Consider the following 57,671-nt stretch of genomic DNA (forward strand, 5'->3'; position numbering starts at 1 on the left):
CAGGTACGCCTGGCGCTGAAGATACAACCTGTGATACATATTCATCGGGATCATCGCACAGGTCTGCCTTTGTTAGCAGCACCACAGGCTGTGATCCGCTTTCCCATACCGCGATCAGGTACCGCTCAATTTTTCGAACGTTAAAATCCTGATTCAGCGCTACTACGATAAATACGGTGTCCGTGTTAGCCGCAATAACCTGTTCATCCGGCACACTCCCGGCTTCTTTACGAGTCATGGCCGTTGCCCGAGGAAGAAGCCTGTGAATGACCGCTCTCGACTCTCCCTGCAGAGGCTCTACGAGTATCCAGTCCCCAACGGCAGGAAAATCACTGCGGCTTAATGCTTCGTATTCATATTTCCCTGTAACTGCGGCAGTTTTCTCCCCTGTTTCCGTTATGATTCGGTACTGTTTAGAATATTGAGCTGTAACCCGGCCGGGAACAAGCGGCTTATTAGGGTCCTGCATACTGTCCATAAGTGATTGCCAATGTTGATTCCATCCATACTTCGTTAATTCTACTTTTTCACGATTCAAGCCGATAACCCCTTTATCCAATTGGTATAGTTAAACGCAAGAAGAAACGCCCTCAGTGTCCTTTTTTAAGGGCTGCGGCGTTTCTTCGAGAAACAAAAAAAACCGCAGAATGTTGTCTGCGGTTTGCTTTCCACAAGGCAGCTGTCCCCTTCATCATTCACACACATGATAAAGAGGACGACCTTAGAAATGAAAAAAACCGCAAGAAACCGTGTAAGGTCTCCTGCGGTCCGTCATCAGAATTCATGCCTGCCTTCATCGTCGCAAGGGCACGAATTAAACGACTATCTTTCCCCGTCCGTAGAGACCAACGCTAACGTGTACATACGCTTCATCGAGTTTTTCATTAACATCAGCCTCCTTTTTTCAAAAGTATATCCGTATTATAGATCCGGCATCCCCATGTGTCAACATTTACCACTTCAAAACAGATGTTATATCCTACGGTAATACCGCCACTCCTCCGGCAGAAGAGCATGGTACTGACGATTCTGAAAACGGTCGTCAACCAATACGAGTGTCCCCCGGTCCTCTTCGGAGCGGATCAGCCTACCCCCGGCCTGCAACACCTTGTTCATGCCGGGATACACATAAGCATAGTCGTAGCCGTTTTTCTCATTACGGTCGAAATACTCCTTGATAATGTCATTCTCGAAGGACAGCTGTGGCAGCCCGACGCCAACAACAACGACGCTAGCCAGCCGATCCCCCTTCAGGTCAATCCCCTCTGAGAAAATACCGCCCATCACAGCGAACCCGATCAACGGCACTTTGGCGTCCGCTTGAAAGGAGTCCAGGAAAGATTCCCGCTCATCCTCCCGCATCGCGTGACCCTGGATCAGCGTCCGCGCCCCTGGGTTTAACACCGTAAAGCCATCATACACAGCCTGCATATACGGATACGAAGGCAGAAATACCAGCGTATTGACCGGTTTTTCTTTCACCAACTTATCCAACATATTGACAATAGCGTCCTTGTTGCGATCCCTATCTTTGTAGCGGGTAGAAGTAGGCATCAACCGGACATCTAGCTGTTCATGGGAGAACGGTGACGGAATGGAGAGACTATAGTCCTCTTCCTCCGCTCCGAGCATGTCCCTGTAATACATTAGCGGGGTTAAGGTCGCTGAGAACAGCACCGTGCTGCGGTAGTTCTTCCCGGCCTGTTGGAGCAAAAATGAGGGGTCCAGGCAGAACAGCTTCAAGAACACCTCATTGCCGTCCATTTCCGCATAAGTTACAAACCGATCGTCATATAGCTTGGAGATTCGTAAATAAGCCTGAGCGGCAAAATAACACTCCAGCAGCTGCTCCACCTCTTCCCCGCCTTTTCCGGTCATCAGCTCGGCTTCGGCATGCAGAACAAAGTCCTCCAACAGCTCATCCATCATCTCTGGCTGATGCGATCCCACAATACGTTCTTCTTCGTTGCTGACCTTGCGGAACACAATAAAGCGGTTGTTTACCGTCTTCGCTGCTTGATAGAGTCCCGGATTAATCTCCTTAAAGGTTCGCTGAATGTCCAGAAACATGGATTTTCTGAGTTCTGCCGAGAACATCCCACGCGCCCGGTCCACCAAATTGTGAGCTTCATCCACCAGAAGTACGCTCCGCTTCTTAACCTCTTCTGGCATCCGTTTGAACGAAACACGCGGGTCAAACACGTAATTATAGTCACAGATAACGGCGTCAGCTGCATAAGCGGCATCCAGCGAGAATTCGAATGGGCAGACCCGGTGCTTACGTGCGTAAGCCTCAATGACCGGGCGCGTAATCGATGTTTCGTGCTGCAAAAGGTCCAGTATTGCCCCATTGATGCGGTCGTAATATCCCTCGGAAAAAACACAGGATTCTTGTCCGCATCCTTCCTCCGCGCCAAAGCAAATTTTGTCTTTCGCCGTTAGTGTCACAGTGTGCATATGCAGTCCCCCGGACTGCATGAGCGCTACGGCTTCCTCTGCTGCCGTCCGGGTAATCGTTTTGGCGGTGAGATAAAAGATCCGCTGTACGGTTCCTTCCCCCATTGCCTTAATTGAAGGGAATAGAGTGGAAATCGTCTTACCGATGCCGGTTGGAGCCTTGGCGAACAAACGCCGTGCTTCGCCGATGCTCTTGTATACGGCGCCCATCAGCTTGCGCTGGCCTGTCCGGTAAGCGGGAAATGAAAACGCGAGATCACGTATACTCGCGTTCCTTCGCTCGGCATGCTCACGCAGAAGGGTAGCGTAAGGTGCATAAGCCTCCGCTACCTCCAATGCAAAACGTTCCAGCTCTTCAAAGCCGAAAGTACGCTGGAACCTTTTTATATTCCCGGCTGGAATTTGAAAATACGTCAGCTGAACGGCCATTTCCTCGTCACCGTGCTGCTTGGCATACATGTAAGCATACATTTTTGCCTGAGCCCAGTGAACCGGATAAGAATCCTCTCCGATGTCGTCAAGGTTACCGGAGGTGGACTTGATCTCGTCAATCATGACCGGTCCCTCTCCCACAATGAGACCGTCACAGCGTCCTTCTACAGCAAATATTAGATCCTCGTAAGGAATTTCGGCTTCCAGATGGACCTCTTTCTGATCCTGTTCTCCGTATTCTCGCTGGATCTGCTGATGTGCTCTCGTTCCCTCGGTCAGCGTTGTCGCCGTCCGAAAACCGGAGGTAATGCTTCCGCTGCGAAAGACATACTCTACCAGCGGCCTTACGGATATTTGAATGGTATGAGGCATATGCGGTCTCCTTTTGAACACAATCTTCTGGTCCGTATTATACCAAACATCCGTTCCTGAGGTGCAAAATGCAAATAAAACGAGCACATTTCATGACTGATAATATGCCATGAAATGTGCTCGCTCTAAATATATGCTGTTACGGCGCTTTTATCTCCATATCGTCCAGGCTTTTAAACTCGTAGCCCTGTTTCCGGGCTTCATCAATAATACGGCCAAGCGCCTCCGCATTGTCGCGGGAGATGGAATGGAGCAGCATGACGGCACCAGGGTGGAGCTGCGCTGTCACTTTCTCATAAGCATACTGGGAACCGCGCTGGGCGTTTACGTCCCAGTCTTTGTAAGCAAGCGACCAGAAGACATTCGTATAACCCAGCTCCTTGCTCACGGCCAGAGAGCGCTCGTTAAAAACTCCGCGCGGTGTCCGAAGGTATTTCATCTCTTTTTGCCCAGTTACCTTAGTAACCTCGGACTTCACCCGATCGAGCTCCTCCGTCAGCTTTTCCGCTGAAATCGTGGACACGTCTGGATGGCTCCAGGAATGGTTACCGATAATATGCCCCTCCGCTGTCATCCGTTTCAGAAGTTCTGTCTGCGTCTTAACATAATGGCCCGTTACAAAAAAGGTTGCGGGTACCTTTTTGGCTTTCAGCGTATCCAGAATTCCCGCGGTAAATCCATTTTCATACCCGTTATCAAACGTCATGTACAATTCTTTCTTGCTGGAATCTCCCATAAAGACAGCGCCATGCTTCTTAAGAAGCTCTTTAAAGCCCTCCTGATCAATAGACGGAAGCTTACCGTTCACACTTCGCTTAAAGCCGAAATGGAAAGGCCCGCTGCCCGATGCGAAAGCCGAGAGCGAAAACGTCAACAGTAGTGCAAAACATAGCGTAATTATAGACGTCACTCGAAAAACGCAACGTTTATTCATGCTTTTGTACTCTCCTTCTCCATGGTATAGTCAGTCGCCCACCGTCACTTGTCATGACAGGGCTATTACTGCATACTATCCCACGAACAGGGGAAACTTATGTGCCCGATCAGGATACAGTGACTATGGAGCCCTTACGATGGCTCTCTATGGCATACTCGATCATGGAGATCGTGTCACGTGCATCCTCGGGCTTCACTGGCACCTCAGATCCTTCTAAAATCGCTTCAGCGAGTCCCTGATAGAATGCCTGATACCTTCCCGGCAAGGTCTCGATTTCACCCTGAACAGCCAACCCGCTAAGTTCCGTTGCCAGCTCACCGTACTGATCCGGCTGGTCTTCTCCCCACCCGCTATCGCCAGGGTGCATTCCCTGCTTCAGCTGTGATTCCTGCGGATCCTGTCCATACTTCAAGAAACTGCCTTTATCCCCGTGCAGCTCAAACCGCGGTCCTGCCTGTCGAACGAGAGAGCCGGAATGCAAAATGACACGGTACTTCTCATATCCGAATACAAGATGAAAATAGTCCGTGACTTCCGACCCCTCGCGTTCAGCACGTATATCAGCCCATACGGTCTTCGGCTTACCGAACAGGAATAAAGCTTGGTCGATCAGATGAGAGCCCAAATTGTACAACTCTCCTGCTCCAGGCCCTTGCTGTTCTTTCCACCGCTGCTGAACCAGCGGACGGTATCTGTTGTGATGCACTTGATACACTGAAAGATTGCCCAAGGCTCCGGTTTCCAGCAAGTTGCGCACCGTGAGAAAATCATTATCCCAGCGGCGATTATGGTACACCGTCAGCAAAACTCCTTTTTCCCGTGCAAGACGGATCAGGGTGTCCGCTTCCTCTGAAGTGACTGTGAACGGTTTCTCCACAACCACATGCTTTCCGGCTTCGATTGCCTTTTGAGCGTATTCAAAATGGGTCGCATTCGGGCTGGCCACCACCACAACCGCAATTTCTTCATCCTGCAGCAGCTCATCCACATGACTAACTACCTTGGTACTGGGAAGATCCTTTCTTACTTTATCTGGATTAGAAGATACGACTGCCCGGATTCGATAATCCGGTATGCTCGTAAGAAGAGGCGCATGAAAAGTAGAGCCGGATAATCCATAACCAATAATACCCACTTGTATCGTCATCTTTCGACCACCACTTTCTTATTTATGTAATATACTTTACTGTCAATAGGCTTCTTAGAATATATATATTAGCACTTCAACTCCGCTCTCAGCAAAGAAAAAACGCCGCCCGACCATCGTATCTGCGAGCGGCGTTCATCTTTTGTTGTTTAGTACGGATCAGCACCGTGACTTTTTCTCTCGGCATCCTGCACCGCTTCATCCCGTATGCTCTCGCCAGCGTCACTGCCGCGATCCTTCTTGGCTTGATCGAGACCTTCTCTTACCCGTCTTCCGTATTCTTCATCCGCATTCGTGAAGTATTCCACCATTCCCTCCTGAATGCGGGTATCACACTGGATCAATGCAGCGACCAGATTGCTGATCAGTTCATCCCGTTCCCAGTTCTCGAATGCCCGATACGTATCTCCAGCCTGCTTAAAATCGAGCGGACGGTCAATCTTCTCGCGAACGAGATTGGCATGATAGTTCGGCTGATGCGGCTTCGCTGTCTGCTGTGCTTCCTTCAAACCGTCCGTCATGGACGGCTCGTAATCCACATGTGGGCTTTGACCCGGTGCTTTATCTACAAAATATTGCATTTGACCGCCTCGTTGGTTCGTCGCCACCCTTTTTTTCGGAGCATTGATCGGCAGTTGCAAATAATTTGTCCCTACCCGGTGACGCTGGGTATCGGAATAGGAGAACGTTCGGCCCTGAAGCAGCTTGTCGTCCGAGAAGTCCAGTCCGTCCACCAACACACCCGTACCGAAGGCGGCCTGTTCCACCTCGTTGTAATAATTTTCCGGATTACGGTCAAGCACCATTTTCCCTACTTTAAGGAAGGGGAACTGATCGGCAGGCCACAACTTTGTCGGATCCAGCGGATCAAACTCCAGCTCCGGATGGTCGTCATCACTCATAATTTGAACGCACAGTTCCCATTCCGGATAATCACCGCGCTCAATCGCCTCGTACAGGTCCTGTGTCGCATGGCTGTCGTTCATCCCTTGAATTTCATTAGCTTCCTTCTGGGTCAGGTTCTTGATACCCTGCTTAAGCGGCTCCCAGTGATACTTCACAAGAACTCCCGTGCCTTCTGCATTCACCCATTTATATGTATTCACACCGGAGCCCTGCATTTGACGGTAGTTCGCCGGAATCCCCCAAGGGGAGAACACAAATGTAATCATATGTGTCGCTTCCGGAGATCGGGAGACGAAGTCGAACATGCCGACCGGTCCGGGAACGTTCGACACTGGGTCCGGTTTGAACGCATGCACCATATCCGGGAACTTCAAAGGATCGCGGATAAAAAAGATTTTCAGGTTGTTCCCCACCAAATCCCAGTTGCCTTCCTCCGTATAGAACTTTACAGCAAAGCCGCGGGGATCGCGAAGCGTCTCCGGAGAACCCGAGCCATGAACCACGGTTGAGAAACGAACAAACACCGGAGTACGCTTACCCGGCGTTTGGAACAATTTTGCCCGGGTATATTTGGATACCGGTTCATCACCCGCTTTGCCATATGCCTCGAAATAGCCATGCGCGCCTGCACCTCTAGCATGAACGACACGCTCCGGTATACGCTCCCGGTCGAAGTGAGTGATTTTCTCAAGAAAATGGTAGTTCTCCAGTGTCATAGGGCCACGGTTACCGACCGTTCTCACATTTTGGTTATCATGAATCGGATGACCCTGACGGTCTGTCAGTGTATCCTCTTGCTCCGTTTCCCCGGCATTCCGGGAAAAGTTCTCACGCTCCTGATCCAACTGCCGACCGCCTCCTGCATAATCCTGATCTGTCACTGTATTCATCTCCTTTGCAAAATAAATCGCGTCGCTACGTCCTTTACTATGGATATTATATCCACCACATCAAAATGTATGAACATCTGGATATTCTCATCAACTACAGTTTTTCATGCTCATATTAACAAAAGAAGCCTCCCCGCCTATTGAAGGCTAGAAGGCTTTTTGAGCTTTCCTCTTACCCATTCTCCCCAAGTAGGGAGCGGGTAAATGAAATCCACTCTCTGGCGGCAAAGGACAAGTACCGATCCTTGCGCCACACCATGCCGAGCTGCCATGGTATGGACGGGTTATCTAATGGCAGGATCGTGACACGCGAAGCATCGATTTCCCTGCATATCGTCTCCGGTAGCAACGCAATGCCCAGGTTGGCCGCAACCATCCCGCTGATCAAATCCCACTGCGAGCTTTCGTATACGACATGCGGCTCAAACCCCGCTCCGATGCACTCCCGGATAATCCGGTCATGCAGTGTAAAGTCCTCTCGAAACAATACAAAGGGCTCATCCGCCAGCTCCACAAGGGAAACCGAATCACGCCCTGCAAGCCGGTGAGACGGATGGAGCAGAAGAAGTAAATTCTCCTGAATGAACGAATAATAGTGAAACACTTCCTCGTTTACCGGCAGCACGGCAACACCAATGTCGGTCTGCCCGCTCTCCACATCCGCTTCCACTTTCTTGGCTCCATCCTCAATGAGCTGGATCGTAATCTGTGGGTACTTATGATGAAACTGCCCGATCACTTCCGGAAAAAAGCTGGAACCGATCATTGGCGGCAGCCCGATTCTTAAATGTCCCCGCTTCAAATTCATCAGATCCTCAAGCTCGTCCGAAACCCGCTGAAAGGCCTCAACCATTTGTTGTGCCTGCTGATACATAATCCGGCCCGCATCGGTAAGCTCGATACCCTTGCCCTGCCGATGAAAGAGGGTAACTCCCCACTCATCCTCCATATTTTTAATCGTCTTGCTGATCGTCGGTTGGGTTATGTACAACATCTCTGCTGCTTTAGTAAAGCTGCGAAGACGTGCTACTTCCAAAAAGTACTGTAAATGCCGGATATCCACAACAAAAGCCTCCTCTACATGTCATGTATTACTAAATGGAATGACATTGATTCGATATATGCATTTTACCTATGAAAGTTATTGTTGTAAAATTTTCATTAACGATGAAAAGAAAGGAGAGACCGGTCGTGAAACAAATCATCAAAGGAAGTCTCCAAGTGGCCGGTTTCATGCTTATCTCTATACTCATGGATAAACTGGCCGGACTGCTTAATCTAAGCATACCTGGCAGCATTTTAGGTATTGCACTCGTGTTTATTCTGCTTGAAACCAAAGTGATCCGCGTGGAATGGATTGAGCTTGGAGCCAGTTGGCTGCTTGCTGAACTGTTACTGTTCTTTATTCCGGCTGCTGTTGGTGTCATGAACTATTTCCCGATGCTGAAGAGCGACGGGATTCAAATACTCGCTGTCGTATTACTTAGCACGGTAACCGTTATGGTTAGCTCTGGGTTGATGGCTACACTTATATCCAGACGAAAGGAGCGGAAGAACCCATGACATTATCCTGGCTTGCATGGTTTGGCCTACCCCTAACTGCAATTATTTACTGGGCTGCTAAAAAGCTGTATCAACGAAAATCAAAAGTGTATTTTTCTCCACTCCTGATCACCCCAATCGCCATTATTATCATTTTGACGCAGACCGGGGTTTCCTATGAAGCTTATAACGAAGGAGCTGGGTGGCTCAGCGATCTACTGCAGCCGGCAACGGTAGCTTTTGCTGTACCCCTATATAAAAATTTTCAGACACTCAAAAAACATGCGACCGAGATCATGGTCAGTGTCGTCTCTGGATCGGTTATGGCGATCATATCGTCAGCCTTTTTTGCCAAATGGTTGCATCTAAGCAGCTCTCTGACGACCAGCCTCGTACCGAGATCTATTACCACCCCGATTGCTATGAACGTTTCCCAAGTGATTGGTGGTGTTCCGAACATGACAGCCGTATTCGTCATTATGACCGGTATCCTCGGCTCCATGGTCGGCCCGTCCGTTATGAAAGTGTTTAGGATCAAGGGCGATATCGCCCGCGGGATCTTGTTTGGAACAAGTGCTCACGGTACGGGTACCTCCAAAGCGTTCGAGTTCAGTTCCCTTTCAGGGACCATTTCAAGCATCTCCATGATACTCGCCGCGCTGTTCACACTCGGTGCTGCACCGATCTTAATGTCATTTCTGTTCTAACCATATTCAACAAGTTTTCCTCCACCGGCTTTTTAAGCCGGTTTTTTTTGTTTAATCTATATTTTTGTTGGATGAAATCGTGAACGTGTGCCCTGTGTCTTTGACAACCATGTGCAATAGAAGGCATAATGATTTTGTTCATCCTTTTACAAAAATTATAAGAAAACGCGAGGTTGTGTTGTATCCATCAGCCCCCTTGCGGCTTGAAAGGAAGGCGGTACTGGTGTTCGCATCGAACCGGTTTCGGTTAACGATTACAAGACCATTTATTTTTTTCTCAGTCATTATGCTGCTTAAAAGCTACCTGGCTTGGATGGTAATCTTTGATGATATAATACCTTGGCGTCCGCTTATTACCGAGATCCCCTTCATCTGGTTAGTGTTCAGCCTGATCGAATGGTTCGCTTCCAAACGCAAGATGGCAGCTTACATGACCGTAAACCTGCTCCTTACCGCAATTTTTTTCGCAGCCATTATGTACTATAAATATTACGGTGTCATCGTAACCTATCATGCTCTGGAGCAGGTAAATCAGGTGACTGCAGTCAGCAACAGTGTTTTCTCACTCATGGACCCGTATTTTCTGCTGATCTTCACAGACATTATCGTGCTGTTCGTTCTCTTCTGGAGAAGCGACCGGATCAAGACCTGGAAACAGAAACATTCGAAAAAAGGGAGACGTTCCTTTGCGTCGACGATGTTCGTCATTTCCCTAGTCATCTGTCTGTTCCAAATTCTCCCTAACCGTGCCAGCATGAATGAAACTGTCAAAGCACAGGAGATGGGAATTCTCAATTATGAGGCCTACACCATCTTCCAGAAGGATGATACGGAGCTGGCAGACGCCAAGTCCATTAACCAGGACGAAGTCAATAAACTAAAAGGAATTACTCCCGTATCCACTCCCGCATATCAGGGGGTTGCTCAAGGAAAGAACGTCATCATCATCCAGATGGAATCATTCCAACAATTCTTAATAAATTTGAAACTGGACGGTCAGGAAGTTACACCGGTTATGAACAAGCTGGCCAATGAAAGCCTTTATTTCCCGAATTTCTTTCAAAACGTCGGTCAAGGCAATACGTCCGATGCTGAATTTGTTGTAAATACGTCCTTTTATATCCCACCGCGCGGAGCAGCCGCGCAGCACTATGCGGACAAGCAGCTGCCAAGCCTGCCTAAGATGCTGAAGAAGGACGGCTATCAGTCCGCTACATTCCATACGAATGTTGTAGAGTTCTGGAACCGCGGTGAGATGTATAAGGCACTCGGGTTTGATCAATATTACGATAAAGCTTTCTTCGGTGAGCCGGATAAAATATTTTTCGGCTCCTCCGATGAGGTGTTATATACAAAAACTGCGGAACAGCTGAAAAAGATGAGCGATTCGGGCAATCCGTTTTATGCTCAGGTTATTTCCATGACCGCCCATCATCCGTTTACGATTCCGGAATCCAAGCATAAGATGACGCTGCCGGAGCGATATGAAGGGACCTTTGTAGGCGATTATATCCGCTCTCAGAACTACGCGGACTACGCACTGGGCCAGTTTATTGAGCAGCTCAAAAAAGACGGCATCTGGGACAACAGTCTCGTCATCGTATACGGAGACCATTTAGGTCTGCCGATTTATTCATTGGATAATAAAGATAAAGAACTTATGAAAGAAATATACGGCCGTGATTATGTGTCTGCTGACATGATCAACATTCCGCTTATGATCCATGGCGAAGGATATATCGAGCCTGAAGTTATGGAACCTATCGGCGGCCAGGTGGACATTTTACCAACGATCTCCAACCTGACTGGCGTATCACTAGATGATCAGCTGCACTTTGGCCAGGATCTATTGAACCAAAAGGATTACAACCTGCTGCCGGAACGTTATTATCTGCCTTCCGGTACGTTCATTAACAATACAACCTTGTTTATGCCAGGCAACACTTTTGAGGACGGCACTCTCCACCCGTTGCCGCACACCTCGCAGGAGGCAACAAAAGCTTCCAGAGACGAGTTTGACCGGGCGCTTAAGCTGCTTCATCTATCGGATAGCTACTTGCGGCGATTACCAGAACACAGCAGTAAATAAAAGAGTAAGGGGCATCTCTAAGGTCTTGGTCACCTGTAGAGACGCCCCTTGTTTTTTGTCACCCTGTGCAATAGGATGATGTACGGCTTGGACTTACATATCCTGCTTCATATGAAGCAGCTCAAAGCCAGTTGTAAATCCGGCCTGATCCAAAATGTTACCGAGAAGTGGCCGGGTCGAACGCACATGGTTAGCCTGGCGCTTCAGCCCCTGCTCTTCCGGCTTCATCACATAACGAAGCAGCGCCTTCAAGACATCTTCCGGGTTCTCCACATCCGGATGAACGCCAACATTCGTTACAACTACCGACACATGCTTGCCGACCTCATCAAAGTCATTACGGTAAAGAGCATATCCAAGTGGGGTCTGCCCATTCGACAGAATCAAGGATTGCCCTCCCTTAAGACTCTGCCAATGCGTCTGCCACGGGCCGCTATGATCATAGAAATCCAAAGCACCGACTTCCACAGGAACTCCTGTCTTATAGCGAAATCCTTGATCATCACTACCGAATATGGAAGCTTCCAAATCTTCCGCACAAGACATGAAACGAAGTCTTTCAAATTCTTCGTAGCCGCATGATTTATAGAGGCGTACAGCCGGTTCATTTTGTACAAAAACCTCTAGCAAAGCTGTGTTCACACCGCGTGTTCTGTATGTATTCAGGCTTGCTTCGATCAAATGCCGCCCCAACCCCTGGCCTCGCCGGGATTTAACGATACCGGTGCCCCCATTCCACACTTTCCACTCTTCCCCATACTTCCGGTAACCGTTCATCGTTAATCCAGCGGGCTCTTCATCTACATACATAACAACGGAACCCTCGAGGTCCAACTCTTCAAATGCCGCGCGTTTAATAAACAGATTCAATCTCATACTCATATCAACCAGATAATCCTCAAAAGACGCGTTCCAAATATCCACTAGTTTTTCTACGGGAATTTCACTTGCTCGTTTGAAATGAATGTTCATCGTAATCTCCTTTTCGTCCTCATGCCAAAATGGCTGATTAGAAGCCCTCCGTATGGCGCCATTTGACATGTGCACTTACTTTTTCTTATTATAGATAACATATACCTTTTTTTCAGCATGGTTTTTCTTTTTATAAATATATTACGAATAATATAGTCAAACGACAATATTTAAGTTTAATACAAGGTAACGCCCATTAAGTTAATAGGAGTGAGACATACGAATTGGACCCCATACGAAGGATAAGCAGATTCGTGTATGTGGCACTTGGCTTGAGTGTTTTGGCTTCATTTACTCCCATTAGTGGGGAGGATAAATCCAAATCCGCTGTTCCATCACAGGAATTGGCACTGGCTAAGAGCAATCGCGTTGCACCAGCTCCGATACCGACCGGTCCCGTACCGGAACGGATTCTGTCTGCCGCACCGCGCCAAATGTATCTGATATCCACCCGTTTGACCGAATTCAGTCTACAAACTGCTCATATTTTTCTGATTTTAAAGCACATGCTGCTCGAGCCTTTAAAATTCAGGTCGAATTATGTTGATGGTAATGCATATTTGCATCTTGCTTTGTAGTAAGCTATTGAAAACAAATTCGGACCAGAAAAGAAAAGGATGTGTTTTGATTGGATGGTAGTAGTATAGGCTTCAATTTATTTTTAGTAGCACTTCTTATTGCTTTTACAGCGTTTTTCGTTATGACGGAATTTGCCATTGTAAAAATTCGTACCAGCCGAATCGACCAACTCGTGCTTGAGGGACGCAAAAACTCTCTGGCTGCAAAAAAAGTGATTACCAATCTTGACGGATATTTATCTGCCTGTCAGCTGGGTATTACCATTACAGCTCTCGGCCTCGGTTATTTGGGCGAAAGCACGTTTGAGGCCATATTCCACCCGATATTTGACGCAATTGGACTGCCTGTCGAGCTCTCAGGAGCCATGTCATTCTTGTTTGCGTTTATCTTTATGACATATATTCACGTCGTTATTGGTGAGCTTGCTCCTAAGACATGGGCTATCCAAAAAGCCGAGCAAGTCACACTCATGACAGCCAAACCTATCATATGGTTTTACCGCATCATGTATCCGTTCATCTGGCTTTTGAACGGCTCCGCGAACGGCCTCGTCCGTATTTTCGGCCTTCACCCGGCCAGTGAGCATGAGGAAGCCCACTCGGAAGAGGAACTGCGGATGATCCTTAGCGAAAGCTATGAGAGCGGTAAGATCAACCAAAGCGAATATGGCTATGTTAGCAACATCTTTGCCTTTGACGATTTGCTAGCTAAAGAAATTATGGTGCCTCGTACCGATATGGTATGCCTTTATGTAGATAAACCTCTTGCTGCTAACCTGCAGATTATTAAAAGAGAACAGTATACCCGATTCCCGGTTGTTCGCGGGGATAAGGACCAGGTTGTCGGCATGGTGAACACGAAGCAGTTCTTCCTGGAGTTCGATGATAATTCCAATATCGATCTTTCCAAACTTATTCACCCAGCCATGACTGTATCGGAAGCCATTCCGATCAAGAAACTGCTAAAGAAAATGCAGCAGGAAGGTACGCATATGGCCGTCTTGATTGATGAATATGGCGGTACCTCCGGTATGATTACGATTGAGGACATTTTGGAGGAAATCGTCGGAGAGATCCGCGATGAATTCGATGACGATGAAGAACGCGATCTGGTTCAACCGGAACCGAACCGTCTTATCGTAGACGGAAAGGTATCCATCAATCGTGTAAATGATCTGCTGCTCTGCGATCTGAACACAGATGAGCTCGACACGATCGGCGGATGGCTGTACGGTCATAACTCCGAGCTCGTCAAAGGTGACAGCTGGACCTACCGTGACTTGACCTTTACGGTTCTCGAGAAGAAAACACACCGGTATACCAAGCTGCAAATTCTCAAAGAAACAGCGGAACAGCAGGAAGCCGAAGCTGCTGTTACTGAAGAGATTGGAAAATAAGCACAAACTAATAGACATAACGATGCCCTGTAGAGGAAGCCTTCTCTACAGGGCATCGTTTTTTGAATGGTACAAAAATATGAAAACTTTATATTTCAGCACTTTAATAGAGTGCAACTCTAATGTAATATAGTATATTATGGTCAGATGATATAGGAGGCCGATAGAAATGCACCGACAAATCGCAATTATTGGAAGCAGCGGGGGGAACCTGTATAACCTTGGGGGAAAAGAACCTCAAAAGCTGCTGGATGAAATATTACTGCAAATGGAGAGCGCCGGGCTGACGTGTATAGCGCTGCAGTTTATCGCTGCACAGACTTCTATGGATTCAGCCAAAGATACTACAGGAGCCGCACTTTACAGCTGGAATATCTCTCAGGGAGCACCAGTCATCATTGCCGAGGGCACTCTTAAAGAGGTGAATCAGGCAGCTCAGCGGCTGGACCAGGAAATCGCCGAACAGATCGATCTCGGTGAAATCGAAGGCATAATCGTCATGAGTGCTGATCCTGAGAACACCAACCGTCGTGCATTTGAAGCAGCAACACGGCACAAGCTGCCGGTCACGGGAACCGGAGGCACCTCGATGGCCATGCTTCAATCCAAGGGCGTACAGGTCATTTCTGCATCCGGTACGACTGGCACGACGAACCGTACCCGTGCCGTCGCGTTTGTCACGTCACTCTGCAAGCATTGGAGGATGCCTTATCGTCCGGTCATTGGCGGCGCGGCTGTATCTGCTGTCAGTACCGCTTCCGGCACCTCGCCTTGGAAACGAATCAATATCCGCGGAATCATGATGGCCTCGCTGCCTGGCTTTATCGGAATGGCATTGATACTCGCGGCCAGTAAAATCCCTGGTTTATCCCTACTTACGGCTGTATTTGACCTGATGATTAAAGCACTTCCGGTTATCATTGCAGTCATTGCCGCGAAGCAGATTTCAGAACTTGATGAGGTTTCCATTGTCGCCGGCATTGTCGCGGGCGTTCTCTCCGTTGAGGGAGGCATCATTGGGGGCATGATCGGCGGTATCGGTGCCGGTCTGATCGTTCACTATGTATTCCGCAAGTGTGTGGAATGGCGATTCCCTGCTACTACCGTCAACATTGTGGCCGGGGGAGTATCCGGACTCATTGCCGGCTTGTTCGTTTATTTCCTGATTGCTCCTGTTGCCCTGGCTGCAGGGGAATCGATCCGTTACCTGATAGAGACGCTTGTCTCCTGGAGTCCGGCCTTCGCTGGTCTGATCGCAGGTATTCTGATCTGGCCTGCTATTATCGGCGGTGTCTATCATGCTGCCATTCTGCCAATCGTGCTGTTGGAGATGGAACGGACAAGCAACAGCTTTCTGGGAGCCGTCGATATGGTAGGCCTCGTGATGGTTTCCGCAGGTATAACATTAGCCAACATCATCGCGCCGCGTGACAAGGGAGAAGCCGCTGTTGCGGCCCCAGGTTTTGCGATCAATATGGGTTTCGGCACCTTTGTCGAAGCTGCCTATCCATTTATGTTCTCGAACAAGCTGGTGTTTGCCGGAGCCATTGCTTCCGCCGGTCTCGGCGGTCTGCTCGTCGGCATGTTCGAAGTGAGAGGAACCGCATATGTCCCTTCCTTCCTCGGGCCAGTAACCTCGAACAATACAGCTGGCTTTCTGATCTCTATGGCGGCCAGCCTACTCTGTTCATTCCTGATTACGTTCTTAGTCAATAAAATGTCGCTATACCGCGACTCTAAACAGACCATAAGCTTGTAGCCCTTGTGGTTCAGAGTCAGGACACTGACACGCAATAATCCCCCGCGCCGCAATCAAACCTAACTTGACTGCAATAAAAAGAGGGTTTCCCAAAAGGTCCTTTGACCTGGGAACCCCCTTTATCTGTTATGAGACGCTTGGAATATTTCCTGTCTTCTTTAAAAACCTAATCCTTACTAAGATCTCTGATCTCAATGTCATTGGCGGATTTAATTTCTGAAGTATCATCGACCCTGAGCATGTGAGTCTGCTTACCACCATTAAAATCTCCATCAAACGTACCTTTGTTAATCTTCTTCACGTTGCCAGGGGTATTCAGATCAGAAGGATAATAGTCAATTTGAATCCCGGTCTCGCCTTCTACCATCACTTCCGGCATTCGCCGTATCAGCTCCATCACACGTTCCTGCTCTGTTGAGAGATTATCTGCAGTAAGTTCTGTAAATACAGTCAGGCTGACGTGCTGGCTGCCGACCGCCGCTCCATTCTCACTAATTAGATTATTATAATTTCTTTCAACTGTTTTGTTATGACCGACGTTCACCCATGTACTTAGAACTACAGTATTTTGATATAACTCATCAACCAAAGGTGTCAGGATTTCCTTGAGCTGAAGCGCCCACAATTCATTCAAATAATTATCATTCGATATTTCTGGAGGATTGTCGTCATTGCTCTCAAGTCTGAAAACCTGCTCTGGATTTTGCTCTGGATGTGCCTTCAAATAATAAGTGCCCGTCGCCCAGGTGTATCTCACATCCGTTACCTTAAAGGATTCGTTGTATTTCTGTTCCAGATAGCTCTCGGCCGCCTCCAGAACTGCCCGTTTCTCCGCACCACTCTTGGTGAAAGGTGCTGACCCTGTAGTGTATCCCCCATAAACAGCCCCTACAAAAAGAGCCAAACCGATCACCGTCCGCACCGCAATTTTCCATGGAGAGGAGAACTGCCGCTGCCTCTTCTGAGCTTTAAACGGATCCTTGGGTGTTCTGTAATTGAAGTAGACCACAGTTATAATGAGTCCAACGATATGCACTCCCAATGCGACGGGAGCCACGATTAGTCCTAAAAATCCCAACGTCATAAAAAAAATGAAGAGTGAGGCACCCTGCAGTGCCATAAGAATTGTACCGCCCACAATCATACCCGGCGTACCGATATAGAACATACCAAGACCGGTGCAGATCAGAGAGAGTAGTGTAGCAACCCACTGATGTTTTTTCAATTTAGCATCCTTCCTTTATTTAGAACTTAACAAATCATGTTCCATTTTCCAAACCTTATTATACCAGTGGTCCCTAGACAATCAAAGAACCCATTTTCACTGTAGTGAAATGGGCTCTCGATGGGATATTGTTGCTTACATTACCCTTTCCAGTATGGAGAATCCGGTTTACTCCTTCGGCCGGATCATTTCTTCAGGACGGACAATCCGGTCAAAATCCTCACCAGAGAGCAAACCGCTCTCAAGTGCCGCCTCCCGTAGTGTCAAACCTTCCTTGTGTGCCTTCTTGGCGATGGCCGCTGCATTCTCGTAACCGATGTGAGGGTTTAATGCGGTGACAAGCATAAGTGAACGCTCCATGTTGCCACGGATCACGTCCAGGTTGGCTTCAATCCCTACGGCACAGTTCCGGTCGAACGAATCCATCGCATCACCCAGCAGACGTGCCGACTGCAAGAAGTTATAGATGATTACCGGCTTGAACACGTTCAGCTCAAAATTGCCCTGGCTTGCCGCAAAGCCGATGGCCGCATCATTGCCCATTACCTGGCAGACGACCATCGTCAGCGCTTCGCTCTGTGTCGGGTTTACTTTACCCGGCATAATGGAACTTCCCGGCTCGTTCGCCGGAATGGTCAACTCACCTATGCCTGAGCGGGGACCGCTCGCCAGCCAGCGCACATCGTTCGCAATCTTCATCAGATCGGCGGCTAATGCCTTTAACGCCCCATGCGCAAACACCAGCTCATCGTGGCTTGTCAACGCATGGAACTTGTTACTTGCAGTAGAAAAGCTTTTGCCGGTTTCGGCACTAATCTCCGTTGCTGTCATTTCGCCGAAACTCGGATGAGCGTTAATCCCAGTTCCGACGGCTGTACCTCCGATTGCCAACTCCCGCAGCGGCTCCATTGCCATAGCAATCATAAGCTCACACTTCTCCAGCATCCGGTGCCAGCCGCTGATTTCCTGTCCCAGCGTCAGTGGAGTCGCATCTTGAAGGTGGGTGCGGCCGATTTTGATCAAATCCTTATATTCATCACTCTTCACCGCTAACGTATGCTTCAGCCGCTGTAGAGCGGGAAGAACTTGCTCCTCCACTGCAATCAACGCGGACATATGCATGGCTGTCGGAAAGGTATCGTTCGAGCTTTGTGATTTATTGACATCATCATTCGGGTGGATGGATTGCGCTATCCCCTTTTTCTGCAGAAGCTGGTTGCCACGGCTTGCGATCACTTCGTTCACATTCATGTTGGACTGGGTGCCACTACCTGTCTGCCAGACGACAAGCGGAAAATGTTCATCCCGCTCCCCGGCCAAAATCTCATCCGCCGCTGCTGCAATGGCAGCCGCTTTATCTGGGTCCATCTTGCCAAGCTTAGCATTGGCAATAGCTGCACTCTTCTTCAGAATGGCGAAGGCCCGGATAATCTCCATCGGCATCCGTTCCGTGCCGATTCGGAAATTTTCGAAACTGCGCTGGGTTTGAGCTGCCCATAACTTATCCGCAGGCACCTTAATCTCGCCCAGGGTATCTTTTTCAATACGGTAATCCATTTTCATTGTCCTCCTCTGCATGTATCTAAAACGCTTTATATTCCATATTGTCTTATTATCGCATAATTAGTAGTTGAAAGGAAAATGTTGGGCGTCAAATGAGTCTAATACATATTGAAGTACTAAAAGGCATGGGAATAAAACAAAAAAGAGCTGGGATCAACCAGAGTTTCCTCTGGCTATCCCAGCCCTCATTCTTCCACCGCCAAAGCCGACTGTACTTGTTTACAGCTGAACTGGACGGTCCAGCTCATACAAATGGCGATAGCGCGGATAACGCTTCATCAATTCAGCATGTGTGCCACGCATGACGATGCAGCCCTCTTCCATAAACACAATTTCATCCATTTGCTCCACACCAACCAAGTGATGTGTCACCCAGATCAGCGACTTGCCCTTCAGACTTGCGAACATGGTGGACAGCAGCTCGCGCTCCGTCTTCGGATCGAGCCCTACGGTCGGTTCGTCAAGTATGACAACCGGTGTGTCCTGCAACAAAATACGGGCAAGCGCCACACGCTGCCGTTCTCCGCCGGAGAAGCGCTGCCCGGTTTCCTGCATCCGGGTCTCAAAGCCCTCTGGCAAGGAGTCGACGAGGTCACTCAACCGGGCTCTCCGAACCGCATCCTGAAGATCTTCATCAGACGCATTCATCCGGCCAAGCCGGAGATTGTTCGCCAGTGTCGTATCGAACAGATGCGGACTTTGGTTTAGCACAGACACTACGGATGCCATACCATCACCAAACTGATAAGCATCGGTACCATTCATCGTAACGCGCCCCTCTACTGGAGAGAGCACTCCTTGGATCAAATTCAGCAGAGTCGATTTGCCGGCTCCGGAGCGTCCGATCACAGCTATCTTCGCCCCTTGCGGAATGTCCAGCGAAAGTCCGCCTACCGTAGGCCGATCACCGGACCGCTGCTCTCCGTAGTCAAAGAAGACATCCTCAACCTTTACGTGAACACCGTTAAGGGCGATAGCCGCTGCTTCATCCCTTGTCATACCGGCTTGACTTCCTGCGCCTTGCAGGTGATCAGGCACTTCTTCCTTGATCCCATTCAGCCGGTTTATGGACTGCTCATACTGCGGAATCCGTTCGACCGCTTCCGAGATTGGAAGGAAAGCATCCATAAGCGGAAATACAACGAGCACAAACGCCGCAATGAGCGTAACATCTATGTGGCCATCCGCATATTGTTGTCCCGACCAATACACCATAGACAATACGGTTGCCGCCACCACACACTGACTAATAAAGCCGCGAAATCGTCCCCAGCGCTTCAATGACCGGTCTGTGCGGTCAACGCTGGCTTCGTCTTGTTCATATCCTGTAAGGAAATCTTTCTGACGGCCGCTAATGAACCACTCGCCCATACCGAGCACCGCGTCAGTCAGCTTTTGGTACAGAGCAGCACGCTCATTCTTAATCTCCCGGTTCTTACGCTTGGTAAACAGCAGCGACACGATCGGAAGCACAAAGACGAGCAGGAACACATACGCCGCCATCAAGAGTGCAAACCACGGATCAAATGTGCCGATAGCGATGATTGCACCGCCATACAGCACCAAAGCCACAATAGCAGGGAATACCGTGCGAATATACACATCTTGCAGGTATTCAATATCGTCGGCAAGCACGCCTAACAGATCGCCCGTCTTAAAGCGTGAGGAAAAACGAAGCGCCTGCGGTTCCAGCAGCTGATACAGCCGGACACGCATTTTCGATAAGATGCGGAGAATGGTATCATGCCCTACCAATCGCTCCACATAGTGCATAACCGCCCGGCTGATCCCGAAGGTGCGCACACCGACGACCGGCACATACACCATCAGAATGTTCTCGGGCCGAAGCGCCGACTTTGAGATGAGATAGCCCGAGGTAAACATGAGCATCGACGCGGACAGTATAGTCAGCACACCCAGGATCACAATGAGCAGAAAACGCCAGAAATAGGCTGTGACATACGGACGAAACCACTGTTCCTGCTTCAAAGCACTCCCTCCATTTGCGATGTGATGAGGCCGTAATATACACCTTTACGTGCCATTAACTGTTCATGTGTACCCGCCTCGGCCAGTCGTCCCTGATCCATCACCAGAATGTAATCCATTTCCGTCATCCAGTGCAAGCGATGTGTTGCAAGAAACACCCATTTATTTTGAAACAGGGATACCAGCGTCTCTTTCAGCTCATATTCGGTCTCGATATCAAGATGAGCCGTCGGCTCATCCAGCAGCAGGACAGGACGCTGGCTCAAAAATGCTCTCGCCATCGCGACCCGCTGCGCCTGTCCTCCGCTTAAACTCCGACCTCCGCCGCCAATCAATTCGTCCAACCCGTTCGGCAAAGATGCTGTGACAGCGGTCAGCCCAGCCGCCTCCACCGCTCGCTCCACCTCAGTCCGCGAAGCGTCGGGAGCGTAAAATCTGACATTATCGGCAAGTGAGGCGCCGAACAGATACGGATGCTGCGGAATGTAAGTCACGTTCTTTCTCCATGCCTCAGAAGCTGTATTCTGCAGCTTCACCCCATCCAGCATAACTTCGCCGCTGGTTGGTGCAAGGAATCCCCCCAAAATGTCGATCAGTGTGGATTTACCCGCACCACTTTCACCCACGATGCCGATCCGGCCTCTGCCTTTCAACCGGAAGCTTACACCCTCTAGAGATGCAGGACCATTCTCATCATGCCTCATGCTGATACCGGACAGTTCCAACGCGCTACTGTCCTTCCAATTCAACACAGGCTCAGGTGCATTGCTGTCTCCACTTGTCTGCCCATTTACCGGGCTGCTCATCGGCTCATCCTTAATCATCTCCTGGATGGCTTCACCTGCCTGCTTGCCGTCCAGGGTAGCGTGGAAATCCGCCCCCACCATACGTACTGGCAGGAAATACTCCGGTGCCAAAATAAGAATGGTCAGAGCCGGCAGCAGCTCCAGACCGCCGTTGATCAGACGCAAGCCCAGGTTGACCGCCACAACGGCGACGGACAGCATGGTAAAGAAGTCGAGTGCAAAAGATGACAGAAACGCGACACGAAGCGTGCGCATCGTTGCCTTGCGGTAGCTCTCGCTCACCTCTCCGATGCTCTCGCTGTGCCTCCTGCTCTGCCCCAGAAACTTAAGTGTTTCCAGACCACGAAGGGAATCCACGAAATGGTTGGACAGCATCCGGTACGTATGCAGCTGGCGTTCCGTCTGCTTCCGTGCAGCCAAGCCAACCAAAATTAGAAATATGATCAGAATCGGCATCGTTACGAGCAAGATCACAGCCGAAATACGATCTATATAAAACACATACAACCATACCAGCGCAGGAGTAAAAGCCACCCCCATCATCCGCGGTATGGTTAATTCCGCATATTTGCGGAATTTGGCGATGCCCTCCAGCACAAGCGTGACCACATTGCCTGTTCCCTCGGACCGGACAAATCTCGGGCCCATATGGAACAGCTTATCCATCAGCTGCTTTCTCAGGTCCGTGCCCGTCTCCTCGGCAAACCGCTGCGCTATGCCCTGCTGCAGCAGCCCAATGGCGTGGCGTGCCAGAAAAGCAAGCAGGAACAATACCATTTTACTGTACTGTTCCTGCAGAGAGGATCCGGCAAATAGGGCGGAGATAACCTCCGCCAACCATTTTGCCTGCAATATGATGGCCATGCTTTGTGCCAGGGTACATACGGCAACGACGAGGAATACCGTCTTGACTCCTTTGTATCCTAGCAGATCTTTACCCATCAGTACTCTAAATGCTCCTTCTCATGTACCCGTTTGTGGAAAACGTAGTAGCTCCAAATTTGATAACCTAATACGAACGGTAGCAGTGTAACCGCCACAATCGTCATCACCTTAAGGGAGTATTGCCCTGAGGCAGCGTTTTGGATCGTCAGATCAAACGCACTGTTGATCGAGCTGATCATGACACGTGGGAACAATCCGATGAACACGGACATAACCGACAGGACGATGACCGCCCCGGTCATACCGAACGCCCAGCCGTCTTTCTTGGTTTTCATAAAATAACCGGCTGCCAGGAATGCAATAACACCAAGCACCAGTACGGCTGACAATATGCCGCCCCGAACTTTGAACAAGTCCGTCATGAAATACGTCATAATTCCGAATAGCGCAAGCAGCGCTGCAACCGGGAACAACAGGCGCCGGGCCATAACCCGGGCACGCTCCTGCAAATCTCCTATGGTGCGGAGTGTCGTAAACATGAGTCCATGCAGCAAGCATAGCATAACTACCGTGATTCCGCCTACAACCGTATACAGATTAACTACATCGAAGAATCCAGCATTAAGCTGCATCGATTCGTCAATCGGCAAACCCTGGATCAGGCAGGCGAACACTACACCGAAGAGGAATGGAGGCAGAAAGCTTCCTGTGAAGATGGCACCATCCCAAACCTTTCTCCAGCGTGCATCCCCGACCTTGCCACGGAATTCAAATGCGACCCCACGGGCGATCAAGGCTAGCAGGAGAACGACGAACGGAAGGTAAAATCCGCTGAACAGCGTGGCGTACCAGTTCGGGAAGGCCGCGAACATCGCTCCGCCTGCCGTAATCAGCCACACCTCATTTGCATCCCAGAACGGGCCAATAGAGTTGATAAGCACCCGGCGCTGGGTATCATTCTTGGCCAAGAATTGTGTTGACATACCTACACCAAAGTCGAAGCCTTCCAGGAAGAAGAACCCGATAAACAGAACGGCAACCAGTACAAACCACAGCTCACTAAGAGACATTGCCGATTCCCTCCTTATTGAACGGGTCAGCTGCGTTGTGATCGTCTTCCTCCACCGCATATGGCCCTTTCTTGATAACTTTAACGAACAGATAAGCCATTACCGCAGCCAGCACAGCATAAATCGTACTGAATGCAATGAGTGAGAACAGAATGGAACCTGCGCCTACGTTTGGCGAGATGCTGTCCTTCGTCTGAATCAATCCAAATACAGTCCAAGGCTGACGCCCGATTTCTGTCATTATCCATCCCGCCGTGTTGGCGATAAACGGCAGTGATATGCTGAACAGCAATGCTCTCAGGAACCATTTCCCTGCCTTTTCTACTTTCTTGCGCATTGTCAACCATGTGCCGTACAAACCGAGCAAAATCATAATAGAGCCTGCAGCGACCATGATACGGAAACTCCAGAATGTAGTCCGGACTGGTGGAATGTAGTCACCAGGTCCATACTGCTCCTCATACTGTGCCTGCAGTTCTTTCATTCCGATAACTTCACCGGAAAATTTACTATAGGACAAGAAGCTGAGCATATAAGGAATTTTCAATTCCATCGTATTTTTCTGATTTTCCGGATCAATCCCGGCAAAAACCGTCCATGGAGCCGGATCATCACTCGTTTCCCACAGACTCTCGGCTGCAGCCATTTTCATAGGCTGTGTATCCACCAGATATTGTGCTTGCTGGTGACCGAAGAGAGCAACGAGCACGGAGGAGATCAGAGCGATAATGATAGCAATGTTAAACGATTTTTTAAAGAAATCGATATCCTTCTTCTTCATCAGCTTGTATGCGCTGATCCCCGTAACGAGAAATGCGCCTGTGGCCAATGCCCCGAATACCGTATGCGGGAACTCAACCAACAGCTGACCATTCGTGATCAGAGCGAAGAAATCATTCATCTCGGCGCGTCCGTTGTTCATCTCAAATCCGACAGGACGCTGCATGAACGAGTTGGCGGCCAAAATCCAAAAAGCCGACATTGCTGTGCCGAAGGACACGAGCCAAATACAAAGAAGGTGAACCTTCTTGGACAAGCGGTCCCATCCGAAAATCCACAGTCCGATAAACGTGGACTCCATGAAAAATGCGAGCAGCGCTTCAATCGCAAGCGGCGCTCCGAACACATCCCCGACAAATCGGGAGTAATCCGACCAGTTCATACCGAACTGGAATTCCTGCAAAATACCGGTAACGACCCCTACAGCAAAGTTAATGAGAAACAGTTTACCCCAGAATTTTGCCATCTTCTTGTATACTTCGTTGCCCTTGACGACATACATCGTCTCCATAATGGCAATCAGAAATGCCAAGCCGATGGACAGCGGAACAAAGATGAAGTGAAAAATGGTTGTCGAAGCGAACTGGATACGTGCGAGCATAACCGGATCCATAAAATACCCCTTCCTTTTGGTTCACGTAATAAAGCTTTAAAATTTATCTTTTATTATTTTCTCAGACGACGAACGGAAGAATTGTGATATTTATCACATTAAAGTGCCTGGAAGGGGTTAAATAGTTATAAATTTGTGACGAAAATCACGTTCTCAATAAAAATAAGAAAAAAACAGGATGGACCATGGTTGGTCACCCTGTTTTTTGCAATGATAAGTGTCTCAATCATTTCGTTTTTTTTAAACCGTGGATGGCCCAATTTCGGTTTCAATCAACTTGAACTCGGTCACATCAGCCAGTCCCCGGTTCGTGATCCGAATATCCGGTATAACCGGCAGTGCGATCAACGAGAAGGTCATAAACGGCGCATTCATCGGGCAGCCCAGTTCCTTCCACGCTTCCTCCATTGACACCACTTCAGCAGCTACCGTCTCCAGCGGACGATCCGCCATCAGACCTGCCACCGGCATCGCCACCTTGGCTAGCACCTCGCCATCCCGTACCACGATCATGCCCCCGCCGCAGGCGGCAAGCTCATTGGCAGCAAACGCCATGTCCTCAGGGCTCGTCCCCATAACAAGCAGGTTGTGGCTGTCATGTGCCACCGTGGAGGCGACTGCACCTGATTTTAACTGAAATCCGCTCGCAAAGCCGAGGGATATCTGCCCTGTTCCCTTGTGGCGCTCAATGCAAGCCATCTGGATGACATCCTGTGCCAAATCTGGCTGGATAATGCCCTCTATCACTGGGAGGGTCGCCGTCATTTTGGCGGTTCGGGCACTGTTCTCAATAACACGCACCACGTTTACCTGTGTCTGTGGGGCATTTCCTTTGCTGCGCAGCAGGAAATCATCGGCGGTTAGAGCACGCTGCAGCCGTACCGAGCTGCGGGCTTCCGCTGGATATTCATAAACCGGGAATTCTTTTACGATCTTTCCGGATTCCGCCACCACTTCACCATCAGCAATAACAAGCGAAGGCACCATTTGCTTCAGATCATCAATAAGCAAAATATCCGCCGCTTTACCAGGTGCGATGCTGCCAATTTCCTGCTCCATACCGAAGTACCGAGCCACATTGATCGTTCCCATCTGAATGGCCTTAACCGGATCAACGCCTTCCTCAATCGCCCGGCGTACAACATGGTTCAGATGACCAAGGTTCAGCAGTGTCATCGGATAGACGTCGTCTGTCACAAGGGACATGTTATCGGTACACACGTTATCTTCCGTTACTACTTTGATAACTTCCTTAACATCATGCCATGCGGAACCTTCACGGATCATCAGATGCATACCGAGTCGGACCTTCTGCAGCGCCTGCTCCCTAGTAACCGTTTCGTGGCAAGAGCTGACACCTGAAGCGATATAAGCCTGCAGCATACGCTCATCCTCGGAAGGAAAATGACCGGTAACGGTTTTGCCTGCCTTTAAGGTTGCCTCAATTTCTCCGCACATGGTGGGGTCACCATAAACGACGCCCGGGAAGTTCATTACCTCGCCGAGGCCTTCCACACCCGGCCACTGTAGTCCCGCTTCAATATCGGCTACGCCAAGTGCCGCGCCAGCGTCTTCTAGGTCCGTTGTAGCTGGCACACAAGAAGGAAAAGTTGTAAATACTTTAAGTGGAAGCTGTTGCCCTTCTTCATGCATCCAGCGTACGCCTTCTGAACCGAATACATTCGCAATCTCATGCGGATCCATAAAGATGGAAGTTGTGCCTTTAGCCATCGCTGCTTTGGCGAATTCGGTTACCGTCAGCATCGTGCTTTCCACATGCATATGTCCGTCCAGCAGACCTGGTGCAATGTATCGCCCGTTCGCCTGAATCACATTCGTATTCTCACCGATTGTATGATCAGCTTGTCCGATATAAGCAATTCTTCCAAAGGCCATGACAACATCGACATGCTCCTGAAGCTCTCCAGTAAACACGTTAACGAGTGTGCCGTCCTTGATCACAGTTTCCGCTGCTGCCTGTCCCATTGCGATTTGTCCAAGCCGGTAGCTGACCTCATAACGCTTCTGTCTCTTTTGTGAACTCATATATGACACTCTCCCTTATGATTATAGAAACTTGATAGCTTCAGGCTTCCCCATAATTAGACACGAAATAACCCGGACAGCGCTTCTGTCCGGGTTATCAACAATACATAAAGGAAGAGAGAGTCTGAATTTATACCATACGAATACGTCACGCGGCTTTAACGTGTTGTAAGACCTCGGTTTACTCGAAGGATGATGTTTCTCTCAGCTTTTATGTAGTCAAGTCATTTACGGTAACCTGGTAGAGACGCCTGAGCCTTATTCTCTGGCATATACATAAAAATCTTTTCAGTTGTTGTAAGAATTATAATCCTTTGGTGTCGTAAGTCAATAGAGTGGAAGATATTTGAAATCAAGTAAGTGTGCTCAAACCAAATTACCATATTAAGAATATTTCTTAAAACACTCTGTAAGATGCTGCGCATACGAATCATTCCTACAATCGCTGTTGCCCCCGAATTTCCCTGAATTACTTCCTAAGGGGGAGAAATTCGGGGGCAAAGGCGACCGCTGCCGCTTCTCCGGAATCGATTCGTCCGCTCCGCTACTTCGAAGCAGATCTTAAAATACTAGTTCATGGCTATGCTTGATATACTTATTTCAAGCATTAAGGGGGGAAGGTAGTGATGAATAACATGAAGATGCATATTTGGATCGAAGCCGAGATATGGGCTGAAGGAACATGGGATAAGACAGATACGAATTCGGATGTCATCGTTGTATTTCCTGACCGTTCAAAGTGGATCGCCACCTTTTTTACATATAACAACATTCAGACCTTACGAGAAAAGAACGACCAGACAGGCGAATGCATGAACGGTGCTTATTTTTGGTCGAGTGATATGGTGTTAATCGACATAGTGACCAGGGAACGGATTGAACAGGTTATTCATGATCTCGTTGAAGACAGATCATTTGAATCTGTATTTACGCGTTATCCTGATGTTGAGATTGAAGACGATGAACATTATCCCTCCCGTTTTTTCTCAACGCCTACTTAATACCATAAGCTTTTACTCCCCCAGCTTCGGATCATCACAAAAAAAGAGCTGTTTCCCCATATGCATCTCGCATGGAAACAGCTCACTCAACTTACATATTAATTTCGATCCATACTGTAGCCTCGATCTCCCTGCCATAAGCAATCAATAACGTTATACTGCCAAGCAACGCATTGGCAACAGCCGTCTCCAGATATTAATCTTTCAAACCCCGAGGCAAAATAACCCTGATGCAGGTTCCTTTTCCGATCTCCGATTGGATCTCTACTGTCCCGTGATGGGCTTCCACGATAGCTTTTGCAATGCTCATCCCAAGGCCTGATCCATCGATACTCCCCTCCGTGTTCGTCCCACGGTAATAACGTTCAAACAGGCTCCGCTTCGTTTCCTCGTCCATACCAACACCGTCGTCCTTCACTACGATCGCAGCAGAATTGGCACGCTTCTCCACACCAACTGTAACCGTAACCCCGGGTGGGCTATGCTTAACGGCATTGGAGATCAGGTTATCCATCAGACGATGAAGCCATTTGGCACTACCAGCCGTAAGCACCGGCTCATCACCGCCTTCGAACTGAAACGTCACGCCGTCAAGCGTTGCGTCGTTGACGTATTTCAACACACCGCGGCGGACAAGCTCATTCAGATCAAGCGGGCACATATCCTGCGGTTGGATTTCTGTCTTCAGCCTGAATACAAGCGAGAAATCATCAATAAGCTCCAGCATGTAGTCCCCTTTTTCCCGTATGACGGTTCCCATCTCACGCAGTTCGCCTGGGCTCCAGTCTTCCGCTGCGCTTTCCAGCATGTAGCCGTATCCTTGAATGGAAGACAGGGGGGTTCGAAGATCATGAGAGATACCGGACATCCATTCCTCCCGGTTTTGTTCCAGTGCCTTCCGCTCTCTCTCGGTTGCTGCCAGCTGCTCGGCCATATGATAGAAGGAATGAATAACTTCCTTGTACAACTTATAGCGCATCCGCAGCTTCCCGTTCTTTCGGAATACTTTCTTACGGTCTTTGGGGGTGAGCACTTCCTCGTAGGAGCCGTTGCCCATCCGCTCGAACCATCCGGTAAACAGCAGCAGCGGACGGCTGTATCGGTATCCATGCCAGATCGACATAGCTAACGCAACGACCAGCACGATGATGCATATCCACATCACAACGCTTAGAAGCTGGTTCATGATCGGCTGCTTGCCGACCGTATCATACGGCGTGTGATACACCCAGGTCATTCCGCTGTTCTTGTCCCAATACACATTCACATTCGTTGCGTAGGCACCCGGTATTTCCTGCATCGACATCAGTTCCAGAGGATGATAGCTCTTTTTGTCACCAATTTCCTTGCCAATCGCCTGCTTGATGGTGCCCTCCCCATCGATGATATGCAGATAGCCCCCTGCTCTCCAGACTTCCTGTTCCAACCGATCTTGCTGCGATGAGTCCGGCAAGCCGCCTGCTTGATATTCGGTAAACCAAGATCTCAGCTGGTCTGTACTTTCATCCACCCCGCCGAGCATAAACAATAAGGGATCCTCGTATGTAAGATCCATCTCCAACCCCATCGTATATTTGCCAAGTCGGCGCTCCTCCTTGATCTCCAGCAACCGACTGACTGAATATGACGAAGGCACATCCTTAGGCGTGTTCGTAGCGTGGATAACACGACCTTTCATGTCCACCACCTGGAGCCACATGTTCCGCTCGTATAAAAGATCTTTCCAATATCCTTGCAGATTGACAACGCCATTCTCCGTCACCGTTTCCGCCGTTATACTGCTTAGAACACCCGAAGGAAAGTTGCGCCGAATTTCCTCGTTCGAGACATGCTTAGTCAATACAAACAGAAGCGTGACGAGAAGCATAAACATGAACAGCGAGAAGGCAACCAGCTGATATGTAAAATGAAACGCAAGTCGTCTGCTTACCTTCATCTTTTTGACTCCTTAACCAGCTTGTAGCCTAACCCACGGACCGTAACCAAATAATGCGGATCACTCGGATTCTCTTCAATCCGTTCCCGGATTCGGCGGATGTGCACCATTACGGTGTTGTCCTCACCCATCCCATCAATTCCCCACACCGCCTCATACAACTGTGACTTGGAAAAAACAACGCCAGGATGCTTGCAAAAGTATAACAGCAGCTGAAACACCTGGGCTGGACAAGGCACCGGATCACCGAGCACCTTCAACTCTCCTGCCGTCTCATCCAGTACAAAGCGGCCGAAATCCCACACTCGCTGTATCGGCTGTTCCTGTACCTGAACTCCTGTGTTACCCCATCCGCCCCGCCGAAGCCGGGCCTTAATGCGCGCAGCAATCTCAAGCGGATTAAACGGTTTTGTCACATAGTCGTCCCCGCCCATGGCGAAGCCGGTCAGCACATCCAGGTCGGACGCCTTAGCTGTCAGAAATAAAACATGCGGACTTCCAAACGTCCGAAGCCTCGAGCAGATATCAAATCCGCTTCCGTCTGGCAGCATAACATCCAGGAGCACAATATCAGCCCGGTGCACTTCCATTTCGCGAAGCGCCTCAGCGCAGCTGCCAGCTGTATAGATACGGTTAAAACCTTCCTTGCGAAGGACCATCTGCAGCATTTTTACAATAGCCGGTTCATCATCAACGATTAAAATTTTTGTGTTTTCCATATTATCTTCACCCGATACCATGCTAGCACAACAACCTTAACAGCAGTTAAACAATCATACCCATCGTTAAGAAAAAGTTAGGTTGCCGTTTCTGAGTAATTTAAGTTAGGACGATATACTGAATTCCAAGAGGTGATTAATGTGGGAAATCCACGGAAAAGAGCTGTCGCTGTTGATGCGATTCGGGGCTTCAGCTTACTGGGCATTTTGATGGCCAATATGCTAATTTTTCAATACGGTATGTTCGGAAAAGATGAAATGTGGTTGTTTAAACCTTCATCCTTGGATTTGATCGGTCATGATATGTTAAAAATATTTGTCGAAGGCAGCTTCATGCCGATCTTTACGTTCCTGTTCGGGTACAGCATGATTAAGATGAAAGAGAGTATGAATGCCAAGGGTCTGAAATACGGGCGTAACGTGGTAAGACGTTCGATATTGCTGATTGCTCTCGGTTTTGCGCATTCTATGCTCTGGGATGGCGATATTCTGCTCTTCTATGGTGGCATTAGCTTCTTCCTTCTATTATTTGTGAACCGGAAGCCGAAGACTTTAATGATCTGGGGTATTATTTTCCTTCTTCTTAGCATTGGGATCAGCTATGGTGGTACCTCCGCAACGTCTCCCGAGGATGTACTGCGTATGGAGACCCACGTTAGGGAGACAATCAATTTATATGGCACCGGTACCTATTCAGAAATTATGAACCACCGGACGACTTCAGATCCGCTTGGTCTGCCTGGCGGGATGATGTTCTTTATATTGCTTCTGACCCCCCTTATTCTCGGAGCCTTGTTCCTGTTCGGGATGGCTGCGGCCAAACGCGGTAAATTTATGTCTCCGGAACAGGAAAAAGGATCGTATCTGCGGTACGCGATCATGTTTGTCCCGTTCGGTATCGCCGCAAAAACGGCATCTATCATGCTCGGCTCTACCCATGCATGGAGTGGGATTTTGCACATGGCAGGCGCTCAAATTCTAGCGCTTGGATACATTTATCTGTTTGCCTATATTTATGCCCTCTCTTCCAACAGAAATGTTGTCTTCCGTTCATTTGAAGCGGTTGGCCGGATATCGTTGACGAACTATCTCATGCAAACCGTCATCTGTACAACGATCTTTTACGGATACGGGCTGGGAATGTTCGGTAGACTCGGTGTTTTGACTGGCATCTTAATTGCACTCGGTATCTATGTAGCTCAGGCCATGTGCAGTCTGTTGTATCTGAAACGTTTCCGAACAGGTCCAATCGAGTTCCTGCTGCGTATCGGTACCTATTGGTCATGGAGCGGGCAGGCGAAGCCAAAGAAACCTAAGAGTCCTCCAATTCAGACAGAGGCTTCCTCTTCTTGAGGAGCCTCGGGGTGATTCCTCCAAGATGAAATCGCCTGCATCCATAAGGTATAATGAACATGCAGATATCATCGACTGACATCCCGGATAAGGTAAGCTGGATTACAGCCTAAGGAGGAACAAAAATGCTGGTAGTAACGAATTCGATCAAGGTCAAACCAGGACATGGCAAGGAACTATCCGAGCGGTTCGCGCAGGCGAAAGGCGTACAGGAGATGCCGGGGTTCATCCGGATGGAAGCATGGCATGAGGCCAAGGAAGGTGCCGAAGCCGAGGAGCTCAAGATTTGTACGGTGTGGGAGAACGAGGAAGCTTTTAAAGGCTGGACTTCCAGCGAATCCTTCCGTCAGTCACACCGCGGAGGCAGCAGCGAGTTTATTCTGGGTGCTACTCTCAATAAATATGAGCTGCTTGTCAGCAACCCACCTATAGGTTAACCCTTAGTTACCCGTGAGAAGCATCGGCTTTTCACGGGTTTGTTATTTTTGTGGATTTAACATCAATTTGCTGAGTTTGTTTAGTACTTTTCGACTCATATTTCACAAATAGAGCGCTGTCATCACTATTTTTTCACCACATGATAGGAAAGTTTTATGACCGGTGTAAACTTCATGTAACGGCTTCATAAAAATTCACATTATCAATACAATTTTACTAATTGGGATATAGTAAACAGGAACGATGCCGAAACCCGGCAGATCCCATTTTAAAGGAGGATTTCATCGTGGAAAACACACATGAATTCGTAGAAAAGATGAAAGATAATGCCGAAAAAGCCCGTCATAACAAGGAAAATCACGGCAAGGGTACGCCGAATGCACAATTACCTACAAAACAGCACGGTACGAATAAGTAAACCACCGATGAGCAGAACAGCGATCCTAAGATCGCTGTTTCTTTGCACTAATCGTATAATTTCTGAAAGCATTTTTTAGGTAAAAATGTATAAATAATTATCATAGGTGTATAAATTTTAACTTGCAAGGACGCTGGATTTTTGATAAATACAACATAATACATATTTATGAGAGAGGTGGACCTGTACATGAATCTTACTACACAACAATCGCAAGAAGCGGTATCTTATGTCCAATCCGTATTTGAGACTGTACAAAAGCGCAACCCGAATGAGCCTGAATTCCACCAGGCCGTCAAAGAGATTCTCGATTCACTCGTTCCGGTACTCACCAAATGTCCGCAATACCAATCTGCTGGAATTTTAGAGCGGCTCGTTGAACCTGAGCGCGTCATTACTTTTCGGGTTCCATGGGTAGACGATCAAGGTAAAGTTCAGGTTAACCGCGGCTATCGTGTTCAGTTCAATAGTGCCATTGGACCGTACAAAGGCGGCCTCCGATTCCACCCTTCCGTTAACGTCAGCATCATTAAATTCCTCGGCTTTGAGCAAATTTTGAAAAACTCCCTGACAGGTCTCCCGATCGGTGGCGGCAAAGGCGGCTCCGACTTCGATCCAAAAGGCAAATCCGACAATGAAGTTATGCGTTTCACACAAAGTTTCATGACAGAGCTGTATAAATATATCGGACCAGACGTTGACGTACCTGCTGGTGATATCGGTGTTGGCGCACGTGAAATCGGCTATATGTTCGGTCAATACAAGCGTATCCGAGGCGGTAATGAATCAGGCGTCCTAACGGGTAAATCCATTCAGTACGGCGGAAGCTTGGGACGTCCTGAAGCAACAGGATATGGCTGTGTTTATTTTGTAGAAGAAATGCTGAACTCCAAAGAAATGAGTTTTGAAGGCCAGACTGTCGTTGTATCCGGCTCCGGTAACGTGTCCATTCATGCGATCGAGAAAGCTCAGCAGTTCGGTGCAAAGGTTGTGGCCTGCAGTGATTCTAACGGTTATGTGTACGATCCTGAAGGTATCTGCCTCGAAACCGTTCGCCGTCTGAAAGACGTGGAAAGAAAACGGATCAGCGAATATGTGAAAGAGCATCCGCATGCGGCATACACAGAAGGCTGGATGGGTATCTGGACGATTCCTTGTGATATCGCTCTTCCATGCGCAACGCAAAATGAGATTGACGAAGCATCCGCAGCCATCCTGATTTCCAACGGTGTGAAAGCGATCGGTGAAGGAGCCAACATGCCTTCCACTCTGGAAGCCATCGACCTGTTCCTGAAGAACGACGTTCTGTTCGGTCCTGCCAAAGCGGCAAATGCGGGCGGTGTAGCTGTATCTGCACTTGAAATGTCCCAGAACTCGATGAGACTTTCCTGGACGTTCGAAGAAGTGGACAGCAAACTTCATCAGATTATGAAAAACATTTACAACAGTAGCGTGCAGGCGGCTGAGGAATTTGACTGTGCTGGCAACCTTGTCGTGGGCGCCAACATTGCTGGCTTCCGTAAAGTAGCCGATGCTATGCTCGCTCAAGGTATTGTTTAAAGAACTTTTAAATCTATTCATTGATTCGTTGGGTAACTCGGTATAAGCAGTAAACCTTAATTGTTACATGTTAATGTTTCGGCCCATACCCTGTACTCGGGTTTCAGATTGTAGGCAAAGTCTAACGGAAGCTGATAAGCGCATCAGGTAAGGCGGTATCCATCATCTTCTTTTTGACTTTGTCATCAGCCTGAGACCTGACGGTGCAAGGGGATGGATTGTAATAAACTGAAAAGCCACCTCTGACCCCTTGTTGCTTTATTGCGCTGATGGGGTTACGCACAAAAGCCTCCGTTTCAATCCCTTTGAAACGGAGGCTTTTGTGTATGCTTTTTATTCAATATACTACAGACCGGTCAGCAGAACCGCTGTACCAAGTGCGATAATCCGGGCCATGTTCATCATGACAAAGTTCTGGACAGAATTCGCAAAGGTCATTTCCTTAGACGGATTCGCGGTGAATTTTTTTATGTTTTTGTGTACCGGAATAATCGTCAACAGGACGAGCAGCAGAATGATCGGGTTCACCTTCAAGAACAGCAGCACAATCAGGTCCACATAAGCGAGATAATACATGATACGGAACAGGATTATGGAGTTCGGGCGGCCGATATAAACCGGAAGGGTATATCGTTTGTTCTCGATATCGTCTTCAACATCACAAATATTGTTCGCCAGCATGATGTTAGCAATACCGAGAATGGCTGGAACAGAAATCAGGAACACCAGAATGACCTCAAGCAGATTGACCTGTAGGAGAACCATCCCTCCATCTAATACAAGACTTGCAAGTTGACTTTCATCCACATGAATCCATGTCGAGATAAAAATAATGACAAAACCCATAAACAAACCGGAGAACAGCTCACCGAGTGGCATCCGGGATATCGGAATCGGCCCGAAGGAATACAGAATGCCAACTGCAAAGGACATCCCGCCCAGGAGCAGAATCAGAAGTCCGGTATCTAGAAACAGGGCAATACCTGTGCTGAATGCAGTCAGCAGCAGGATCACGATTACAGCCACTACTGCCCGCTCCTTCAGCTTATAGTGCACAATAGCGTTATGAAATTCATAGCCGAAGCCATGAGTTTTGATCGCTTTTTTATAATCGTAGTAGTTGTTAATTGCCGTGGTCGCCATGTCAAATGAGAGCAGCGATGCCAGCATGAGCACGAAGTGGTATGCGTCAAACTGCTGAAAGCGGAACAGCGCATACACCGTCCCGATCAAAAATGGGATCATGCTCGCCACCTTCGTCTGAATCTCCACCAGTTTTAAAAACGGTTTGATTCCCATCTCCATCCATCCTTCTTAATAAATTATCTAAAAATAGGATAGATTAATTTTTATCATTTAGCTGTGGGAATTGTTCTTGACAACAGGTTGTTTTGTGAAAAAAGTTACAAATCGGCTCTTATTTCACTTAAAGTGCGTGTTCAAAAAGGTCGGTTTTCAGCACCGAGAAGGTTGGATAAAGCTAGGAACTGAGGAGCGGAGCGTACGTTTTGGGTACGTGAGCACCGGAAGGACCGGCTGAATTCAAGATTCGATGCCGAGCCCACTTCCCGATTCACTTCGTGATCAAAAGCGGACTTTTTGAACAACTTCTTAACGACAAAAATCACCCTTGGACAGAAGCGCATATGCGGCTTGAACCTGTCCTAAAGGGTGCTTCGACGTAAGCTATTCCGTTATGAAGTAACTTCATCCTCTTTCGCCGTGCTGCGCCGACGGGCCCACGGGGTGCCCAATAACGGCAGAGCCCACCGGTCCAGACCGTACCAGCCTGCCACTTTCCATGCCAGCACAAGCCAAGTCGCCAGGATGAACAACAGCGGATTTATGCTCACGGAGCCCGCAAAAAGGAAACTTGCATTCATCGTTCCGCCAAAGAAGGCGGCGATGCCTGTCAGGAGACCTACGATAAGTCCCACGCCGACCAATACTTCTCCAAAAGCCACCATATACGAAAAGAGCTTGGCGTTAGGCAGCACAACATTTTCCAGGAATGATGCATACCAGCTGGGGACATCCTTACCGCCTTCCGCTTTCTCAAGTGCTCCTTTGACAAAACCTTGGATTGCGGCTCCCGCTTCGCTTCCTGTCCAAGCGTCAGCGGTCATTTTTTTAATGCCTGCTGAAAGCCATGTATACCCCAAATACAATCGCAAAATCAACCAGATCCAAGCCGAGCGAATACTACCGAACAGAAACATCGACACTGGATTTTCAGGTACCACCACATACTGACCTTCTCTTAAATCCTGCCTCCCCAAACACATCATCTCCATTCTTGTTCAAAGATTACTTTGGTATATAAATACATATATACTATATATAACCATATTCACAAATTTGACACAACTTTTATTTTCAGAAAACTTCAAATTTGTTGTGTCCATAACAAGAATGGAACAGCTTAAACGCTTATTAAAAAATATCCATGCTCAAATATCTCTCTCCGGTATCTGGCGCAATACACACAACCCGTTTCCCAGCGCCCAGCGACTTGGCTACGTTAATCGCAGCGAAGACCGATGCACCGGACGATGGGCCGACCAGAATACCCTCCCTCCGGGCCAAATCGCGAACCGTCTGCAGCGCATCATCATCCGCAATCTGAATGATTTCGTCGTAGACGTCCGTATTCAGAATATCAGGCACAAATCCGGGGCTTGTGCCAACCAGCTTATGGGGTCCTGGCTGTCCACCAGACAATACAGGTGATCCTTTCGGCTCTACTACCGCGATATGCAGCTCCGGCAGATGCTTCCGTAGCTCCTCGCCGGTGCCTGTAATCGTCCCGCCCGTTCCCGCTGTAGCAACAAACGCATCCAGCTGGCCTTCCATCTGCTGCAATATTTCCGGCGCTGTTGTCACACGGTGTATGTCCGGATTCGCCTGATTCTCGAACTGCTGTGGGATAAAACTGCCCGGGATTTGCTCCTTCAGTTCCAAGGCTTTGGCGATGGATCCCGGCATTCGTTCACTGCTCGGCGTCAGTACCACTTCCGCACCGTAAGCCTTCAGTATATTAATTCGTTCCTTCGACATGTTATCCGGCATGATCAGAATGGCCCGGTAGCCTTTGGCTGCTGCAATCATAGCCAGACCGATGCCGGTGTTGCCACTTGTCGGTTCAATGATTGTGCCTCCCGGTGTAAGCACTCCCTGTTTCTCGGCCGTATCGATCAAATTAAAGGCTGCCCGGTCCTTCACACTGCCGGACGGATTGAACATTTCCAGCTTCACATACACATCGGCTGCCCCATCCGGCACGATACGCTGCAGTCGGACCATCGGTGTTCCGCCGATCAAATCTACAATATTATCGTATATTCCCATGGTGGTATTCTCCTTTGAAATAGCAGAATGATTAATAGGATATTCCAAGAGTCAATGATTGCTCAAATCCAGATGCTTCATAATCCGTTCCCGCAGGGCTACAAATTCCGCACCGTTACGGTTACGCGGCCGCGGCATATCCGTAGATATCGACTCCACGATCCGGCCCGGACGAGGGCTCATCACATAGATCGTATCCGCCAAATAAATAGCTTCATCGATATCATGTGTGATCAGAAGCACCGTCTTGCCTGTGCCTTCCCATAAAGTAAGCAGCTCATTCTGCATCGAGATCTTGGTAATCGCGTCCAATGCACCAAACGGCTCGTCGAGTAGCAGTACCTCCGGGTCCGTGACCAAGGCTCGGGCGATAGATGCCCGCTGTCGCATACCGCCGGACAACTGGTGCGGATAGTATTTCTGAAATCCGCCAAGCCCCACCTTCTCCAGCATGGCGTCAACACGGGATTTGCGTTCCTTTTTGGAAATACCAGCGAGCTCCAGACCGAAACCTACGTTAAATTCCACTGTGCGCCAAGGGTACAAGGCATGCTCCTGAAAGATCAGCATCCGGCTGGGGTCCGGCTCAACAATACTCTGCTCACTCGCTGTAATCTTTCCGTCCGACGGGTGTTCCAGACCCGCGATCATGCGCAGCACCGTGCTTTTTCCGCAGCCTGAAGGGCCAACAATGGCAGCAAATTCGCCTTGGCGGATGGTGATATCCACCTGCTCCAACACGTTCAATGACCCGAAGGATTTGGATACGTTATCTACATGGATGGTCTGCATGCTATTCATCTCCTCCCGGTTGGACGTAACGGTAACGCAGCAGCTTTCTTTTTAATCCTTCAAGCAGCACCAGATCGAGCAACGCCGCAATCGTTCCGATGACAATGATGCTCATCAGCACGCCTTCCATGTCGGCAACCTCACCGCGCCAGCGAGAGTAGAAACCTAGGCCCGCCATAGCACCACCGACCATTTCCGCTGCGATCAATGAACGCCAGGCATTCCCGAAAGCGACCTGCGCCCCGGTAACAAAGGCCGGGAGCGATTCAGGCGCGAATACCTTTGCCAGCAGTTGACGGCGGCTTGCGCCCATAACCCGGGCCAGCTCCAGATGCGTCCGGTTCACGCCCTCCGTTGCATTCAATACGGAGAGCGCCATGGGGAAGAAGCTGGCGATGATGATGACGGTAATGATGGTTTTATTGCCAAAGCCTAGTAATATAACGAAAAATGGCACCCATGTAATCGGAGGTATCGCCTGAAGAATAGATATCAGGCTCCGTAGATATACCGCGAAACCTTTGGATATGCCACCAATTAGGCCAAGCAACGCACCGAACACGCACGCAAGCGGATATCCCCACAGCAGCCGAATTAGGCTGTCCCCGATGTGGCCTCGGAATTCAGGATCTTGAATGCTGCTGAATAATCGAATAAACACATCAGGCACATCAGGCAGCAGATAGGACGGCAGAAACAACGCCGTAATCTGCCAAATAGCAAGAAGGCTCCCTACTGCAAGCAGATAGGGAAGCACTTTTCGCCAGAAGGAGCCTGATTTCGGTTTAGTCCGCGGAACTTTCGTGTAGGATGGATTCACCAGAAACTCTCCTTTTTATGAATTAGCCGAGAAAACTTGTAACTTTAATCATGAGATGAATCGCTTCGGATAGGGCGTATCTTTTGACACGTCAAATATCCGACTTCTTCTGTTACTCGTTACTTCTTCTGCTGATCCTGCCAGCTTAAATCGATAATATCTGCCACCTTCACTTCTTTTTCCAGAACACCCTGCTCTTTCATCATGTCGGATATTTCCTGCATGCGGGTTATCTGGTCCGACGTGATATCCCAGTTAAACACTTGGGTTTCGATCGCCTGCTTGATGACGTCGACCGATTCCACAGTGCCGCCATGATGGGATTCCATCGTATCCGAGTCCACAAAATGCTTCATGATGAGGCCGGCCGATTTCTTCGGATCCTGCTGAAGCATTTCGATTGCTTCTTTCTGAGCATCCAGCAGCTGATTTACCGCTTCACGATTATTCTCCAAATTCTCATCGGTCGTAATGACGACCATGCAAGGGAACGGCCATACTTTGCCGATCTCATATATTTGCTTCGCGGCTAACGTGTGGGTAGCGATACTGTCGTACGGTTCAAACACGAATGCTGCATCCACCGCGCCGGAAGCAAGCGACTGAATAGCCTGGCCCGGGTCAACGTATACCATCTGCACATCTTTGCTGGTCAGTCCCGCTTCTTTCAGTACGACACCGTTCAGAACGATATCCGCCGTGCTTCCCTGGCCTTGGGAGGCAAGCTTCTTGCCTTTCAAATCTGCCACACTCACGATACTGCTGTCGTCTTTTACGAGCACACTGTGAAATCCGAGCTGTGCTCCACCAACAACTTTTACCCCAGCGCCTTTAGAGGCCCATGAAACAGCATTCGTAAACCCGAGCACCCCGGCATCCACCTGCTTGCCGACCATCGCTTTAATAAGGTCCGTGCCACTCTTGAACTGCTGCATCTTCACGTTCAATCCATGCTTCTCATACAGCTTCGCCTCATAAGCGAGCATAGCCTGCGCATCGTCCATGACATTCAAGTATCCGACTACAAAATCTTTCTTGGCTTCACCGTTTCCTCCGGCCGATTCACTGCTGTTTCCCTGCTTGGCGTCACTGCCGCAGGCTGTAACCGCCAGCATAGCGATCAACAGCAGCCCTATCATCAGCCCTTTAATACGTCGGGCACTTTTTGTCATGGTAAATCCCCCTTTATATATAAAGCCGATAAACTTACTAGGATTATAAAAAGAATACCCCGGGATGTCAATTGATTTACCGGAAATTAAAGGAAAAAAACTGTTTCAATCTCACGTTATGGTATTCTTTAAGTGCGTATTCAAAAAGGTCGGTTTTCAGCACCGAGAAGGTTGGAAGAAGCTAGGGACTGAGGAGCGGAGCGTACGTTTTGGGTACGTGAGCACCGGAAGGACCGGCTGAATTCAAGATTCGATGCCGAGCCCGCTTCCTGATTCACTTCGTGATCAAAAGCGGACTTTTTGAACAACCTCTTTAAATATTCGATTTAAAATGCCGATCCTGCAGCACAAGTGTAGGAGCCGGTACGGAGTATATGTGGAAATCACTGAACCAACTTGACGGTTCTTTATATTGAAGGAGGCCCCTCTGTCATGACTACAACTTCATGCCTGCCTATTGAGACAGGTCCCATTCTGCTGCTGGACCGTAGCCAGGATCTAAACGAACCGGACGTGCTCTACTCCTTCGCGCTGGATGAGCTGTTGTGCCGGCTGACTGGCCGTGGTGGCCCCGCAATCTGTCACCTATGGCGTCATCCCCGCGCATTCGTTATGGGCGTGAGAGACAGCCGACTGCCCAAGGCTCAGGAATCCGAATACCAGCTTCGCGATCTCGGTTACGACACAGCGATCCGCCACTCAGGTGGTGCTGCCGTGCCTCTGGATCCAGGCGTTGTAAATTTGTCTCTTATTCTGCCACTCGGGGAGAACCGTCACCACAATCAGGACTTTCATCAAGATTTCGAAATAATGGTGCATTTGATCCGCGAGGCATTACGGGATACCGGGTATACGGTGGATACTGGAGAGATTGCCGGAGCGTTCTGTCCAGGCGCATATGACTTAAGCGTTGGTGGACGCAAATTTTGCGGCATTGCCCAGCGCAGACAGAACAAGTCCTTCATTATCCAGGCGTTCATTATCGCCGAAGGCTCCGGTACAGAACGGGCGGGTCTTGTCCGTTCCTTCTATGATGTGGCCGCCGCTGACGCCGATCCAGCCCACTATCCGCTGGTTCAGCCGGAGTCGACCGCGAGCCTTCAGGAGTTGGCGGAATTAGGACCTCATGCAGCCGCGATGTTTACTGAATCGGTCAAGAAGGTCATCCGTCAATGGCAGGCAGCCATGGACCCGGCAGATATAACATCCGCCGCCTCCAATCTGAATCTTCCTACCCCGGATGATGTCCGCGAGATGGCCCGCTCCCTACGGCAGCGTTATATCCGGAAATAAAGCACAAGAAACCGCCCCTTTCGGAGCGGTTTCTTCGGTTTATACATATGGCTTAGAAGCATGCGTTTTAATTTCTACCAAGCATTATAATGTCATTGACTGGTCATGCGATTGGATTGATCTCCGGCGATCCTGGATATGCAGTCCCAAGAAACAGATTGACGCTAAAACGAGCAGTACACAGTTCGCTATGAATACTGCTTTAATATCGACATTTGAGAATAAAAAGGAGCCCAGCACTGCGCCCAGTGTTGCGGCGAACACACTCATAAACATGGACATTACCGCCTGCCCTGTCGAGCGGTAGCGGTCTGGGATCAGCTGAATCATATATTGGGCCGTATAAGACAAATAGATCGCAATGGCTATCCCCAAAATCACTTGTGAAAACAACAAAACGGCTAGATTCATGGTAAAAATGATAAGCAGAGAGCGCACAGCGAACAGAAATGCACCTAGCGCGAGCATAAACAGCGGGTGAAATCCGCTTCCCAATCGTCCGATGAGGATAAACACAACGACCTCGATTCCGGCAGGAATCATCCACGCTAGTCCGTTGTGCAGAGAAGTCCCTCCCAACTCTACCAGCAGGAAACTGAGATATTGGTCACTCATCACCATAGCCATGCCACACAGACAGTTGACCATCAGGAATAACATAACTTGAGGCTTGCGAAACAGCGGCCATGCCTCCTTCATAGACACCCGTTCCACCGGCTCACTGGCTTTGGCAGACCTACGGGGATCGCTTACAGGTATGAGGCTGATCAGTGCGAGCGCCATAAACAGCAAGAACATCCAACCGATCGGTTCAAAGCCGGCAATATAAGCCAGCGCGACACCAACTATCAAGGCGGCAAAGGAATACCCGGCCGCACCCGCACTGCGGAGGGAGGCATAAGAAATCTTCAAGCTCCTTGACTTCAGCATGATAAAGCTTTCCACTAGTACAGCAACCGGGGCTGCAAAAAATTGATACGTCAGCATAGCGGCCATGACGCCCAAAGGGCTTTTCATCACAAACATGACCGCAACCGACAGCAGTGACATCATATTCAATCCGATTAACAACAGCTTAATACGGCTGAGCTTATCGCTGAGAATGCTCCATATGTAGTTGGAAAAGAGCGCCACGAGTGGAAGCAGCGCATTTTGAAGTCCGTACAATTCACCGGAATACCCTATATCCTTGAAATACAGTGGAAAGAACGAAGCCACAATTCCCCCTGGAACAAAGAGGAGAAATATAGCAATAAACGATAATGGAGCTTGTTGTTTTACGTACGATTTCAGATTGCTCACCCCAAGTCTGCAAAAGAGCGGTTAAACGCTCATCATATGTATACTGCTTAAAGCATTGTAGCCAACAGGGACGGGGTTGGCAATGATAGTATACTATTTCCCTATTGCCCAACATGTTGGGTAGGCACATTGAATCAGATATACCATAACTGATTCGGGTACTCCTTTTAGGGATTCAGGCTCAAATCGCCCCGTTCACACTTGATTTTTCTTTGTTTTTCTTGTTTTTTGCCTGATTCAGGAAAAAGCCCCCTTTATATGCATTGATTTATGAAAACGTTTACCTTACAATTTTATTAACAGCTTTCCCTTTAGAGAGGCGGCCTAGGAGGTTTATTCATGAAATGGAATCATTTCAAGTCCAAGCTATTGCTTAAATATACTTTTTCCTATATCGCTATTTTCCTTATTCCGCTCATTATTCTGACTGTCTTTATCTATCAGAGCGCTGTACAAACTCTCCGCTCCGAAATCGAGCAGACGAACGTCAATCAGATGACACAGGCCAAGACTGTTATCGATGAACGCATGAAGGAACTGCAGGATATGGCATCACGCATCGCTTACGATGAGAAGCTTACGTCGTATTGGGTCCACCACCCTTACTACAGCCGAGAAGCAATTGGAGCTCTGGCCAAATACAAGGCGACAAGTTCCATCATTAATGAGCTTTTCCTGTTCTTCCGTGGTGACGAGAAAATTTATTCCGCTCAGGGCCTGGAGAATCTGGATGTTTTCAACGGGCGCTACACATTTCATAACTGGAACAAAACAGACCTGATCCATGATTTGAATACGATGAGTTTTCCAATGATGCGTCCAGCAGAAAAAGTCGATCAGGGAGATCGGGGACAGCAATCCATGCTAGCCTACCTTGTACCGATCACGCCAAACAATCCAACTCCACACGGAACGGTCATGTTTCTGATTAACGAATCCAATCTGACCGATTTAATCGAATCTATTCTTAGTGACTACCATGGTATGACTTATATTTTTGACAATAACGGGCAAGTGCTTGCCGCCAATCACCAGGGTGAAACGATTACCGCGACGGACGTCAACGCCTTGTTCAGGCTCGAACCGGGAACGCACAGTCTCTCCTTGAACAATGAGCCGCATTCGGTCGTATCCGTCAAGTCAGACGCAGGCTGGACTTATGTGACAGCCATGCCGAGCAGCCAGTTTTTTAGCCGCATTGTTCATATCCAGACCATTATTGTTCTTGTTTTTTCCCTTGTGGTCGTGATGGGTACCATTCTTGCCATCATTTTGGCGCGGAAGCAGTACCATCCTATTTCCGACTTGATGGAGTTTGTGCGGCTAAAAACCGTCACCGATACGCCCACATCCAGCAACGAGCTGGAATGGATCAAAAAAACACTGCATGACTACAGCCAGCGCGTTGATCTTCAGGAGCCCTACGCCCGCAATCATATCCTGCAGCTATTGCTGAAGCATGGCCATACGGAGGAATTCACTACCGAATTCAAAGAAACTCTCGGCATCCGCTTCAACCGCTCCCATTATTTTGTCGTCTGCATGGGCTGGGAAGCTCACGCTTTTCCCATGGAGGACAATCCAGACCGAAGACCTGTTATGCAACTGATGAACGAAGTGGAGCTGCCGGAGCTTTCCGCACACATGTATGGTGTCGAGCTTCCTCAGCCCAACCGACTGGCCCTCATTGTCGGATTTGACACCGAAACCGGACATGATGCCCGTCTGCAAGCCCTGATGGAATCCATTGTCGAAGCTCTGCGTAAGATGGTAACAGAACAAACAGGTCTATCTCCTGCCATTGGAGCAGGTACGCGCTACAGCCATTCAGAACAGCTGAATCAATCCTATATCGAAGCATCGACCGCTTTTGAAGCATCCATGCTCAATGGTGAGGGCAGTACTACTTTCTTCAACAAACTCTCTGGCACCCAGGATTGTTCCTTCTGGGTACCGAAGGACGTGCTGCTGAAGCTCGTTCAGAGTCTGAAACAGGGCAGCTATGATGTGGCCGTCCAGATGGTGTCCACCGCGCTTAACAACCTGAAAGCGGAAAAGCCTGCGGTGCCGCTTCTGCGCTGCATTTGCTTCGACATTCTTAACACGATGCTGAAAACCGCTTCGGAGCTCGGCATTCACCATGTTGTCAATGAGATTCCGCGAGTTACCAACTTTGATTCTTTGGAGGATTTGGAGAAGAAGCTTGGAGGCCTTGCTGCAGACATTTGCGCCCAGGTCGAGGCCAAGACCGAGACAGAAGAAAGCAGCTTGATTGAACAGATCACAGCCTTTATCGACGAAAATTTCACAGATTACGACCTAAGTTTGGGAACCATCTCATCCAAGTACTCCATCTCCTCTTCTTATTTTAGCCGCTCTTTCAAAGAGAAGATGGGCATTAACTTCTCCCAATATATATGGAAAAAACGGATGGATGAAGTGATCCGGCAGCTCCTGCATACAGCTGATCCTTTAAAAGACATCATTACACGCGTCGGTTACCTGGACACACCAAACTTCATCCGCAAATTTAAAAAAGAAATGGGCTGCACCCCTGGCCAGTACCGTAAAATGCATAGCCAAAACGGTGCCTCCGTTCCCCCTGATGATGAGGATGAGGAGTACACCGGATAATAGACAAAAACCAATTCCCCGAGGCCGTGCCTTGGGGAATTGGTTTTTTTGTGCTCCCGATGAAGCTTTCTTCAAAAAGCTTTTACCACAATAAACAATAAAAGTTTAGCTTTGAAGTCCTTGATACAGTGCACCGAGCAGACGGTGCGTCTTGTCACAGCTGTACTCCCAGAACATGATACCTGCCAGCCCCTTGGCCTTCACATATTCACACTTGCACTGAATGGATTCCTCGTCATCATAGGATATGAAGCTGGATCCGTTAAACAGATACGGTGCGCAAGCTTCTTCATCCCAATAACGGATATAACCGTTCTTATTGATGTAGTCAGCAGCAAGCTCAGTAAAAGCGGGTCCGTACCCGCCGGTGCTGCCAGCCATTTGATGAAGACCTTGATTGCGGTCCGGAACCGAATCCCAGACACGAGAATAGAATGCGGCACCAATCACAATCTTTTCCTTTGGCACTCCTGCCCGGAGAAACAGGTTCACGGAAGCGTCTGTACTAATTCGGAACAGATCGCCGGGCGGCGTGTATAGATTCGTATGATGCCCTGATAGAATTTGAAAACCGCCGCGCATATCATAGGTCATTAGCTGGACGAAATCCAGATACTGCTGTACCTGATCCATCTCCGTTCCGTCTATATAATACTGATCTGCGCCTGCCGCAATTGTAAGCAAATAATGACGTCCATCTTGCGAGCCTTTCACATCTAGAGCTTCCCGGATTGTCTTGAGAAGCAAAGTGAAGTTTTGCTTGTCATCAGGACTCGACTCAATGTCAGCTTCGCCGTAGCAGGGATATTCCCAATCCAGATCGATTCCGTCAAAAGGAAGCTCGCTTAGCACCCGCACTGCCGAAGCCGCCATGCTATTTCTCCCTTCCTCGGTGGAAGCCGCCTCAGAAAATCCGCCCGCGCTCCACCCTCCTACCGACAGCAGCACTGTAAGTTCGGGATGCTCCAGCTTTATTCTCCGGACCACCTCGGTATGCTTCAAATGCTCTGTGCTGATCTCATGATTCCGAACATGACCGAAGGCCACGTTCAAATGCGTTAACTTCAATAAATCTTCCCGCGTCATCTCTGGAAGCGCAGCATCGACGACATAGCCGGCCGCAATATATTGCTCTGACATTCCTCTTCACTCCGATCCTTTAAGCTTTCTGAAGTAATCCAGTCAAAATGTGTAAGGCTTCCTTCCCGGTGCCAATCTTATACCCGGATGATGTATATCGGATTTGATCCTCACTGTCGAGTGCGAACAGATGCGGGAATCCGGCTTCATGAGCCGGGGATTCAGATATGAAATCCGGTAAAGAAGCATAGGTTGAATCCCGTACAAAAATCGTACGTGACGGTAGCCCGCTAACATTCTCAGGGCTAAATGAAGCTGTCCATTCTGAGTCACCGACCACAAGAACGACTGGAATCCCCAACGCATCGACTGGTTCGGCCAGTTCTCGCAGCTCACGGAGCAGATGCTTGGTCGGCTCCCTCTCAGGCTCAAGCCATGCAACAATGGCGCCTTTTGCTCCAATGAGATCTCCCAGTGTTCTCGAACTTCCGTCCAGTTGTGTAAAGGCGCTGCTGCGGTCTAAAATACCGAGCACAGGGATGTCCTCCATCATCTCACGGTAGGTCAGGGTAACGTCCGTTTGCTCACCAGCACGTACAGTGAAATAAGTGAAGCGTACTCTAACCGTACCATCCTTAAGGCGTATACCCGAAGTTAAACGGTAAGCACCTGGCTCCACCTCGAACGCTTCATCATAAACGTCGGTTTTGCTATACGGATAGACCAGCGTTTTGTACACTCCGTTCTCAAGGCGGGCAAATGTGAAGTTTTCATAATAAGAAGCTGCCGGAGCGTCCTGCGCTGCCTCTGGATCACGGAGCAACCGTAGCATTCCCCAGGCTATATTCTCCTTCTGGCCGGAGGCAATTAAAGTGAATACCGCATCTTCCCAGCTACCGTTCTTTAAATACTGCGGTTTTTGTTCGCTTGGGTGCAAACGTGCCGGAATTCCCAAACTGCGACATGCAGCCACAAACATAATAGTCAGTGATACCGGATCGCCCATTTTTAGATTGTATGTACCCAACGGATTCCCTTTTCCCTTCAGGTTGGGGAGATCCTCCCAAATCTCAAATCCACGTTCCAGTCTTCGGGCAAGCTCCGCGGGATTTGATCTGAACGCTATGGACTCGTCTCCACTAAACACTTCCTGGAAAATCTGTCTGTAAGGCACAATCATTTCATATGAGACCCGTGGACAAAGAACATATTCGATAAACGTATCCTTATCAAGATCTCCGCGCTGCGGCAGACCGTAGATCAGATGGTCATCCAGCACAGGCCTGAACGTATCGATCAAATCTTTATCGTTCAAACTCTCCAACATCAGCAGCGGCCACTCGCCATACTCACCGGAACGTTCCTGAAGGAAGGCTGCGATTTCCCGACTGTTCCCGCGTGCCTTCTGCAGAACATCCCATACCCGCTCCGCCGAAAGTCCTGCTGTATGAGCAAGCCGGGACGCCTCCTCCTCGCTCAGGAATGTTCTCTCGTAATCGGTCCGGATCTTCGTTCCTTCTTCGAGACGGCTATTATGCCGCTGGGTCTTCTCACCGGAAAGCGCCTCTACAGCTTCTCCTTCTCGCTCAGGAGGAGGAATCAAGTCGAAGTCCAGCGTTCCATCCGGCTGATCCGAAGCATCAAGTACAAGCTCAAGGCGGTCTTCTGCCACTGTTGCTTTCATTTCACTCCACTTACCGTCTTTCACGGCACGAATCACCAGTTCGCCGAAACCCGTTTTAAAGCAGGCTTCTCCCTGATCATTCGTCGACAGTGTAGCGATCGGATACAGCTCCGCCATATTGTACAGTTCGAAGTGGACTTCAGCCCCGTTCACCGGAGCACCCTGTGCATCCTTCACGGTAACGTGGATGGAGCGTGTAGGCGCATAATTCTGTAGCAGATTAATTTCTGTAAACCACTCGTCAGAGACCGTAATATCCTCGGGTCCCGGATAGTCTGCATAAATACGTGTATTGATCAGCATCGCCCGGCGGGCAGGCGGACTGAACCATCCCTGGTTAAGACGGGCTTCCGGTTCGCAAGCGCCTATATAGTACCACTGGCCGTCAGCCCAAGCTTCCACCCATGCATGGTTATCATCACAATGAGCCCAGCGCGGTGTGTATACCTGGCGCGCTGGGATACCAATGCTGCGCAGCGCGGCCACGGCCAGCGTGGATTCCTCGCCACAGCGTCCACGAGCATTTCGGATCATGGTGAGCGGCGATATCGTCCGCTGATCGCTTCCTATGTACGTCGCCTTCTCATGGCACCAGTAGTTTGTCTCCAAAATAGCATCCGCCATGGACAAGTCCCTTGTTCTCTCGGACAATTCGTTATACAGTATGCCGCGGGAATCCTCGATATTTTCCGTATTTACCCGATACGGCAGCACAAAATGCAAGAAGAGATGATCCGGCACACGTTCACCCCAAGGCATCCGCTTGCGGATTTCCAGCGTCTGACGAACATGACTTAAGAACAATGACCCATCATAGTCAGCCATATCATTTACCGGCATGTATGCGTAAAAGTACTTTAAGGCCCAGATCTCTTCTTCGGTCAAATCCTCCTGAAAAATATCAAATAACTCATGTTGACGTGCTCTGGCAATGAGCTGCTTCTTACGGAATTTCCGGTCTATTTGCTCCATCGTATGGTGATCCATTGAAAATATGGATGTCTGTATCGTCACTTGCTCTCACTCCTTCCATAACTTTCCGTCTTCCCGAATACAGATATGGCCTTCCCCGTCCAAGGACGGAGCTGTAATCTGGAACAGACTGCGGGTCGTCTCAATGACAGGATCAATGCTCCACGAATCATCGCCCATGAGCAGCTTCTTGTCCGCTGTGAATTCACCATGGGCTTCAAAGTAATTGCGTTCACGGTAATAGAGCCTGCGCAGGTCCCATTTAATGCGTTCATCCTGCGGAAGCTCAAAGGACAGCGGATTGTCTCCTTCCGCAAACACAACATAGCCCCACAGTTCGGGATAATGCATATTGATAATGCCCATAGGTGACCATACCCAGTTATCCTCCGGATATGGTTTGCCTGTTTCGGGATTCAGCACTTTACGGTATTCGCCGTCTTGTACCTCCGTCTGCCACTGAACACGGGAGAAATTGACGCGCCAGAACTCGCCTGGGAGTGGCTGGCGGCTTCCGGCTGCACATTCCCGTAAGCTGGCCCAAGGTATCGCCACTTCAACACTCCACTTCCGGTTATCTGCACCGGGACGATTCAGCTCGCCATCAATATGCACAGCTGTCTTCAGGCCGCTGATATCCCAGCCATTCACCGGAGGGCCGCCGTCACGGTAAGGCTTGACCAGCAGCAGGTCCCATACCGTATTCAGCGCATTGATCTCAAACTCGTAATATTGATGACTATCTCCATCCGGATCAATGAAAATCTCAAAATCATTATCATAATAAATGACGGAATCCCGCTCCGTTAGCGTCGCCCAAATCTGATCTTCGATCAGTTCTGCCGCGAAGTAGAAATACTCATCATCCCACAGCATTTTAACCCGGGTCTGTTTCGTTGGCATCGGACGAAGATCACCTTCGATATCGACAAAATCATCACTCCAATCCGCTTCAGCCCAGAACGGCTTATCTACACGGCCATCCAATACTAGCGTCCCTTGCGCGCGTCTGCATATATAGTGTTTAGGTGCGTAATCAATCTTCGGCTCCGGCACTCCACTTAAGTTCATTGTCGTTCCCTCCACTTCATTTTCATTAGATGTTTCAAGCGGTTTTTGCAGATGACCCACCTGAGATCAGGGAGGCTAGTACAAAAACACTCGTCCTCCCTGTAATCGTTAGTTGTGGGTTACCACGGCTCCCGAACCGCCGTACATCTCCAGCTCTTCATCGAATTCCAGCTTAAGAACTGTCACCTGTTCATGCGTATCCTCAGGAGTCATATGAATCCATGTCGTTCCCGGAATATTAAACCAAGGCACGCCACCATGGATTTCATGTGTAAGTTCTTTACCTGAATGAAGAACCGTGATCTTTTTAATCGGGTTGCACAGTCCTTTAAGGCATATACTTTCTTTCGGATCGTCATATACAAACAAGTACAATGTCTTCTTGTCCTTCGAGACCGTGCTCCCCCCCAAATAGTAGCGGGTCATAATCCCTTCATCAGTCCCGAATACCGCCTCTTCATGGGTCCGGATCCATTCTCCCAGTCCGAGCAATATGTCCTCCTGTCTCTTATCAATCGTTCCGTCTTCCCGGGGACCGATATCCAGCAGCATATTGCCGCCCATGGAGATGCAATCGCAGAACATCCGGATAATCTGGTTTAGCGATTTGTACTTGTCATCCGTCGGCACGTATCCCCACGATGTGTTAATGGTCGTACAAAATTCCCAGGGTCCATCCGGTCTTGTGATCGGAATCCCCTGCTCCGGCGTCTTATAATCTCCATGGCCCTGAAGCCGTGAATTTATGATGATATCCGGATTAAAGGATTGCAGATAATGCTTGAACTCGGGTAAATTCCACTGCTCGGCACTCCGTTCCCAGTCGCCGTCGAACCACAGCAGATCCACCTTGCCGTAATTCGTTAATATCTCCCGCAGCTGATTATTGTTAAATTCAAGAAACTTTTGCCACTTTTCAAGATCCTGAACGCCATCCAGCGGGCTTGAATGCGGGTTGGCTGAGCTGAGATCTTCAGGAACCTTGCCGCCTTCGTACACGCTTGGATAATCAGGATGTGACCAGTCGATCAGGGAATAGTACATACCAAGACGAATTCCTTTTTTCGTTATGGCTTCAGCATATTCCTTAATGAGATCCCGTTTGACTGGAGTCTTTTTCACAACATTTAAGTCGCTGTATTGTGTGTTCCACAAGGCTACACCGTCATGATGCTTTGTCGTAAGCACCGCGTATCTGGCTCCTGATTTCTCGATGAGATCGGCCCATTTGTCCGCATCGAATTTGGACGCCGTAAAGCCGTCCAGCTGTTTCATGTAATCCTGGTAGGACATTCTCCCGTTATAAAAGGACCATGATTCCGAAACTCCATCCACCGCATAAATACCGTAGTGGATAAATATCCCAAGTTTTGCGTCTTCAAACCATTTTTGCATATTCGGTCACACCTTTCCCTATGTACTCGTCTGATTTTCCATTATTTACATACAGGGTCTACTTCCTATTTATCGAAGACGGAATACATGCGCGATCGGTGCTAATCCCTGGCGCTCCTTGTCCGGAAGTTGAACCGTGATGCCGCTCCCCGTACGGCGGTACTCAAGCATTTCTTGACCGCCCACCAGATCAATACGGCTGAAATCAGCCTCAATTGGCAGGTACAGCTCCTCTGAAACGGCCTCATTCTCATCCCTATATAGGTAGAGAGCATACGTTGTATCGTCTTTTTGAGTGAATTGGATGTTACCTACAGAATACGGCTCACACACGCGCGTTCCATAGATGGCCTCGCCATGAACATTCAGCCATGCCCCCATACCCTTGATGCGGGAAATGGCGGTCTTGGATATTCTTCCGTCCGGCTGCGGCCCCACATTGAGAGCCAGGTTGCCGCCTTTTGCGACTATTTCCACGAGAAGATGTATAAGCTGACGCACCGACTTATAATTGTCCTCGTAACGGAAAGAGAACGCCGATCCCATCGTGATGCAGCTCTCCCATGGTACATGGAGCGCTGACTCAGGCAGCGTCTGCTCCGGTGTGATTAGATTCTCGTAAGGCCCACCGACCGTACGGTCCGCCGAGAGAAGCCATGGCTGAATTTTGCGTGCCTTCTCTACCACTTCACCCAGTCTGATGTTCTGATCGCGATAGTCATTGACCCATCCGGCGTCAAGCCACAGCACATCGATCCGGCCGTAATTCGTCATCAGCTCCATAATCTGCTCATGGGTAAACTGGACGAACTGCTCCCACAGCCAAGGGTATTCCTTCGGATCATAAGTAGGTCCCCGTGATGTAAAAGTTCCCGGCTGCATCCCGGGTGTCCAGTAGTAAGGGGTATGCCAATCAGCTTTAGAGAAATACGCGGATATACCGAGGCCCTTCGCACGAAACGCATTGAATAGCTGCTTAGTAATGTCCGCATATTTATGCGTATGAAACGGGCAGTCCGGACCTGTGACACGGTAATCGGTTGTATGCGTATCCCACATACAGAACCCGTCATGATGCTTGGTTGTAAAATTTAAATATTTAAAGCCGTTCTCAGCAGCCAGGTCAGCCCATAGATCGGGCTGGAAGCGGAGCGGATTAAACGTCTTATTTAAATCAAAATACTGCCGTTTCAACTCCTCCGCATCGATGTCCCAATCGATCTCGTTGCGTGACCATTCCTCATCCTTGTCGCTTAGTGCCCATGATTCAACCAGTCCGAGCTGGGAATAAGGTCCCCAGTGCATCATCAGACCCAGCTTCTGGTCTTTGAACCACTCCAGACGCTCCAAAAGCAGCGGATCCTCCGGCTTGACCCAATCCATCTCACTGCTGTAATTGTGGACTCCCTGCTCAACTACAGATTCCTGCTCTTCCTCTACCCATTGGTTATCTCGCATGGTATACCTCCAATATCTTGACTTCCTTGTAAGCATTCCAGATGAACAATAATGACAATAGCCAACCCCCGGTCATCATTGACCGGGATATGTTGGCTTCTTTGTTTTTTTATACATGAATAGGTTTATTTCCCAGAGTTCCAACGATCATACGCGCCTTGATACAGCTCGACTAAACGGTCGCCACCCATTTTTTTGATTTGTGCAACATACTTGTCCCAATTGGAGAGCGGTTCTTGCCCAGTAATGAACTTCGCTTCCATCTGCTTCACATAAGTGTCCAGGTCGGACAATAAAGCCGTCGCCTCGCTCTGCTCTTCATTTGTCAAATAAACGTTAGGGAAAGGAGCTTTACCGATAGGTACAAGTTTCTCTTGGTTTTGCTGGTCAATCCACTCGTCAAACTCGGTGCGAAGACCGTTCGCAACCTCCGGATCATTAATGCCTGGTGTCAAAATACCGTAGTTCGGCGTGAGTTTGCCGCGGTATTCATCACGGTCACCGCCGCCAGGAACCGGAAGCCATTCTTTCACATGGTTTTCCTTGTCTTTATATTTCCAGAGCACGCCTTCAGGTCCTTGACTGAACAGTGTGGAACCTTCATAACCGTACAGATAGTCGATCCAGCGCATTGTAGCTTCCGGAGCGGGATTTTTGTTTGTAATAGCAAAGGTCCCCTGTGTAGATATACCTGGATGCTTGCCGTATACCGGAGAGCCCTCAATCTCACTCTTCACTGGTGTCATCAGCGGGTTATCACCGCTTGGCTCACCTCCGAGGGTGAAATACGGATGATAATCACTGAACAGAGCAATCTGCTTGTTTTGCCCTTTTGCCTTTTTCTGTTCAGCCGTTTGGGAGAAGGTTTCATGGTCAAGCAAATCTTCTTTCCACAAACGGTTCATGAAAGTAAGGTAGCCTTTATATCCTTCTTCCTGGAAAGGATAGTGAACTTTTCCATCCTTGTCGGCATAGATTCCTTCACTGTACATCCCCCAGAAGCCGAAGAAGTACATGCGCAGATCATCCAGTTTCACGGAAGTCAGCGGAATCTCGTCTTTTTTACCGTTTCCGTTAGGGTCTTCTTCCTTGACACGCTTCAAATACGTATACAATTCTTCTGTTGTCTTAGGCTCAGTTACTTTGAGCGCTTTCAAGAATTCACCGTTATACCACACAGGGCCTCTGTACCATACGGCTGCAGCGTCAATGAATGGCAGTGCATATATATGCCCGTCAGGCGTTGTAAACGACTTCCGAATGTCCGGGTTCTCGTCAAAAATTTTCTTGATATTTGGCGCATAACCTTCATCAATGTATTTTTCCAGCGGAATCAAAACGCCTTGGGTGCCATAAGTCACTTGTTCTGCCGATTTGATATCGGCTGCGTAGAACACATCCGGCAAATCGCCGCTCGCAAATACCAGGTTCTTCTTCGTTTCAAAACTGTCGATCGGTGAGAGTTGATACTCCAGCTTGATGCCTGTTAATTTCTCCATCTCTTGCAGTACAGGCATTTTGTTCCAGTCTGCTATACCAGCATCCTGCGACATAACCTTGAGAGTTAGCGGCTTCTCTACAATCGGAAAGCCTTCTTTCTTAACATCGGCGTTGGGTGAACCAGAAGCCGAAGACCCATCTTCATTCCCTTTGGAAGAACCACAAGCTGCTAGCAGACTTGCTGATAGCGTGAGGCAGAGTAAAATGGATGATGCCTTGCGAAGCTTTTTCATGACAACAACTCCCCTTTTAAAGTTGATTGAACTATGGCAAGATCAGCCCTTTACAGAACCAATCATAACACCCTGAACAAAATAACGTTGAAGGAATGGATAGATAGCAATAACTGGAATGGTCGCCACGATGATGACCGCATATTTGACGAGTGCCGCGATTTCCGCCTTACTGTTCATCGCCGCAGCCGTAGAAGCATCGATGGCCCCCCCACCCTGTGCGGACATTTCCTGAAGAACCAGAATCTGGCGCAGAATCAGCTGCAGCGGGTACTTCGCAGTATCATTCAAATAAATGAGAGCTGAGAAGTAGCTGTTCCAGTTGCCGACCCCATAAAACAATGCCATAACCGCAATAATCGGCATCGACAACGGCAGAATGATTTTAATAAACAGCCGCATATTGGTACAGCCATCAATCTGTGCGGCCTCCTGCAGCTCCTTCGGAATGGAGCTTTGGAAGAAGGTACGCGATACGATAATATTCCAGATCGATGCGGCCGACGGTATGACAATCGCCCACATCGTATTAATCATGCCGAGCTCCTTGACGAGAAGGTAGGTAGGCACAAGCCCGCCGCCAAAGAACATTGTCACCATGAACATGCCCATAAAGAAATTGCGTCCGATAAAATCCTTACGGCTCAGGGCATACGCTGCTGGTAGCGTTACCACCAGATTGATGGAGGTTCCGACTACCGTATAAAGAATGGTGTTAGCGTATCCAGACCAAATGCTGCTATTCTCGAACACTCTCTTGTATCCGTCAAAAGTAATTCCTTTGGGCCACAGCCACATTTCCCCGGAACTGACAAGCTTCGGATCACTGATCGATGCGCTGAGCATATATACCAAGGGATAGAACACCACGATAAAAGCAAGAAAGACGTAAAAGTAGTTGCAAATCAGAAATATTTTGTCTCTTTTGGTTTCTTTAACACCCGTTAGCATTCATGTCCTCCTCCTCTCTACCACAAACTGTTTTCGCTCGTACGGCGGACAACCTGATTCACGACAACCAGCAGAACTGCATTGATCACGGAGTTAAACAAGCCGATCGCAGTCGAGAAGCTGTACTGGGCATCCACAAGCCCCGAGCGGTATACGAAAGTTGAAATAACGTCTGACGACCCCATGTTAAGCGGGTTCTGAAGCAGCAGGATTTTCTCAAATCCGACCCCGAGCAGACTTCCTATATTCAGAATCAAGAGGATGGTCATCGTTGGAATGAGTGTTGGGATGTTAATATGGCGTAACCGCTGGAAGCGCGAGGCTCCGTCAATGACTGCAGCTTCATGAAGTCCTGGATCCACGCCCGAAAGCGCTGCCAAGTAAATGATGGTGCCCCAGCCTGCGCTCTGCCACACACCAGAAAACACGTACATTGTCTTAAACCATCTTGGATCCGTCAAAAAGTCAGGGCTACTAAATCCGAGCCATTCAATCATATGAACGACAATCCCTGTCGATGGGGAGAGGAAGGTAATAATCATCCCCGCCATAACGACGACCGAAATAAAGTGAGGTGCATAGGTGACCGTTTGGGCTATTTTCTTAAAGAAGCCATTTCTTACTTCATTGAAAGCCAGTGCCAAAATAATGGGAATCGGAAATCCGATGGCCAGCTCATATAAGCTGATACTTAATGTGTTCCATAACAGGTCCCAAAAATAGTAAGAATCGAAGAAGCGTATAAAATGGTCGAAACCGACCCAAGGGCTCCCTGTAATCCCCATCGTGGGAATGAAATTTTTAAATGCGATTTGAATGCCGTACATCGGTCCGTAAGCGAAAATAAGAAAGTAAAAAAATGCGGGTGCAATGAAGATATACAGTTCCCAGTTCTGAAGCATTCTCTTCCATACACTCTTATGTCCCTTGCCGAGCGTCACACCTGGACTACTTGTAATGACAGTTTTTGTATCCTGCATAGGACCACCCCTTCCTGATTTAATATGACTCTCTCTCGTTTCGTTACCCACAGCGCGTCAAACTTGATAACGCTTACACGACTAACGATAGTCGACTTTCATAACCAACGTAAATATGTCATTTGTGTGCACTGTAAAAGCCTTTACTAGCAAGGCTTTTAGCCTTATGACAACTATTTTTGACAACTGGACAATGTGTCATTTTTGACCGAAATGTAAGCGCTTTTTATTGATGATCAAATTTGACCAATTCCCAATTCATCGATGAGATTCGATTATTTATACGTGAAATTTATAAACTCTAATATTTTCAACAAATCAAACAAGCAAGCCGTCCAAGAAATCAATCTTGGGCGGCTTGCTTATTTGAACATCGTTAAACGAGGCGGCCTGTTTCAT

Annotated in this window: 44 protein-coding genes and 1 riboswitch (1 of these 45 cut by a window edge); of the genes, 13 read left to right on the top strand and 31 right to left on the bottom strand. The window is 48.8% G+C overall.

The features are described from left to right. From rsgA to cidR, 6 genes are all read right to left on the bottom strand, one after another. Positions 1–478: the beginning of a ribosome small subunit-dependent GTPase A gene (rsgA, locus tag MNQ98_RS27890; protein ID WP_481856798.1), read on the bottom strand. It extends 581 nt beyond the left edge of the window; only the first 478 of its 1,059 coding nucleotides appear in the window; the start codon lies at positions 476–478; the stop codon falls past the left edge of the window. 494 nt (positions 479–972) lie between these two features. After that, on the bottom strand, positions 973–3,261 hold the full coding sequence (locus MNQ98_RS27895) for an ATP-dependent DNA helicase (RefSeq protein ID WP_241931084.1): 2,289 nt from the start codon (positions 3,259–3,261) through the stop codon (positions 973–975). A 139-nt stretch (positions 3,262–3,400) separates the two neighbouring features. Then, positions 3,401–4,195 (bottom strand): delta-lactam-biosynthetic de-N-acetylase, encoded by a 795-nt coding sequence (pdaA, locus tag MNQ98_RS27900; protein WP_241931085.1) that lies wholly within the window; start codon positions 4,193–4,195, stop codon positions 3,401–3,403. Positions 4,196–4,304: 109 nt separating this feature from the next. Next, entirely contained in the window at positions 4,305–5,345 is a 1,041-nt protein-coding gene (locus MNQ98_RS27905) for an oxidoreductase (protein ID WP_241931086.1), read from the bottom strand. A 149-nt stretch (positions 5,346–5,494) separates the two neighbouring features. Next, positions 5,495–7,096 carry a catalase gene (locus tag MNQ98_RS27910; protein ID WP_241934060.1) on the bottom strand — a complete coding sequence of 534 codons (1,602 nt, stop codon included), beginning with the start codon at positions 7,094–7,096 and terminating at the stop codon, positions 5,495–5,497. 217 nt (positions 7,097–7,313) lie between these two features. Next, complete coding sequence (gene cidR / locus MNQ98_RS27915; protein ID WP_241931087.1) at positions 7,314–8,204, bottom strand: cidABC operon transcriptional activator CidR; 891 nt, start codon at positions 8,202–8,204, stop codon at positions 7,314–7,316. 128 nt (positions 8,205–8,332) lie between these two features. Between cidR and MNQ98_RS27920 the strand changes: the two genes are divergently transcribed. From MNQ98_RS27920 to MNQ98_RS27930, 3 genes are all read left to right on the top strand, one after another. Continuing rightward, a complete protein-coding gene (locus MNQ98_RS27920) occupies positions 8,333–8,704 on the top strand; it encodes a CidA/LrgA family protein (RefSeq protein ID WP_241931088.1) in 372 nt (123 codons plus the stop codon). Continuing rightward, complete coding sequence (locus tag MNQ98_RS27925) at positions 8,701–9,390, top strand: CidB/LrgB family autolysis modulator (protein ID WP_241931089.1); 690 nt, start codon at positions 8,701–8,703, stop codon at positions 9,388–9,390. Before MNQ98_RS27920 ends, MNQ98_RS27925 begins: the two co-directional genes overlap by 4 nt. 223 nt (positions 9,391–9,613) lie before the next feature. Beyond that, entirely contained in the window at positions 9,614–11,479 is a 1,866-nt protein-coding gene (locus MNQ98_RS27930) for an LTA synthase family protein (RefSeq protein WP_241931090.1), read from the top strand. Positions 11,480–11,572: 93 nt separating this feature from the next. On the opposite strand, the gene MNQ98_RS27935 is transcribed toward MNQ98_RS27930, so the two are convergent. Continuing rightward, positions 11,573–12,451, bottom strand: a complete 879-nt coding sequence (locus MNQ98_RS27935; RefSeq protein ID WP_241931091.1) for a GNAT family N-acetyltransferase — start codon at positions 12,449–12,451, stop codon at positions 11,573–11,575. A 272-nt stretch (positions 12,452–12,723) separates the two neighbouring features. On the opposite strand from MNQ98_RS27935, the gene MNQ98_RS27940 reads away from it, so the two are divergent. The 3 genes from MNQ98_RS27940 to MNQ98_RS27950 all read left to right on the top strand — a co-directional run bounded on the left by MNQ98_RS27940 (position 12,724) and on the right by MNQ98_RS27950 (position 16,185). Further along, positions 12,724–13,029, top strand: a complete 306-nt coding sequence (locus MNQ98_RS27940; RefSeq protein WP_241931092.1) for a hypothetical protein — start codon at positions 12,724–12,726, stop codon at positions 13,027–13,029. A gap of 122 nt (positions 13,030–13,151) precedes the next feature. After that, positions 13,152–14,426 carry a hemolysin family protein gene (locus MNQ98_RS27945; protein ID WP_481856799.1) on the top strand — a complete coding sequence of 425 codons (1,275 nt, stop codon included), beginning with the start codon at positions 13,152–13,154 and terminating at the stop codon, positions 14,424–14,426. Between the two features lie 169 nt (positions 14,427–14,595). Next, positions 14,596–16,185, top strand: a complete 1,590-nt coding sequence (locus MNQ98_RS27950) for a PTS sugar transporter (protein WP_241931094.1) — start codon at positions 14,596–14,598, stop codon at positions 16,183–16,185. Positions 16,186–16,351: 166 nt separating this feature from the next. Here the strand turns inward: MNQ98_RS27950 and MNQ98_RS27955 are convergent, their stop codons facing one another. From MNQ98_RS27955 to ade, 7 genes are all read right to left on the bottom strand, one after another. Beyond that, the gene (locus tag MNQ98_RS27955) at positions 16,352–17,410 is read right to left on the bottom strand and encodes a hypothetical protein (RefSeq protein WP_241931095.1); all 1,059 of its coding nucleotides are present in this window, start codon (positions 17,408–17,410) and stop codon (positions 16,352–16,354) included. Positions 17,411–17,578: 168 nt separating this feature from the next. Continuing rightward, positions 17,579–18,967, bottom strand: coding sequence for a class II fumarate hydratase (gene fumC, locus MNQ98_RS27960; protein ID WP_241931096.1), 1,389 nt, complete (start codon positions 18,965–18,967; stop codon positions 17,579–17,581). A 225-nt stretch (positions 18,968–19,192) separates the two neighbouring features. Continuing rightward, the gene (cydC, locus tag MNQ98_RS27965) at positions 19,193–20,962 is read right to left on the bottom strand and encodes a thiol reductant ABC exporter subunit CydC (RefSeq protein ID WP_241931097.1); all 1,770 of its coding nucleotides are present in this window, start codon (positions 20,960–20,962) and stop codon (positions 19,193–19,195) included. Beyond that, the gene (gene cydD / locus MNQ98_RS27970; RefSeq protein WP_241931098.1) at positions 20,959–22,710 is read right to left on the bottom strand and encodes a thiol reductant ABC exporter subunit CydD; all 1,752 of its coding nucleotides are present in this window, start codon (positions 22,708–22,710) and stop codon (positions 20,959–20,961) included. Before cydD ends, cydC begins: the two co-directional genes overlap by 4 nt. Next, complete coding sequence (gene cydB, locus MNQ98_RS27975) at positions 22,710–23,723, bottom strand: cytochrome d ubiquinol oxidase subunit II (protein ID WP_241931099.1); 1,014 nt, start codon at positions 23,721–23,723, stop codon at positions 22,710–22,712. Before cydB ends, cydD begins: the two co-directional genes overlap by 1 nt. Then, positions 23,713–25,116: a cytochrome ubiquinol oxidase subunit I gene (locus tag MNQ98_RS27980; RefSeq protein WP_241931100.1), complete on the bottom strand. Its 1,404-nt coding sequence runs from the start codon at positions 25,114–25,116 to the stop codon at positions 23,713–23,715. The genes cydB and MNQ98_RS27980 overlap by 11 nt, the downstream gene beginning before the upstream one ends. A 240-nt stretch (positions 25,117–25,356) precedes the next feature. Next, on the bottom strand, positions 25,357–27,162 hold the full coding sequence (ade, locus tag MNQ98_RS27985; RefSeq protein ID WP_241931101.1) for an adenine deaminase: 1,806 nt from the start codon (positions 27,160–27,162) through the stop codon (positions 25,357–25,359). A 196-nt stretch (positions 27,163–27,358) separates the two neighbouring features. Further along, a riboswitch (purine riboswitch) is annotated at positions 27,359–27,460 on the bottom strand. 328 nt (positions 27,461–27,788) lie between these two features. Here ade and MNQ98_RS27990 point away from each other — a divergent pair. Next, positions 27,789–28,163 (top strand): hypothetical protein, encoded by a 375-nt coding sequence (locus MNQ98_RS27990; protein ID WP_241931102.1) that lies wholly within the window; start codon positions 27,789–27,791, stop codon positions 28,161–28,163. A 196-nt stretch (positions 28,164–28,359) separates the two neighbouring features. Here the strand turns inward: MNQ98_RS27990 and MNQ98_RS27995 are convergent, their stop codons facing one another. Continuing rightward, complete coding sequence (locus MNQ98_RS27995; protein WP_241931103.1) at positions 28,360–30,099, bottom strand: sensor histidine kinase; 1,740 nt, start codon at positions 30,097–30,099, stop codon at positions 28,360–28,362. Continuing rightward, the gene (locus tag MNQ98_RS28000) at positions 30,096–30,818 is read right to left on the bottom strand and encodes a response regulator transcription factor (protein WP_241931104.1); all 723 of its coding nucleotides are present in this window, start codon (positions 30,816–30,818) and stop codon (positions 30,096–30,098) included. Before MNQ98_RS28000 ends, MNQ98_RS27995 begins: the two co-directional genes overlap by 4 nt. Positions 30,819–30,959: 141 nt before the next feature. On the opposite strand from MNQ98_RS28000, the gene MNQ98_RS28005 reads away from it, so the two are divergent. The 4 genes from MNQ98_RS28005 (at position 30,960) to gdhA (ending at position 34,587) form a co-directional block, all read left to right on the top strand. After that, on the top strand, positions 30,960–32,171 hold the full coding sequence (locus MNQ98_RS28005) for a DUF418 domain-containing protein (RefSeq protein WP_241931105.1): 1,212 nt from the start codon (positions 30,960–30,962) through the stop codon (positions 32,169–32,171). Positions 32,172–32,296: 125 nt separating this feature from the next. Continuing rightward, the gene (locus MNQ98_RS28010; protein ID WP_241931106.1) at positions 32,297–32,608 is read left to right on the top strand and encodes an antibiotic biosynthesis monooxygenase; all 312 of its coding nucleotides are present in this window, start codon (positions 32,297–32,299) and stop codon (positions 32,606–32,608) included. 287 nt (positions 32,609–32,895) lie between these two features. Then, positions 32,896–33,027: a DUF4023 domain-containing protein gene (locus tag MNQ98_RS28015; RefSeq protein WP_241931107.1), complete on the top strand. Its 132-nt coding sequence runs from the start codon at positions 32,896–32,898 to the stop codon at positions 33,025–33,027. A 189-nt stretch (positions 33,028–33,216) separates the two neighbouring features. Further along, positions 33,217–34,587 (top strand): NADP-specific glutamate dehydrogenase, encoded by a 1,371-nt coding sequence (gene gdhA, locus MNQ98_RS28020; RefSeq protein WP_241931108.1) that lies wholly within the window; start codon positions 33,217–33,219, stop codon positions 34,585–34,587. Between the two features lie 345 nt (positions 34,588–34,932). On the opposite strand, the gene menA is transcribed toward gdhA, so the two are convergent. The 6 genes from menA to MNQ98_RS28050 all read right to left on the bottom strand — a co-directional run bounded on the left by menA (position 34,933) and on the right by MNQ98_RS28050 (position 40,719). Beyond that, positions 34,933–35,886 carry a 1,4-dihydroxy-2-naphthoate polyprenyltransferase gene (gene menA / locus MNQ98_RS28025; RefSeq protein ID WP_241931109.1) on the bottom strand — a complete coding sequence of 318 codons (954 nt, stop codon included), beginning with the start codon at positions 35,884–35,886 and terminating at the stop codon, positions 34,933–34,935. 395 nt (positions 35,887–36,281) lie between these two features. Next, a complete protein-coding gene (locus MNQ98_RS28030; protein WP_241934061.1) occupies positions 36,282–36,806 on the bottom strand; it encodes a DoxX family protein in 525 nt (174 codons plus the stop codon). Between the two features lie 214 nt (positions 36,807–37,020). Continuing rightward, the gene (gene cysK, locus MNQ98_RS28035; RefSeq protein WP_241931110.1) at positions 37,021–37,935 is read right to left on the bottom strand and encodes a cysteine synthase A; all 915 of its coding nucleotides are present in this window, start codon (positions 37,933–37,935) and stop codon (positions 37,021–37,023) included. A 51-nt stretch (positions 37,936–37,986) separates the two neighbouring features. Beyond that, positions 37,987–38,727, bottom strand: a complete 741-nt coding sequence (locus MNQ98_RS28040; protein ID WP_241931111.1) for an ABC transporter ATP-binding protein — start codon at positions 38,725–38,727, stop codon at positions 37,987–37,989. Position 38,728: 1 nt separating this feature from the next. Continuing rightward, positions 38,729–39,547 carry an ABC transporter permease gene (locus tag MNQ98_RS28045; protein WP_241931112.1) on the bottom strand — a complete coding sequence of 273 codons (819 nt, stop codon included), beginning with the start codon at positions 39,545–39,547 and terminating at the stop codon, positions 38,729–38,731. Positions 39,548–39,666: 119 nt separating this feature from the next. Beyond that, on the bottom strand, positions 39,667–40,719 hold the full coding sequence (locus tag MNQ98_RS28050; RefSeq protein WP_241931113.1) for an ABC transporter substrate-binding protein: 1,053 nt from the start codon (positions 40,717–40,719) through the stop codon (positions 39,667–39,669). Between the two features lie 432 nt (positions 40,720–41,151). Here MNQ98_RS28050 and MNQ98_RS28055 point away from each other — a divergent pair, with 432 nt between their 5' ends. After that, positions 41,152–42,012: a lipoate--protein ligase family protein gene (locus MNQ98_RS28055; RefSeq protein ID WP_241931114.1), complete on the top strand. Its 861-nt coding sequence runs from the start codon at positions 41,152–41,154 to the stop codon at positions 42,010–42,012. A gap of 84 nt (positions 42,013–42,096) precedes the next feature. Here MNQ98_RS28055 and MNQ98_RS28060 read toward each other — a convergent pair whose 3' ends face one another. Then, positions 42,097–43,230, bottom strand: a complete 1,134-nt coding sequence (locus MNQ98_RS28060; RefSeq protein ID WP_241931115.1) for an MFS transporter — start codon at positions 43,228–43,230, stop codon at positions 42,097–42,099. 423 nt (positions 43,231–43,653) lie between these two features. Between MNQ98_RS28060 and MNQ98_RS28065 the strand changes: the two genes are divergently transcribed. After that, entirely contained in the window at positions 43,654–45,948 is a 2,295-nt protein-coding gene (locus MNQ98_RS28065) for a helix-turn-helix domain-containing protein (RefSeq protein ID WP_241931116.1), read from the top strand. A 105-nt stretch (positions 45,949–46,053) separates the two neighbouring features. On the opposite strand, the gene MNQ98_RS28070 is transcribed toward MNQ98_RS28065, so the two are convergent. The 8 genes from MNQ98_RS28070 to MNQ98_RS28105 all read right to left on the bottom strand — a co-directional run bounded on the left by MNQ98_RS28070 (position 46,054) and on the right by MNQ98_RS28105 (position 57,272). Beyond that, positions 46,054–47,088: a glycoside hydrolase family 18 protein gene (locus MNQ98_RS28070; RefSeq protein ID WP_241931117.1), complete on the bottom strand. Its 1,035-nt coding sequence runs from the start codon at positions 47,086–47,088 to the stop codon at positions 46,054–46,056. Between the two features lie 19 nt (positions 47,089–47,107). Then, positions 47,108–49,726, bottom strand: coding sequence for a transglutaminase domain-containing protein (locus tag MNQ98_RS28075; RefSeq protein WP_241931118.1), 2,619 nt, complete (start codon positions 49,724–49,726; stop codon positions 47,108–47,110). 6 nt (positions 49,727–49,732) lie between these two features. Continuing rightward, positions 49,733–50,755 (bottom strand): carbohydrate-binding family 9-like protein, encoded by a 1,023-nt coding sequence (locus tag MNQ98_RS28080; RefSeq protein WP_241931119.1) that lies wholly within the window; start codon positions 50,753–50,755, stop codon positions 49,733–49,735. Between the two features lie 108 nt (positions 50,756–50,863). Further along, complete coding sequence (locus MNQ98_RS28085; protein ID WP_241931120.1) at positions 50,864–52,150, bottom strand: alpha-L-fucosidase; 1,287 nt, start codon at positions 52,148–52,150, stop codon at positions 50,864–50,866. A 69-nt stretch (positions 52,151–52,219) separates the two neighbouring features. Then, entirely contained in the window at positions 52,220–53,608 is a 1,389-nt protein-coding gene (locus MNQ98_RS28090) for an alpha-L-fucosidase (RefSeq protein WP_241931121.1), read from the bottom strand. A gap of 125 nt (positions 53,609–53,733) precedes the next feature. Next, positions 53,734–55,341, bottom strand: coding sequence for an extracellular solute-binding protein (locus MNQ98_RS28095; protein ID WP_241931122.1), 1,608 nt, complete (start codon positions 55,339–55,341; stop codon positions 53,734–53,736). A 42-nt stretch (positions 55,342–55,383) separates the two neighbouring features. Continuing rightward, positions 55,384–56,292, bottom strand: a complete 909-nt coding sequence (locus MNQ98_RS28100) for a carbohydrate ABC transporter permease (RefSeq protein ID WP_241931123.1) — start codon at positions 56,290–56,292, stop codon at positions 55,384–55,386. Between the two features lie 17 nt (positions 56,293–56,309). Beyond that, a complete protein-coding gene (locus MNQ98_RS28105) occupies positions 56,310–57,272 on the bottom strand; it encodes an ABC transporter permease (RefSeq protein ID WP_241931124.1) in 963 nt (320 codons plus the stop codon). Positions 57,273–57,671: the final 399 nt, after the last annotated feature.

The sequence above is a fragment of the Paenibacillus sp. N3/727 genome (assembly GCF_022637315.1).
Lineage (GTDB): Bacteria > Bacillota > Bacilli > Paenibacillales > Paenibacillaceae > Paenibacillus_AQ > Paenibacillus_AQ uliginis.

Coding starts and splice junctions, on each gene's coding strand:
- MNQ98_RS27895 (WP_241931084.1), bottom strand. CDS start 3,261: ATGCCTCATACCATTCAAATATCCGTAAGGCCGCTGGTAGAGTATGTC.
- pdaA (WP_241931085.1), bottom strand. CDS start 4,195: ATGAATAAACGTTGCGTTTTTCGAGTGACGTCTATAATTACGCTATGT.
- MNQ98_RS27905 (WP_241931086.1), bottom strand. CDS start 5,345: ATGACGATACAAGTGGGTATTATTGGTTATGGATTATCCGGCTCTACT.
- MNQ98_RS27925 (WP_241931089.1), top strand. CDS start 8,701: ATGACATTATCCTGGCTTGCATGGTTTGGCCTACCCCTAACTGCAATT.
- MNQ98_RS27935 (WP_241931091.1), bottom strand. CDS start 12,451: ATGAACATTCATTTCAAACGAGCAAGTGAAATTCCCGTAGAAAAACTA.
- MNQ98_RS27945 (WP_481856799.1), top strand. CDS start 13,152: ATGACGGAATTTGCCATTGTAAAAATTCGTACCAGCCGAATCGACCAA.
- MNQ98_RS27950 (WP_241931094.1), top strand. CDS start 14,596: ATGCACCGACAAATCGCAATTATTGGAAGCAGCGGGGGGAACCTGTAT.
- fumC (WP_241931096.1), bottom strand. CDS start 18,967: ATGGATTACCGTATTGAAAAAGATACCCTGGGCGAGATTAAGGTGCCT.
- cydD (WP_241931098.1), bottom strand. CDS start 22,710: ATGGGTAAAGATCTGCTAGGATACAAAGGAGTCAAGACGGTATTCCTC.
- cydB (WP_241931099.1), bottom strand. CDS start 23,723: ATGTCTCTTAGTGAGCTGTGGTTTGTACTGGTTGCCGTTCTGTTTATC.
- MNQ98_RS27980 (WP_241931100.1), bottom strand. CDS start 25,116: ATGGATCCGGTTATGCTCGCACGTATCCAGTTCGCTTCGACAACCATT.
- ade (WP_241931101.1), bottom strand. CDS start 27,162: ATGAGTTCACAAAAGAGACAGAAGCGTTATGAGGTCAGCTACCGGCTT.
- MNQ98_RS27990 (WP_241931102.1), top strand. CDS start 27,789: ATGAATAACATGAAGATGCATATTTGGATCGAAGCCGAGATATGGGCT.
- MNQ98_RS27995 (WP_241931103.1), bottom strand. CDS start 30,099: ATGAAGGTAAGCAGACGACTTGCGTTTCATTTTACATATCAGCTGGTT.
- MNQ98_RS28000 (WP_241931104.1), bottom strand. CDS start 30,818: ATGGAAAACACAAAAATTTTAATCGTTGATGATGAACCGGCTATTGTA.
- MNQ98_RS28010 (WP_241931106.1), top strand. CDS start 32,297: ATGCTGGTAGTAACGAATTCGATCAAGGTCAAACCAGGACATGGCAAG.
- gdhA (WP_241931108.1), top strand. CDS start 33,217: ATGAATCTTACTACACAACAATCGCAAGAAGCGGTATCTTATGTCCAA.
- menA (WP_241931109.1), bottom strand. CDS start 35,886: ATGGGAATCAAACCGTTTTTAAAACTGGTGGAGATTCAGACGAAGGTG.
- MNQ98_RS28030 (WP_241934061.1), bottom strand. CDS start 36,806: ATGTTTCTGTTCGGTAGTATTCGCTCGGCTTGGATCTGGTTGATTTTG.
- cysK (WP_241931110.1), bottom strand. CDS start 37,935: ATGGGAATATACGATAATATTGTAGATTTGATCGGCGGAACACCGATG.
- MNQ98_RS28040 (WP_241931111.1), bottom strand. CDS start 38,727: ATGCAGACCATCCATGTAGATAACGTATCCAAATCCTTCGGGTCATTG.
- MNQ98_RS28050 (WP_241931113.1), bottom strand. CDS start 40,719: ATGACAAAAAGTGCCCGACGTATTAAAGGGCTGATGATAGGGCTGCTG.
- MNQ98_RS28055 (WP_241931114.1), top strand. CDS start 41,152: ATGACTACAACTTCATGCCTGCCTATTGAGACAGGTCCCATTCTGCTG.
- MNQ98_RS28065 (WP_241931116.1), top strand. CDS start 43,654: ATGAAATGGAATCATTTCAAGTCCAAGCTATTGCTTAAATATACTTTT.
- MNQ98_RS28070 (WP_241931117.1), bottom strand. CDS start 47,088: ATGTCAGAGCAATATATTGCGGCCGGCTATGTCGTCGATGCTGCGCTT.
- MNQ98_RS28080 (WP_241931119.1), bottom strand. CDS start 50,755: ATGAACTTAAGTGGAGTGCCGGAGCCGAAGATTGATTACGCACCTAAA.
- MNQ98_RS28085 (WP_241931120.1), bottom strand. CDS start 52,150: ATGCAAAAATGGTTTGAAGACGCAAAACTTGGGATATTTATCCACTAC.
- MNQ98_RS28090 (WP_241931121.1), bottom strand. CDS start 53,608: ATGCGAGATAACCAATGGGTAGAGGAAGAGCAGGAATCTGTAGTTGAG.
- MNQ98_RS28095 (WP_241931122.1), bottom strand. CDS start 55,341: ATGAAAAAGCTTCGCAAGGCATCATCCATTTTACTCTGCCTCACGCTA.
- MNQ98_RS28100 (WP_241931123.1), bottom strand. CDS start 56,292: ATGCTAACGGGTGTTAAAGAAACCAAAAGAGACAAAATATTTCTGATT.
- MNQ98_RS28105 (WP_241931124.1), bottom strand. CDS start 57,272: ATGCAGGATACAAAAACTGTCATTACAAGTAGTCCAGGTGTGACGCTC.